The following is a 55,314-nucleotide window of genomic DNA, read 5'->3' as shown; positions in this document are numbered from 1 at the left end:
ACCCGGACAAGGCCGTGCTGGAGTCCTACGGCGCCTTCGGCGAGAAGAAGCTCTACGGCAAGACCGTCACCGGCGTCATCCGCTCCACCGTGATCGTCGGCGAGGACGGCAAGGTCGAGCGGGCGCTGTACAACGTCAAGGCCACCGGCCACGTCGCCAAGATCATCAAGGACCTGGGGCTGTAGCCGCCAGCTCCACCACCCGGTCCGGCAACTCCAACACGGCCTCGGCGCCGCCCTCCGCGGCGGCGCCGAAGTCCAGCCGCGCGCCCAGCACCTCCGCCTGGCCGGCCGCGATCGTCAGCCCCAGACCGTGCCCGGTCCCCCGCTCCGGCGCCGCCGTACGGAACCGCCGCGGCCCCTCCGCACACAGCTCCGGCGGATAGCCCGGACCGTGATCGCGCACCACGATCCGCGCCCCGGCCACCACCACCTCGATCGGCGGCTTACCGTGCTTGGCCGCGTTCGCCAGCAGGTTCACCAGCACCCGCTCGACCCGCCGCCGGTCGGTCTCCACGATCCGCGGCTCGCCCTCCACGATCACCGACACCTCGTCCACCCCGCGCTGGCGCGCCGCCCGCTTGACGATCCCGCGCACCAGCGACGGCAGCTCACAGGCGTCCAGATCGGCCCGCTCCACCCCCGCGTCCAACCGGGAGACCTCCAGCAGATCCTCCACCAGCCGCCGCATCGCCTGCGCCCGATCCTGCACCAGCTCCACCGCCCGCGGCTGCGGCAGCAGCTCCGCCGCCGCCACCAGACCGGCCACCGGCGTCCGCAGCTCATGCGCCACATCCGCGGTGAACTCGCGCTCCGCCTCCACCCGCGCCGCCAGCGACGTCGCCATGTGGTGCACGCTGCGGCCCAACTCGGCCACCTCGTCCCGGCCGTTGCTCGCCAGCGCGTCCGCGTCCGGCGGCTCCCCCGCCGCGATCCGCCGCGCCGCCGCCGCACTCAGCCGCAGCCGCCGCGACAGCCGCTGCGCGACGAACCACGACACCACCGCCATCAGCACGACCGTGCCGCACCCGGCGATCAGCAGCGCCCGGTCCAGCGCCACCTGCGTCGGATCGTCGTCCGGATACGCCGCCGACACCGACAGCGACCGCTCCGGGGCGCTCCCGTCGCCCTCGCCGACACCGGTCGCCGCCCACACCCGCGGATCCTCACCGCCGCTGACATACGTCCCCGACTGGTTGTCGAACACCGCCTCGCGCAGCGGCAGCGGCAGCGCCGCGTCGTCCAGCTGCGCGCCGAGCACCAGCTTGCCGTCCCGCTCGTAGATCTGCAGCGCCGAACTCAGCCGGTCGTCCTGGTACGCCCGCGCCGCGCGCTCCCGCTCGGCGTCGGCTATGTGGTGCACGGCGAAACCGAGCACCACCACGGCCAGCGCCGTCATACACGAAATGGCCAGCGCGATCCGGCCTCGAATGCCCATCACGCGAGGTTGTACATCTCCGTCGTGTCACCGAGCGGCGTCGAGCCCTCATAGGTGACCTCAAGGCCGGTGAACGCCAGCCGGCCGTCGACCGGCTTCGCCCCGAAGAGCCGGAACGTCGCCGGGAACCCCGCGTCCGTGCCCGCACCGGCGGCGGTCTTGACCACCTGCACCACACCCGTCCCCAGCGCATCCCGCGACCCGTACTTCTGCCAGGTGATCGCGGTCGCCACCATCCCCGCGTCCGCGCAGGTCAGCGTGATCACCCGAGGCTTGATCTCCGGCTCGCCGATCCCGCAGTCCCGCACCCCCGGCAGACCCCGCGCCTCCTTGGCGTCCTCCTTGACGTCCTGCACCGCGGAGGTCTTCGGCGCCGTGTCCACCGCCGACGCGCGATCCGGCGCCTGGCCGAACCACACCCCGCCGGCCGCCAGCGCGGTCACCCCGACGAAGGCCAGCAGCGCGGTACGGCCCCGGCCCCAGCGGGACCCTTCGCGGTCCGTCATCACGATCTCCTCCCGGGAGCCACGCCCCGTACCCCCACCAGCAAACACGAATGCCGCGCCCGGCGCCCACACTCTCCCGTCCCTGCCACACAGGCTGGTTGCTCGCATACTGCGGTGACCGCGCGGCTGTGTACCAGTCCTGTAACAAGCCCTGCGACACCCCTTGGCGCGCCCGGCCACCGCACCCCCGCACGACCCCGGCGAAGGGTGACGCACCGCACGTCATCCGGCCGGACGGGTTTGATCCGCGCGCCACCGCGCAGGCGTTATCTGTCGTACGCCACCCCCTAGCGCACCCGCGCGCTGCCCGACCGAGAGGACCGCCCAGTGCCGACCGGCAGCACCGAAGCCGACCGCACCCCCGACCAGGACCCGGCAGCGCTCAAACGCCACCGCGCCCTCTTCCGCGCCGTCGCCCGCCGCAGGAACCCCCGGCTGCGCCGCACCGACATCACCGTCACCGACGAACGCGTCGTCAAGCGCGCGGTGAAGGCCGCGGCGCTCGGCAACGCCATGGAGTGGTTCGACTTCGGCATCTACAGCTACCTCGCGGTGACCATCGGCAAGGTCTTCTTCCCCGGCGGCAGCGACACCACCAGCCTGCTGTCGTCCTTCGCGACCTTCGCCGTGGCCTTCCTCGTACGGCCCCTGGGCGGCGCCTACTTCGGCCCCCTCGGCGACCGCGTCGGCCGCAAGAAGGTCCTCGCCCTCACCATGATCATGATGGCCGCGGGCACCTTCTGCATCGGGCTGATCCCCTCCCACGCGGCCATCGGCTTCTGGTCCCCGGTCCTGCTCATCGCCTTCCGCCTCGTCCAGGGCTTCTCCACCGGCGGCGAGTACGGCGGCGCCTCGACGTTCATCGCCGAGTACGCCCCCGACAAGAAGCGCGGCTTCTTCGGCAGCTTCCTGGAGCTGGGCACCCTGATCGGCTACACCGGCGCCGCAGGCATCGTCCTGGTGCTGAACACCGCCCTCGGCGACGACGCCATGCTCGCCTGGGGCTGGCGGCTGCCCTTCCTGATCGCCGGCCCGCTCGGCCTGGTCGGCCTCTACCTGCGGATCAGACTCGACGAGACCCCCGCCTTCCAGAAGTTCGAGGCGGCCCACACCCACAGCGCCACCGGGTCCGTCGTCGAGGCGGAGGCGGAGTTCTCCCACCTCTCCGAGAACGCCCCCAAGAAGAAGCTGGGCGAGATCTTCGCCCAGCAGTGGCCCACCCTGATCCTGTGCATCGCCCTGGTCGGCGCCTACAACATCACCGACTACATGCTGCTGTCCTACATGCCGACCTACCTCACGGACACCCTCCACTACCAGGAGTCCCACGGCCTGCTGATCCTCCTGGGCACCATGGTCGCGCTGATGTGCGTCATCAGCACCGTCGGCAGGCTCAACGACCGCTACGGCCGCAAGCCCCTGCTGATGGCCGGCATGCTGGGCTTCCTCCTCCTCGCGATCCCCGCCTTCCTCCTCGTCAAGCAGGGCTCACTGGCCGCCGTCTGCCTCGGCACGGCCCTCCTCGGCCTCAGCCTGGTCTGCCTCCTGGGCACCATGTCCGCCGCCCTGCCCGCCCTCTTCCCCACCCACGTCCGCTACGGCTCCCTCTCCATCGGCTACAACGTGGCCGTCTCCCTCTTCGGCGGCACCACCCCCCTGGTGATCACCGCCCTCATGGACGCCTTCGGCAAGAACGTCATGGTCCCCGCCTACTACACGATGGGCGCCGCCCTCGTCGGCGTCATCGCCGTGGCCTGCATGAAGGAGACCGCCCAACAGCCCCTGGAGGGCTCCCCGCCCTCGGTGGCCACCAAGGAAGAGGCCGTGGAACTCATCACCGCCCAGACGACCGAACCCCGCTTCTGACGACTCCCCGCCCCGGCTTACTCGCTCTGCGTAACCACCGCCCCGCGCGCTCGTTGACCTGTTCGAGAGTCGACAGAGCGCACGGGGCGGGCCTGGCGCGCTGGAACCGAGGGGGAAGCATGGCGGTCAGTCCGTACACCCGGGAGCGGCTGGAGGCCGCGGCGTCGTCGTCGCGGACGCTGTCGGAGGCGCTGGGGAAGTTGGGGGTGGATCCGCGGAGTCCGAAGCGGAACTACCTCAGGGAGCGGATGAGGAAGCTGGGGGTGGACACGTCGCACTTCGAGCGGGAGGGGGTGCGGTGGACGAAGGAAGTCCTGGAAGCGGCGGTGTCCGTCTCGACGAACATGTGCGAGGTGCTGCGCCACTTGGGCCTAGAGGTCGTCGGCGGACACCACACGCACATCAGCCGGCGGATCAGGGCGTACGGGATCGATACGTCGCACTTCCAGGTACCGACCACGCGAGGCAAACCCTGGCGTCCCCGGACACCCGAGGCTCTGCTCGTCGAGCAGCCGGCCGCACAGGCCCGGCGGGTCCCGAGCGACCGCCTCAAGCGGGCGATGGCAGACCTGGGCATCCCGGAACGATGTGCCCTCTGCGGAAGGGGGGCGGTCTGGCGAGGGCACCCCCTGCCGCTCGAAGTCGACCACATCAGTGGCGACTGGCGGGACAACCGCATCGAGAACTTACGGTTGCTCTGCCCGAACTGCCACTCGACGACGGACAATTACCGCGGTCGGGGAAAGCGGCGCATCAAGGATGGCGCCGCATGAGCCGTGGTGTGCAGTACACCCGCGAGCGGTTAGCGCAGGCAGCCGCTCAGTGCTCCAGCATCGAAGAAGTCATCGCCTTCTTCGGCACACGGCCATACGCCAGACTCGATCGCTACCTCGTGAATCGCTTCGCGCACTTCGGGATAGACATCTCGCACTTCAGTCACCCCGGCAGGCTCCCCCGCCCCACACCCGAAGAGTTGCGTGTGGCGGTTGCCGAGTCGATCTCCATCGCAGGGGTCCTTCGCCACCTGGGACGCCCCGACAGCGGCACGCAACGCGCGCTGTTGCGCCTGTGGATCGGCGAGCAACGCCTGGCGACTGCGCACTTCCTGGGGCAGGCTCATCGACGAGGTGGACCAGGCATGACCCGTACCGGACGGCCTGAGGAGATCCTGGTTCAGCACAGGGGCGAACGCCGGACCAGGACCGCGCTGCTGCGCCGCGCCCTCCACTCGATCGGCGTGCCCGAAGAGTGCGCCGGATGCGGGGTCGGTCCGCAATGGCGCGGCAAGCCCATGACGCTGGAGGTCGATCACATCAACGGGGACTGGAGCGACGACCGGCAGGAGAATCTGCGGTTTCTGTGCCCCAACTGCCATGCGATCACCTCCACCTGGTGTCGAGGAGGTCGACGGCGCACCCCATAACCGACGTCTCCCCACCGGTACGCGACCTCGCCCAGTAAAGTAGGCGGCGGCACAGGCGCCCGTACGCCAAGGGCTGAGCGGCGATCTTTAGGTGGTCGTGTTTGTCGGTTCGAATCCGACCGGGCGCACGGAAGAACAGGCCTCGCACCTTCGATTCGCAGGTGCGAGGCCTGCTTCGTGAAGTCAGCCCAACAGCTCCCGCACCACCGGCGCCAACGCCCGGAACGCCTTCCCCCGGTGGCTGATCGCGTTCTTCTCCTCGGCGGTCAGCTCGGCGCAGGTGCGGGTGTCCCCGTCCGGCTGGAGGATCGGGTCGTAGCCGAAGCCGCCGGTGCCGGCGGGGGTGTGGCGCAGGGTCCCGTCCAGGGTGCCCTCGACGACGCGCTCGGTGCCGTCGGGGAGGGCGAGGGCCGCGGCGCAGGCGAAGTGGGCGGCGCGGTGCTCGTCGGAGATGTCGGAGAGCTGGGCGAGGAGCAGGGCCAGGTTGGCCTGATCGTCGCCGTGGCTGCCGGCCCAGCGGGCGGAGAAGATGCCGGGGGCGCCGCCGAGGACGTCGACGCACAGGCCGGAGTCGTCGGCGACGGCCGGGTGGCCGGTGGCCTGGGCGAGGGCGTGCGCCTTGAGCAGGGCGTTCTCCGCGAAGGTGGCGCCGGTCTCCTTCACGTCGGGGATGTCGGGGTAGGCGTCGGCCCCGACGAGTTCCACGTCGAGACCGGCCGCGTCGAGGATGGCGCGGAGCTCGCGGACCTTGCCCGCGTTGCGGGTGGCGAGGATGAGGCGGCGGGGGGTCGCGGGGCGTCCGGCGGATTCTGGCTGCATGGGAGGTGATTATCCCGGCTACCCCGGGGTGCAGATCTTCGTCATCTCGCTGGTGCCGTCGACGATCGGCTGGATGTCGGGGGCCTTGTTGTCGGCCAGCGCCTTGCGGGCGTCCTTGATGCCCTTGTTCGTCTTGTCGATGGCCTTGGACAGCTCGGGGTCGCTCGCGTCCTTGCTGAGCTTCTGCAGGTTCTTGTCGATGTTGTCGAGGGCCTGCTCGGACTCCTGCGGGTCGGTCAGGGCGTTGTCAGCGGCCTGCTGGAGCTTGTCGACGGCGTTGACGACGGAGGTGGCGGTCTTGGCGCAGTCCGTGGCCTTCTGGATCGCCCCGCAGGAGGAGAGCAGCGGTATCGCGAGGGTGGCGGCGGCCAGGACGGCGAGTGCGGTGGGGGCGGGGCGGCGCGTACGGGCGGTGCGGGCGGCCATGGAGCGGTTCCTTCCCTTGGGTCATGCGCGGGCAAAGGAAGAAACGCGGGGCGGGGTTGTTTGGTTGCCCGAACCGGCAAGCGGGGGGAGGGAGTTCGGACATCGGGGGCGGGGTGCGGCGGCGTCCGGCGGGCGGACCGGGCGCCGCGCGGTCCTGCGCGGCGCCTTCCGGCCCGGCCGCGGGTGGTCGCCGGCGCACCGGCCGGCGACGAACCGCCCCGGGGGTGGTCAGAGCGTGCGGGCCAGTGCCGCCCGCTGGGCGCCGTCGAGTTCGGCGCAGCCGGCGACCGCGAGGTCGAGGAGGGCGTTGAGTTCGTCGCGGGCGAAGGGCTCGGCCTCGGCGGTGCCCTGGACCTCGACGAAGCGGCCGTCGCCGGTGCAGACGACGTTCATGTCGGTCTCGGCGCGGACGTCCTCCTCGTAGCACAGGTCGAGCAGGGGGGTGCCGTCGACGATGCCGACGCTGACGGCGGAGACCGTGCCGGTGAGCGGCTGGCGGCCGTGGCGGATCAGCTTCTTGTCCTTGGCCCAGGTCAGGGCGTCGGCGAGGGCGACGTAGGCGCCGGTGATGGCGGCGGTGCGGGTGCCGCCGTCGGCCTGGAGGACGTCGCAGTCCAGGACGACGGTGTTCTCGCCGAGGGCCTTGTAGTCGATGACGGCGCGCAGCGAGCGGCCGATGAGGCGGCTGATCTCGTGGGTGCGGCCGCCGATCTTGCCGCGGACGGATTCCCGGTCGCCGCGGGTGTTGGTGGAGCGGGGCAGCATCGAGTACTCGGCGGTGACCCAGCCTTCGCCGGTGCCCTTGCGCCAGCGCGGTACGCCTTCGGTGACCGAGGCGGTGCAGAAGACTTTGGTGTCGCCGAAGGAGATCAGGACGGAGCCTTCGGCGTGCTTGCTCCAGCCGCGTTCGATGGTGACCGGGCGGAGCTGTTCGGGCGTGCGGCCGTCGATGCGAGACATGGCGTAGACCCTATCGGCAATGACGAGGGCCCCACTCCGGGGCGGTGGACCGTCCGGGGCGGGGCCTTCGGGGGTGAGCGCACGCGGCGCGGCGGGAGCCGGGCGGTCGCGCTCACCCGCTCACATCATGTCTTCGATCTCCGCGGCGATGGGGTCGGCGTCGGTGCCGATGACGACCTGGATCGCGGTGCCCATCTTGACGACGCCGTGCGCGCCGGCGGCCTTGAGGGCGGCCTCGTCGACCAGGGAGGCGTCGTTGACCTCGGTGCGGAGGCGGGTGATGCAGCCCTCGACCTCTTCGATGTTGTCGAGTCCACCGAGCCCGGCGACGATCTTCTCAGCCTTGCTGGCCATGTCCACTCCTGCTTGTCTCGGCCGCCGGCGGTTCAGCCGCGCGGTTTTCACACCGTAACGCACGTTCAGCCCATCATTGCGGGCGTTCGTCCGCTTTCTGACGAAGGATGGTGATCACGGATGGCGATCACCGCGGTGCGCACCGGACGACCGGAAAGGCGTCCGGTGCGCACCGAGTGGTCTACACCATCAGTATGCGGCAAGCGCCGGGGCGGTTGCCGACGGGCCGACCGCCGGGAGGAGGCAGATGAGCGCGAACGCGGCGGCCTCGGCACCGGGCAGGAGCCGGTGGGCGAACCTCTTCCAGGGGCTGCAGAAGATGGGGCGCAGCCTGCAGCTGCCGATCGCCGTCCTGCCCGCCGCCGGCATCCTCAACCGCCTGGGCCAGCACGATGTGTTCGGCAAGGACGGGCTGGGCTGGAACGCGGTCGCCAAGGTGTTCGCGGCGGCCGGCGGTGCGCTGCTGGACTCGGGGCTGGGGCTGCCGATGCTGTTCTGCGTCGGCGTGGCGATCGGCATGGCGAAGAAGGCGGACGGTTCGACGGCGCTGGCCGCGGTGACCGGCTTCCTCGTCTACTACTCGGTGATGCACGCGTTCCCGGCGGGCTGCGCCGCGGGCCAGACCTACTCCCAGGCGGGCCTGTGGAGCGGGGTGTGCGTGGACACCAAGGCGCACGTGACGCAGGCCGCGTACCAGAACCCGGGGGTCTTCGGCGGCATCGTCATGGGGTTTCTGTCCGCCTACTTCTGGGTGCGCTTCCACCGGGTGAAGCTGGTGGACTGGCTGGGCTTCTTCAACGGCCGCCGGCTGGTCCCGATCATCATGGCGTTCATCGGCGTGGTCTTCGCGGTGGCGTGCCTGCTGGTCTGGCAGCCGATCGGCGACGCGCTGACCAGCTTCAGCGAGTGGCTGACGGATCTGGGGGCGTGGGGTGCCGGAGTCTTCGGCGTCGCCAACCGCGCGCTGCTGGTGATCGGCCTGCACCAGTTCCTGAACACCTTCGTCTGGTTCCAGTTCGGCAGTTTCACCAAGCCGGACGGCACGGTCGTGCACGGCGACATCAACCGCTTCATGGCGGGCGATCCGAGTGCGGGGCAGTTCACCACGGGCTTCTTCCCGATCATGATGTTCGCGCTGCCGGCGGCGGCCCTGGCGATCGCGCACTGCGCGCACCGGCACCGCCGCACGGAGATCGCGGGCATGATGCTCTCGGTCGGCCTGACGTCGTTCGTGACGGGCGTGACCGAGCCCATCGAGTACGCGTTCATGTTCGTCGCACCGGCGCTGTACGTCCTGCACGCCGTGCTGACGGGTGTGTCGATGGCGGTGAGCTGGGCGCTGGGGGTGCACGACAGCTTCAGCTTCTCGGCGGGGCTGATCGACTACGTCATCAACTGGGGGCTGGCGACCAAGCCCTGGCTGATCCTTCCCATCGGTCTGTGTTTCGCGGCGCTCTACTACGCCGTCTTCCGCTTTGTGATCACGAAATTCGATCTGCAGACGCCGGGCCGCGAACCGGATGAGATCGGCGATGCGATGGAGCGGGAGAACATCAAGTAGCGGGAGAACGGTGAATAGGGCCTCCGCGACGTCGGCGGATTCCCGGCCCGCTTTCCCGCCGGCGACGGCTCTACGGCCTCCCACCTGGCCTTCTGCGGCACGCCCCGCGGGCCTTGTGCGGCCTGGCCAGGGACCCGGTCGCCATGTGGTCCACACCACTTGGAAGAATGGATTCCTTTGCGCCGGGCCTCCGTGCTAAGAATGGTCTAAACCACCGGTGGTGTAGACCAAGGTGTAGACCAACGAGCGGGCCGTCCCCCCTTTTCGAGCGCCCGCCTCTCCAGGAGGAATCCGATGAGTTCGGCCACCGCCACGGCGGCCCCCCAGAAGAAGGGCCGCGGCTCCAACGCCATGGCAGTGGCCCAGCGCATCGGCCGCAGCCTCATGCTGCCGATCGCCACGCTGCCGGCCGCCGCGCTGATGGTCCGCCTGGGCCAGGACGACATGCTCGGCCGGGAGTCGCTCCCCGCCTTCCTCAACAAGATCGCCGAGTTCATGGCGGCCGGCGGCGGCGCCCTCCTGGACAACATGCCGCTGCTGTTCGCGGTGGGTATCGCCATCGGCTTCGCCAAGAAGGCGGACGGCTCCACCGGACTGGCCGCCGTCGTCGGCTACCTGGTCTTCAGCAAGGTGCTGGCGACGTTCTCGGACGACAGCCTCGCCAAGGTCGACAAGGTGGTCGACGGGAAGATCGTCCAGGTCGCCCAGCCCGCCGACGCCAAGGTCCTCGGCGGTGTGGTGATGGGCATCGTGGTCGCCCTGCTCTACCAGCGCTACAGCCGCAAGAAGCTCCCCGACTGGCTGGGCTTCTTCAGCGGCCGCCGCCTCGTCCCGATCCTGTCGTCCTTCGCGGGTCTGCTGCTCGGCATCGTCTTCGGCTACGTCTGGCCGGTCCTCGGCGCCGGACTGCACACCTTCGGCGAGTGGCTGGTGGGCTCCGGGGCCGTCGGCGCGGGCATCTTCGGCGTCGCCAACCGCGGTCTGATCGCGGTCGGCATGCACCACCTGCTGAACTCCTTCCCCTGGTTCCAGGCCGGCGACTACGACGGCAAGCACGGCGACATCGCCCGCTTCCTCGCCGGCGACCCGAGCGCCGGGCAGTTCATGACCGGCTTCTTCCCGATCATGATGTTCGCCCTCCCGGCCGCCTGCCTGGCGATCACCCACTGCGCCCGCCCCGAGCGCCGCAAGGCCGTCGGCGGCATGATGTTCTCCCTCGCGCTCACCGCCTTCGTCACCGGCGTGACCGAGCCCATCGAGTTCACCTTCATGTTCATCGCCCCGGTGCTCTACGCGATCCACGCGGTACTGACCGGTGTCTCGATGGCGCTGACCTGGGCGCTGGGCATGAAGGACGGCTTCGGGTTCTCCGCCGGCGCCATCGACTACGTACTCAACCTGGGCATCGCGACCAAGCCGTTCATGCTGGCCCTGGTCGGCCTGTGCTTCGCCGTCGTCTACTACGTGGTCTTCCGCTTCGCCATCACCAAGTTCAACATCCCCACGCCGGGCCGCGAGTCCGACGAGGAGATCGCCGAACTGGAAAAGGCCCAGTTCAAGGGCTGATCCACCCCGCCGGAAAACCACCGGAAGGGCCCCGGAACCATCTGGTTCCGGGGCCCTTCCGGCGTCTGGTTCGGGGGCCGTTCGGCGTTTGCTTCCGAGGCCCTCGGGTGTCCGGTCCCGGGGTGGCTCGGGCGCCTGATTCCGGGCGCCTCCGGGGCCGTTCGGCGTCGGTCCGCGGCTCTCGCGGCCCCCGGCACCCGGCACCCGGGAATACCGCCCGGCCCCACCCCGTTGTGGCCCCGCAGGGGGCCCTCGCATCCCCTACGGAATGCGTTCGCACGCCCCCTAATGGCCCCGGCCCCCCGCGCCCCGCCGCTCAGATCTCGTACACCGCGCCGGCCTTGGCGACCTCGACCGGGCCGTCGTAGACCTTCTGCGCGTCGCGGATGTTGATGTCCGGGTCGGTCCACGGCGGGATGTGGGTCAGCACCAGCCGGCCGGCGCCCGCCCGCCGCGCGTGCTCCCCGGCCTCCCGGCCGTTGAGGTGCAGCTCGGGGATGTCTTCCTTGCCGTAGGTGAAGGACGCCTCGCACAGGAAGAAGTCGGTCCCGGACGCCAGCTCGTCCAGCGCGTCGCAGGGGCCGGTGTCACCCGAGTACGTCAGGGAGCTGCCGTCGTGCTCGATCCGGAAGCCGAACGACTCCACCGGGTGGCTGACCCGCTCCGTACGGACCGTGAACGGCCCGACGGTGAAGGTGCCCGGCTCCAGCGTGCGGAACTCGAAGACCTCGCTCATCGCGCCGTCGTGCGGAAGATCGGCGTGCGCGACGGTCAGCCGGCGCTCGGTGCCGGCCGGCCCGTAGACCGGCATCGGCTCGCACCGTCCACCGTCCGGCCGGTAGTAGCGCACCACGAAGTATCCGCACAGGTCGATGCAGTGATCGGCGTGCAGATGCGACAGGACCACGGCGTCGAGGTCGTAGAGACCGGAGTGGCGCTGCAGCTCGCCCAGGGCGCCGTTGCCCATGTCGAGGAGCAGCCTGAAGCCGTCGGCCTCCAGGAGGTAGCTCGAACAGGCCGATTCCATGGAAGGGAACGACCCCGAGCATCCGACGACGGTGAGCTTCATACGGGCGTGAACCTCCGTGGGCGGGGGCGGTATGGGAGCCTCCCCTGCTCGAACGCCGTTGAGAGCTCGGGGAAGGGTCCATGCGGGCGGCCCGGCGGCCTTACCGGGTCGGTGCCGGGTCCTTGAGCGGTCTGTGCGGTGCTCCCGAGCGTAAGGCGCAAAAGGTCGCGTGGCTCCTCCAGCGGGGCGAGCTGTGGGCGGAATCACCAGTCCGGGCTGACGGCCCGTACGCCCGTACGTAGGCGCCGCCGCCGTGTCCCGCGCCGCGCCGCGGCCCTCGTGGCCGATCACCCCGGCGGCGCGCCGCCGCCAAAAGCCCGCCGCCGCGGCGATCGGCCGCGGCGGCGAGGGTCCGGGAGGACGGGAGGGGCGCCGGGCGGTCGCCGCGGCCTTCGGTGGCCTACGCCCAGAGCTGGCCCTGCAGGGTGGCGATGGCCGCCTCCGTCGACTCGGCGGTGTACACGCCGGTGGAGAGGTACTTCCAGCCGCCGTCGGCGACGATGAAGACGATGTCGGCGCTCTGGCCCGCCCTGACCGCCTTCCTGCCGACGCCGATCGCGGCGTGCAGCGCCGCGCCGGTGGAGATGCCCGCGAAGACGCCTTCCTCGGCGAGGAGTTCGCGGGTACGGCGGACCGCGTCCTCGGAGCCGACCGAGAAGCGGGTGGTGAGCACGGACTCGTCGTAGAGCTCGGGAATGAAGCCCTCGTCGAGGTTGCGCAGGCCGTAGACGACGTCGTCGTAGCGCGGCTCGGCGGCGACGATCTGCACGCCGGGCACCTGCTCGCGCAGATAGCGGCCGACGCCCATCAGGGTGCCGGTGGTGCCCAGTCCCGCGACGAAGTGGGTGATCGAGGGGAGGTCGGCGAGGATCTCGGGGCCGGTGGTGGCGTAGTGCGCACCGGCGTTGTCGGGGTTGCCGTACTGGTAGAGCATCACCCAGTCGGGGTGCTCGGCGGCGAGTTCCTTGGCCACCCGGACGGCGGTGTTGGAGCCGCCGGCGGCGGGCGAGGAGATGATCTCGGCGCCCCACATGGCGAGCAGCTCGCGCCGCTCGGAAGAGGTGTTCTCCGGCATGACGCACACCATGCGGTAGCCCTTGAGCTTGGCCGCCATGGCCAGCGAGATGCCGGTGTTGCCGGAGGTCGGCTCCAGGATGGTGCAGCCGGGGGTCAACCGGCCGTCCTTCTCGGCCTGCTCGACCATGTGCAGGGCCGGGCGGTCCTTGACCGAGCCCGTGGGGTTGCGGTCCTCCAGCTTCGCCCAGATGCGGACGTCCTCGGAGGGCGAGAGGCGCGGGAGGCGGACGAGAGGGGTGTTCCCGACCGCCGCCAGCGGGGAGTCGTACCGCACGTCAGACCATTCCGCCGGCCACGGCCGGAAGGATCGTGACGCTGTCGCCGTCGGCCAGCTTGGTGGAGATGCCTTCCAGGAAGCGGACGTCCTCGTCGTTGAGGTAGACGTTCACGAAGCGGCGCAGCTGCTCACCGTCGACGAGGCGCTCACGGATGCCGGCGTGCCGGCTCTCCAGGTCGGTGAAGAGGTCGGCGAGGGTGTCTCCGCTGCCCTCGACGGCCTTCTGGCCGTCGGTGTAGGTGCGCAGGATGGTCGGGATTCGGACCTCGATGGCCATGGTGAGTGCTCCTGTGGGAGTGGGTGCAGTGGCGGGTGCTGTACGTCCCGTCGCACGGCGGCGGGCGTGCCGGGTGGCGGGGAGGGTGCTTCGGTGCCGGTGCCGGTGCCGGTGCCGGTGGCGCGCGCCGCGCGCCTGGTGCGGGCCGGGTCAGACGGCGGCGCAGCGCGGACACATGGCGCTGGACAGGCGGCACAGATCGACGTGCAGCCGTGCGGCTCCGCAGCCGAACGCGCCCAGCAGGGCGGATGCGGAGCGACGCGTGGCGAGCGGAGCGTGCAGCAGCATGCTCGTCCTCTTCTCGCTCACGTCGTGGTCAACCATGCGGTCATCGTATCGATTCCCGGTCCGGGTATTGGAACCTCGTCCCATGATGCGGACGTTCGGTGTACACCAGTTGGGACGCGATCTTGGATGCGGCCCGGGGCGCCGCCGCGGGGCGCGCCCGGAGCACGTCGGGAGCGCACCCGGAGTACGCCCGCCGGCACGCCCGGGGCGCGTCAGGAGTACTCCGCCACGACCTCGACATCCTCCTCGGCGACCTCGCCGTCGACGATCCGGAAGGAGCGGAACTGGAAGGGCCCGGCGTCGTCGGTGTCGGCGGTGGAGACCAGTACGTAGTGGGCGCCGGGCTCGTTGGCGTAGGAGATGTCGGTGCGCGAGGGGTATGCCTCGGTGGCGGTGTGCGAGTGGTAGATGATCACCGGCTCCTCGTCCCGGTCGTCCATCTCGCGGTAGAGCTTGAGCAGGTCCGCGGAGTCGAACTCGTAGAACGTGGGCGAGCGGGCGGCGTTCAGCATCGGGACGAACCGCTCGGGGCGGCCGGAGCCGGCCGGGCCCGCGACCACGCCGCAGGCCTCGTCGGGGTGGTCCTGGCGGGCGTGCTCGACGATCTGGTCGTAGAGGGCCTTGGTGAGGGTCAGCATGGCGCCAAGAATAGACAGCGGGCCCGTGCGTACCGAAGGGTGGTACGCACGGGCCCGCATGCTGGACAGTCGGGGGATTCACCCCGTTCGTCCGGGATGGTGCCTCAGTTCTTGGAGTCCTGCCCGGCCGGTGTGGCCTCCGGCTCGCCGCCGGCTTCCCGCCGCTTGATGGCCAGGTAGCCGACGCCCAGGATGACCGCCCACACGGGGGCCGCGTAGAGCGAGATCCGGGCGTCCTTGTCGACGCCCATCATCACGATCACCATGCCGATGAAGGCCAGCGCGAAGATCGAGGTGTACGGGGCGCCGGGGGCCTTGAAGTCGGACTGCGGCAGCTCGCCGCGGTTCGCCTTGGCGCGGTAGCGCAGCTGCGAGGCCAGGATGACGATCCAGGCCCACATACCGGAGATCGTGGCGAAGGAGACGACGTAGTTGAACGCCTCGCCCGGCCACTGGTAGTTGATCCACACGCCGAAGAGCATCATGCCGACCGAGACGCCGGTGCCCCAGGTGGGCAGCCCGTTCTTGCTCAGCCTGGTGAAGATCTTCGGGCCCTGGCCGTTGAGCGCGAGGTCGCGCAGCATCCGGCCGGTGGAGTACATGCCGGAGTTGGCCGAGGAGAGCGCGGCGGTCAGCACGACGAAGTTGACGATGCCGGCGCCGGCAGGCAGGCCGATCTCCTGGAAGGCCCGGACGAACGGGCTGACACCCGGCTCGAAGACCGTCCAGCTGACGACGGACAGGATGATGATCAGCGCACCGATGTAGAAGAGGCCGATCCGCCACGGCACGGTGTTGATGGCCTGGGGCAGGACCTTCTTCGGGTTGCTCGCCTCGCCCGCGGTGACGCCGACGAGCTCGACGGCGAGGAAGGCGAACATCACGATCTGCAGCGTCATCAGCGTGCCGCCGATGCCCTTGGGGAAGAACCCGCCGTCGGACCAGAGGTTGGTGAAGGAGGCGGTGTCACCGGCGTTGGAGAAACCGAGCAGGATCACGCCGAGCCCGATCAGGATCATGCCGATGATCGCGGTGACCTTGACCATCGAGAACCAGAATTCCAGTTCACCGAAGATCTTCACGGAGATCAGGTTGATACCGAAGAGCGCGCAGGTGAAGACGAGCGCCGAGACCCATTGCGGTATGCCGTCGTTCCAGTACTGCACATACGTGGCGGCCGCGGTCACTTCCGTGATGCCGGTGACCACCCAGAACAGCCAGTACGTCCATCCGGTCACAAAGCCGATGAACGGGCCGAGGAATTCCCGGCCGTACTCCGAGAAAGATCCGGAGACGGGCCGGTACATGAGCAGTTCGCCCAGGGCCCGCATGATGAAGAAGATGACCAGACCCACGATGGCGTAGGCGAGGATGATGCTCGGCCCGGCCTTCGAGATCGCCTTTCCGGCGCCCAGAAAGAGGCCGGTGCCAATGGCGCCGCCAATGGCGATCATCTGGATCTGACGGTTTCCCAGCCCCCGCTGATAGCCCTCTTCAGGGGCGTTCCCAGCTGCCTCGTTGCCGTCGTGCTGCTTGTCGACCTGCACAGAGGTCATGAATGGTGTGCCTTTCTCCATACCGACCCGGTCTGTCCGGATCGGGTCCCGATCCCCCCGGATGGAGTTCCTGCACGCCGACGGTCGGCCGGCTCAGCACTCCCGCAGCGACAGGGGTGGTGTCACTTGCGGCAGGTCGTGAACATTTATCACGCAACTTCGTTGATCGCCTAGGGATACCACGGCCCCAAGGCCAACACAGTGGGGCAAAAGCCGCAGAAACCTACAGGATGTCCGGGTTGGCGTAACGCGATCGTTATCCGGATTTGAGCATCCGCTGAGCGAACACCACACGAACACCCCGCGTCGGCTTCCAGACGGTACGTCCCGGTGTGCGGGAATCCGATCCACCGCTTCGCCCGGAGCACCGGATCGCCCAGATCACCGGATCGCCCGGATCACCGCTTCGCCCGGCCCGCCGCATCACCGCCGACTCGGCCGCCGAGCGCCGCTCCGTGCCCGCCCCCGCCCCCGTCGCCATCGGCTCGGCCCGGCCCGGCCCGGCCGCTGAGCGTCGCGCCGTCCCTCGTCCCCCGCCCCCCGTCGCCCCGGCCGCTCACCGTCGACCCGTCCCCCGTCGACGCAGCCGCCGACCGGCTCGACCGGCTCGGCTCAACCCATCAGCGACTCGACGAGGGTCTCCTGGAGACCGCCGAGCCAGAGGTACGCCATCACCATCGGCTTGCGCGGATCGCTGTCCGGCAGGCGCAGCAGTTCGCCGCCGTCGTCCTCGTCGGTGACCTCCAGGCGGGTGCCGATGGCCAGCCTGAGGTCGTTGAGGGCGCCCAGCCACTGCCGGCACTCGTCGGGCTTCAGCCGCAGCACGGCCTCTCCCCCGGCGGGCGCGAGCGTGTCCAGCCCGCGGATCAGCGCGAGGGCGTCCTCCCGCTTGCGCGAGCGCAGGTCGTTCTCGGTGTAGCGGCGGAACTCGGCGGCGGCGGCACGCACGTCGTCATCGGGGACGAGGTCGGGACCGCCGTAGGCGTCGGGGAAGAGCCGGGCCAGGACCGGGTCGGCGGGCGGCTCGCTGGGGCCGTCGTTGAAGATCGACGCCAGCAGGTCCTCGCCCTCGCCGTCGGCGGGCTGCTCGCCCGGCCCGATCAGCTCCATCAGCTGGACGGCCAGGCTGCGCAGGATGGAGATCTCGACCTCGTCGAGCGGGACGGCGGCGCCGCCGTCGGGCAGCGGCTCGAAGTGCCCGGTCATCGGCGGTCCTGCTGAAGGGTCGCCCACAGGCCGTAGCCGTGCATGGCCTGCACATCCCGTTCCATTTCCTCACGGCTGCCGCTGGAGACCACCGCGCGGCCCTTGTGGTGGACGTCGAGCATCAGTTGGTGCGCCTTGTCCTTCGAGTAGCCGAAGTACGTCTGGAAGACATAGGAGACGTAGCTCATGAGGTTGACGGGGTCGTTGTGGACGATCGTGACCCACGGGACGTCGGGTTCGGTGACCTCGAAGGGAGCCTCGCTCGACTCGGGACGCTCGATCTCGACCGGGACGCTGAGCGTGCAGCGGTGCGGTCGGAGCGTGATCGTGGGGGACGGGTGGGCGCTCACAGGCCCCATGCTGCCACCCGGGGGCGGGCGGTGCACAAACGCCTCTCGCGCGCGCCGCGTCGGCGCGTTGCGCACACCTGCCCCAGGGAGTACGGCGCCTCCGCTCCGGAGCGGTGATGCACGCCCACCCCAGGGGGTGACGCAGGCCCACGCCAGGGGGTGACGCACCCGACGCCGGGGCATGAGGCACGCCCGCTCCAGGGGGTGGCGCACGCCCGCTCCAGGGGATAAGCGGAGGCCCTCATCTCACTATCGTCAAAGTGACGAGTAATGGGGGTAGCATCTTCTGCATGAACACAGCAGACCTGGGGCTGCCGGTGGCCGTGCCGTCGACTGCGCTCTTCACCGACCAGTACGAACTCACCATGCTGCAGGCCGCGTTGCGGTCCGGCACCGCGGACCGCCGATCGGTCTTCGAGGTCTTCACCCGCCGACTGCCCGAGGGGCGCCGCTACGGCGTGGTGGCCGGCACCGGCCGGGTGCTGGACGCGGTGGAGAACTTCCGCTTCGACGAGACGATCCTCGGCTTCCTGCGCGAGCGCGGCATCCTCGACGAGCCGACCCTCCAGTGGTTGGCCGACTTCCGCTTCCGCGGCGACATCTGGGGCTACCCGGAGGGCGAGGTCTACTTCCCCGGCTCCCCGATCATGCGGGTCGAGGGCACCTTCGCCGAGGCGGTCCTCCTGGAGACGGTGATCCTCTCGATCCTCAACCACGACTCCGCGGTGGCCGCGGCCGCCTCCCGGATGGCGGTGGCGGCCGGGGAGCGCCCGCTGATGGAGATGGGCGCCCGCCGCACCCACGAACTCGCGGCGGTGGCCGCGTCCCGCGCCGCCTACGTCGGCGGCTTCCACGCCACCTCCGACCTGGCGGCCGGCTTCCGCTACAACATCCCCACCGTCGGCACCAGCGCTCACGCCTTCACCCTGCTGCACGACACCGAGCGGGATGCCTTCACCGCCCAGGTCGACACCCTCGGCAGCGGCACGACCCTGCTCGTGGACACCTTCGACGTCACCGAGGCGGTGCGCGCCGCCGTGGAGGTGGCCGGCCCCGGCCTCGGCGCCGTACGGATCGACTCCGGCGATCTGCTGCTGATCGCCCACCGGGTGCGCCAGCAGCTGGACGAGCTGGGCGCCGAGAAGACCAGGATCGTGGTGACCAGCGACCTGGACGAGTACGCCATCGCGTCGCTGGCCGCCGCCCCGGTGGACGCGTACGGCGTCGGCACCCAGCTGGTGACCGGCAGCGGGCACCCGACCTGCTCGATGGTCTACAAGCTGGTCGCCCGCGCCGACAGCAATGAGCCGGGCGCCCCGCTGCGGTCGGTCGCGAAGAAGTCGATGGGCGCCAAGACCTCGACGGGCGGCCGCAAGTGGGCTGCCCGCCGGCTCGACGAGGACGGCGTCGCGGCCGCCGAGGTCGTCGGCACCGGGCCGGTCCCGGCGGAGCTGGAGGACCAGCAGTTGCAGATCCCGCTGGTGAGCAGCGGGATGGTGGTGGCCCGCGAGCCGCTGGACGCCGCCCGCGACCGGCACATCGCCGCCCGCGCCGGGCTGCCGCTGTCGGCGACCCAGTTGTCTCGGGGGGAAGCGGTCATTCCCACCGAGCATGTGTAGGACGACGACCAGATGCGGCCCGAGTGCGTGCCCCGAGTACGTGCCCCGATGTACGTGCGGGCCAGTACGTACGGGGCCAGTACGGCGGGGCCGATACGTGCAGCCCCAGTACGTGCGGCCCCAGCGTGCGGGGCCGGCGGGTGCGGCCCGTGTCTGTGCACCGCGGCAGGCGGGCGGCCCCGCAGCCCGGCACGCGTGAGGGACGAGCGGCCCGCACGGGTGGCGTTCGAGCAGTCCCGCACGAGTGAGGTACGAGCGGGCCGCACGGGTGACGTACGAGCGGTCCCGCGCGAGGGGGTACGGGGTGCGCCTGGGGCGACTTCGCCTTGACGCCGCCGCGCTCCTTGATTCGGCAACGATTACAGAGAGTGACTAGTTCCCTTGAATTTATCACATGATGTAACGCGAAGGGAGGGGGCGGAGAGAGGGGCGAGTTCGGTCATCCACTCCCGCAATCACCCTCAAGTGGCTACCCTCGGTCACACCATCACTTCGCGCCCCTCCCCCCAACTCCCAGCCGGAAGGCACGCACCATGCATCGGGCACTGATCGTCGTTGACGTGCAGAACGACTTCTGCGAGGGCGGCAGCCTCGCGGTGGCGGGAGGCGCGGAAGTCGCGGCAGCCATCACCGACCTGATCGGCCAGGCGGCAGGCGGCGGCTACCGCCATGTCGTCGCCACTCGGGACCACCACATAGACCCGGGCGATCACTTCTCCGATCACCCCGACTTCGAGCACTCCTGGCCGCCGCACTGCGTCGCCGGCACGGAGGGCAGCAGCTTCCACCCGAATTTCGCCCCGGCCCTCGCTTCCGGCGCGATCGACGCGGTCTTCGACAAGGGCGCCTACGAGGCCGCGTACAGCGGCTTCGAGGGGACGGACGAGGACGGCACCCCGCTCGCCGACTGGCTGCGCGCGCGGGACGTCACCGAGGTCGACGTGGTCGGTATCGCCACCGACCACTGCGTACGGGCCACCACGCTCGACGCACTCCAGGCCGGGCTGCGCACCCATGTCCTGCTGGATCTGACGGCCGGCGTCCTCGCGCACACCACCGAGCGGGCCGTCGAGGAGATGCGGGCCGCGGGCGCCGAGCTGACCGGCAAGCCGGTGCTCGCCAACCAGTAGGCGGCAGGCGGTCACCAGTGAGCCCGTGAGCCGCGGGCCGGGGGCGCGCCCCCGGCCCGCGGCTCACCGCATGTGGCCGGCCCCGCAGCGGCCGGTCTACGCCGCCTGTCCGCTGCCCGCCGGCCCCGTGGCCGAGGTGCGCGGCGCCGGGGCGGACCGGGGGCGCCACAGGGCGCGTATGGGGTGCCAGGACTCCGTGTCGTCGCCCGGGGTCTCGCGCCAGACCAGGCCGTCGGGGTGGTGCAGGACGGCGGTGACCTCGTCCGGGGTGGGCGGCTCGGTGTTGCCGCGGAGGTAGACGGCGCGCAGACCGAGGTTGCGCAGCCTGGTCAGGGCGCGCTGGCGGTTCACGGCGTGGACCAGGACCCGGACCCGGCAGCCGCAGTCGTACGGGCCGGACCGCGCCCCGTGGGGTGGTCTGGGCAGCGAGAGGGCGACCACCACGCTTCCTCCAGGAAGCCTGATGAAGCCGCCACCGGACATGGACATATCTCCCCCGTGAGACTCGGCGTCAACAAGGAACTGCAGGATGCATCTAAACGCGAATCGGCCGCCGCCCGCTAGGGGGCAACGGCCGATTCGGCTCTGACCTGCGATTTTTATCTTTTACTTACCTGCAGGGCTCACCTTGATCGTCACCGTGGAGCCATCACTGGCCTCCTTGGTGATCTTGATCCGGGTGTTGGTGTCAGGAACGATCACACCGCCCGTCGGGTTCGCCTTGTCGTAGTAGACGCCGTGCCGGTCGTCGAAGAGCGTCACACCGCGCTTGGACTTGATCGTGACCGGCGTGCCGTCGTTGTGGAGCGTGAGGGCGTCGGTCCGGTAGCGGGTGAAGGTCGAGTCGTAGGACTGGAAGCGGTTGCGCATCAGCTTGCCGTCCGCCCAGCGCTCGGCCCCCGGGTGCGCGTCGACCGGGAGGATCTGCCCGTAGCCCGGGTGCTGGCCCACGTTGTTGTCGGGCTGCGAGGTGTCCCACAGCCAGATCAGCACGCCGTTCTGGTAGGGGAAGTGCTCCACCCAGGTCGGCTTGTCCTTGCGCCAACCGAAGTTGTACGGGCCGACCTTGAGGGTCTTGTCGTACGACACGTACTGGCGGTTCTCGGCGATGTAGTACTGCGGGTAGTCCTTGGTGAAGGACGCGCCGATCCGCGAGAAGCCCTTGCTGGTCCAGCCGTTGTCGTCGCCCTCGGCGTTGTCGCTGAACAGCGGCTTGCCGTCGGCGACGACGCCGATGGTGTCGGCCGCGAAGCCCTTCTGGGCCGCGCCGCCGTCGGTCTGGTAGCGGAAGCGCAGGTCGATCTTCTTGCCCGCGTAGGCGTCGAGCGGGTAGACGAGGTCCTGGTAGGCGTCGACGGTGCCGGTCAGTGCGGGCTTGTCGCTGCCGTCGCGCGGGATGGCCTTGCCGCCCGCGGTGCCGTCCAGGGCCGTCCAGTCGGCGCCGCCGTCGGTGGAGACCTCGGCGTAGAGGTAGTCGTAGTCCTTCTCGATGTCCCACCAGCCCTTGAGCGTCAGCGACGCCTTGGCCTTACCGGTGAGGTCCACCGGGCGGGACAGGGTGTTCTTCAGGTCGTTGCCCATGTCGCTCCACCACTGCTTGGAGCCTTCCGCGGGCGCGACGATGTCGGTCTTGACCGCCTTGGCGGGCAGTTCGACGACCACCGCCTGCTTGTCCTTGGTGTTGTACTCCGCGACGCCCAGCTTGTGGGTGGACTTGGTGGCGGCCTTCGCCTTGCCGTAGTTGAGCCAGCCCAGCTGCAGCTTGTCCCAGGCGCTCATGTCGCCGGGCAGGTCGCCGATGGAGTCCTTGCCGGTGCCGAGCCAGGAGCCGGACGACATCAGCGACCAGAAGTCCACCGAGGACTCACCGGTGCTGGTGGTGTCGTACTCGTCCGGCAGGCCCAGGTCGTGGCCGTACTCGTGGGCGAAGACGCCGAGTCCGCCGTTCTCCGGCTGCATGGTGTAGTCGCCGACCCAGATGCCGGTGTCGCCGATCTGGGTGCCGCCGGCCTTGTTGCCCTCGGGACCGGTCTTGCCGGCGTCGGTGCCGTACGCGTACCAGCGGTGCGCCCAGATGGCGTTGGTCTTCTGGACGCCGCCGCCCGCGGACTCGTCCTCGCCGGCGTGCACGATCTGGAAGTGGTCGAGGTAGCCGTCGGGCTCGTTGAAGTTGCCGTCGCCGTCGTGGTCGTAGCGGTCCCACTGGTCGTACTTGGCGAGGTCGGTCTTGATCTGGGCGTCGGTGCGGCCGGCCGCCTTCTGGTTCTTGGCCCACTGGTTGACGCCGTCGCGGATCAGGTCCCAGGCGTTGGCGCAGTTGGTCTGGCCGCAGTAGTTGGAGCCGTAGCGGGCCTCGTTCCAGTCGACCTTGACCCAGTCGGAGACCTCGCCGTCGACGGAGTAGCGGCCCGAGGACTGCTTCTCGTAGTACTTGGCGAGCGACTGCTTCTTCTTGTCGTGCGAGAAGTACAGGTCCTGGAAGTGCTGCTGGTTGTAGTCCTTCTGCCAGGCCGTGCTGTTGTCCTTGGCACGGTCCGGCTCGGCTATCCGGTTGTGCGCGGGGCCCACGTCGCCGCCGTACTTCTTCACCGGGGGCTTGGGGCCGTCGCCGTCCGGGTCGAACATCGTGGTGTCGTCGACCTTGTCGCCGAAGTCCACGAGGACGGTGAAGATCTTGTCGGTCTTCTCCCGGGCCAGCTCGACGTACTTGCTCCGGCCGAGCTTGACGACCTGGGAGCCGTCGCGCTCGGTGGCCTTGGCGTCGCCGGAGATGACCTGCTGCAGTGCTTCCTTGCGCGCGGCCTCCTGCTTGTCGCTGAAGGGCCCCTTGAGGTCGTGGTCCACGGTCCGCTCGGGCGCCGGGTCATGGCGCTCGGCGACGGACGACGGACCCTGGGGGTCGGCGGTGGCCACCCCCGACGACAAAGCGGCCGCCCCGATCACGGCGATCGCCGTGGCCAGAGCGGCCGGTCTGAACACCTTTCTGTGGTCTCTCACTTGGCGCTGTCCTCCCCTAGACGCGGTCGTTGTTTGGAGGGCATTCGACCGGAAGTACGGGGGAAAAGACAGGTCTTGACTTGGTCACGTCAGGCCAGTACGTTAACCGGTTCGCACGTGACGGCTATCGGACACCGGTCCGATGACGACATTCGGGCGGGCAGGGGCCGGGCGTATATGCCCACCGGGCATGCGCCCCCGCCCCGAACAGCCGTGACACGCCCAGATGTTCGAGCGTGCGGCGCTCCGTGCGCCCCCCATGCCTCCGCCCGTGGGTTAGGTCACGCTTACTTGGCGTTCCGCCCGGGCAGTAAGGACCGTAGGCTCGTGTGATGGCGCGCCCTTGACCGACACCCCCTGCCGACCCTCCGAGGACGGATTCCGCCATGCCTCGTCCGACCGCCACCCAGCTCGTCTACGGTTCGGCCACCGTCTTTCTCTCCACCCTCGCGATGCTGCTGCTCTCCCAGACGGAGACCGGGGTCGGGGTCGCGGTCATCGCCATCGCCGGGCTCGGGCTCGGTCTGCTCGTCGCCATGACGGCACCGATTCCGGGGGTGTCGCGGGTGGTCCGGCGGCATGTCGTACGGGCCAAGTCCCCCGCCGCGCCCGGGGAGTCGGCGTCCCTGCCGACGCAGACGCAGACGCCGGCCGCAGCGCCGTACGGCCGGATGGCGCGGGCCCGGGTCGCCTCGGCGGCCGGTGCCGCGGAGGCCGGCAAGCACGCGCACTGAAGCAGGCGGCCGTACCGAGGAGCTGGGCCCGCCGTCGCGCCGCTAGGGCGTTTCCGCCTCCGTGGACACCACGACGGTCTTCGCCGCCTTGTCGTGCAGGCACTGCTGATAGGGCTTGTCCCAGGTGCACCACAGGACGTTGACCAGCCAGAAGATGAAGCCGATGCACTGCACGATCAACGGCAGTGAATAGACCACGGCACGGATCCAGGCCGCCTGGCTGGTCGGGATCACGCCGTTCGACAGCATCGCCACGCGGATCTTCATCGCCATCTTGCCGAGGGTCTGCCCCTTGTGGGCCACCATCAGCGCTTCGTAGACGATGTAGGCCAGCATCGTGACGCCCACCACCGTGTACCACCAGGTGGCGGCCACCGCATCGCTGATGCTGAGGTGGTCCGCCAAGTTGACGGCCGCGATCACCCACATGATCACCCACACCGGCAGCACGACCACGAGCCAGTCGATGATGCGCGCCACGAGCCGCCGCCCCAGGTTGGCCAGCGGCGGCATCCCGGCCAGCGGATCGGCCGCCCCGTACTGCCCGCCGTAGGGATCGCCGGCGTACGGGCCCGCGCCGTACGGCGTTCCTCCGGGCGGCGTGCCTCCGGCGGAGGGCCCCCGTGGCGGACCCTCCGGAGGTGGAGGAGGCGGGGGCGGAGGAGGCGGAGGAGGCGGAGGAGGCGTGCCTCCCGGCGGCGTACCCCCTGGCGGCGGCTGGCCCCCCGGGGGCGGCGGGCCTCCCGGCGGCGGGGCGCCTTCGCCGCCGCCCGTGCCGCCGCCCTGCGGAGAGCTGTTGCCGGGGGAGCCGTTGCCGGGCTGCTCGGTACTCATGGCCCGAGTCGACCCCTTGTCGGGGCGGCCCGCATCCGGCGCGGTCCGTTCGGGCTATCGGGCCGGTCGGTCGGACGCGACGAAGGTGCGCGCCACCTTGTCGTGCCAGCACTGCCGCCACGGCTGGTCGAAGACGCACCACAGCACATTCACCACGCCGACGGCCAGCACGCCGAGCACGCTGTAGACGAACCAGCGCTTGAGGGCGGCGCCCAGCGTCGGGGTGTCGTGGCTCTCGATGTCGATGACCCGGACGCCGCACAGCTTCTTGCCCAGGGTGCGGCCCCACTTGAGGGTCGGCAGCGCCTCGTAGAGCGCACCGCCGATCAGCAGGACGGCCAGGATCGTGGCGAAGACCGGGGCGGTGGTGCCGTCGACCAGATAGACCGTCACCTGGCGGCCGGACTGCTTGGCCGCCTCGACCTTGGCGTCGATGTGGTCGGTGACGGTGCTCCACATGGGGACGGCCACCGCGGCGGTGAGCGCGCCCAGCACGAGTGTGTCGATCAGGCGGGCCGCCAGCCGGCGGCCGAGCCCGGCCGGGTGGCCCTGTGCGGCCTGCGCGGCGGCGAAGAAGGGGTCGGAGTCGGTGGGCGGCTTCCAGGGGATGACGCCGTCGGCGCCGCCGCCCTGGGCGGGGAGGCCGGCCGAGGGCGCGGGCACCTGCTGGCCGGGGTGCTGCTGTGCCGGATGCTGCGGGGCGGGGTTCTGCGGAGCCGGGGCCTGCTGGGCCGGGGCCTGCTGCGGGGCCGTACCGCCCTGCTGGCGGCCGCCGACGGACGGCAGCGACTGCGGGGCGCCGCCACCGGGTGCGGCGGACTGCGGCCGCCCGGCGCCCGCGACGCGGATCGCCATGGTCTCGTTGGCCTTGGCCGGCTGGGCGGACTGGGCGGGCTGTCCGGCGTGGGGCCGTACCGCGCGGATCGCCGTGGTGCCCTGGTCGCCGGAGGCCGGGCCGCGGCGGGCCGAGGGGTCGACGGCGCGGATGGTGACCGTCCCGTCGGCCGGGGCCTCGGGCGGGCGCGACGCGGGAGCGGCGGACGAGGGCGCGCCGGGCGCCTCGCCGGCGGCGGCCCCGTCGCCGTGCTCGTCGCGCTGCGGCGGCACCGTGCCCCAGGCGGCGGCGCCCGAGGGGCTGCCCGCGGGTGCCTGGTCCGGCGAGCCCCAGGAGACCCGGCGGTCGGCCTCGCCGCCGAAGCCGCTCTGCCGGGAGGCGTCGGCCTGCCAGGCGGAGGCCGGTTCGGGGCTGGTGCCGTGCAGCCGGGCCGGGTCGTCCCAGCTCGCGGCCGCGGCCTCGCCGCCGCGCACCGCGGGGACCTGGGCGTCGCCGGCCGCCTCCTCGTCGAGGAAGACGGGCCCGGTCTCCTCGACGGTGGCGGGGGCCGGCGGCGGGGCCGCGCCGGGCGGCGGTGCGGGCATCGCCTCGCCCTCGGCGGGGGCGGGCCGGCTGGTGCCCGGCACCCATGCGGCACCGTTCCAGTACCGGATGTAGCCGGGGATGGACGGGTCCGGGTAGAAGCCTGGCGTGGGGCTGCCGCCGGCGGATCCTGAGGTAGGGGCGCTCATGTCCGAAGTCCCGTATCTGTACTCGGCCTGGTGGGTGTGGGCAGCAGTCTGCCGCAACGCGGCGTCCACATCTATCAGACCCCGGGTCACATCGGTGCCCCTGCCCGCTACGACCACCTGGAAGAGGTTTCGGAAAAAAGTTGTACGAAGTCGTGTAAGGGTCCGGCGTGAGGCGGCTCTCTCCTGGTGTGCGGGCCCGTCCCAGGCCCGCGGAGAAGCGAGACGAGAGGCGGACCTGATGATGCACACCGTGGTGGAACGAGAGCTGGAACTGGGTCTGGTGCTGTCGCCGGAGCGCAGCATTCCGGTGCCGGCCCGGCTGGCATACCGGACGGACGACCCCTATGCCGTCCATGTCACCTTCCACGTGGGTTCGGACTCGCCCGTCACCTGGACGTTCGCCCGTGAACTGCTCGTCGAGGGCGTGTTCCGGCCGTGCGGCCAGGGCGATGTGCGGGTGTGGCCCACGAAGGTGGACGGCCGCAGCCTGGTCTGCATGGCGCTGAACTCCCCGGACGGCGAGGCGCTGCTGGAGGCGCCGGCCGCGGCGGTCTCGGCGTGGCTGGAGCGCACTTTGCGGGTGGTCCCGCCGGGGAGCGAGCAGGCGCATCTGGGCCTGGACAAAGGGCTGAGCGAGCTGCTGGCGCTGACGTCGCGGGATGATCAGTGGCCGGGCGGCACCTGGCCTTCGGACGAGTCGCCGGAACCCGGGGCGTAACGGGTGTTCGGGAGGCGCTGCAGAAGCGCGCGATCAGCGCGTGTCCGGTGGGCGGGGGCCGGTGCGGCCCCCGCCCACCGACCAAGGGCCGGATCGTGTGCACGGCGGGGGACGCCATCGGGTCGGCGGGGCCGTGCGGCCGGGGGGTCAGCCGCGGTATGCCTCCAGCAGCCGCAGCCACACCTCGCTGATCGTCGGGTAGGCCGGCACCGCGTGCCACAGCCGTTCGAGGGGGACTTCGCCGGCCACCGCGACCGTCGCGGAGTGCAGCAGCTCGCCGACGCCGGGGCCGACGAAGGTGACGCCGAGCAGCACCTCGCGGTCCAGGTCGACGACCATGCGGGCGCGGCCGCGGTAGCCGTCGGCGTACAGGGAGGCGCCGGCCACCGCCCCCAGGTCCTGGTCGACCACCCGGATGCGGTGCCCGGCCCGCTCCGCCGCGGCGGCGGTCAGGCCCACCGAGGCGGCCTCGGGGTCGCTGAAGACGACCTGCGGGACGGCGAGGGTGTCCGCGGTGGCGGCGTGCGCGCCCCAGGGGTCGGACTCCAGGATCGGGACGCCCCGGGCCCGTGCGGCGATCGCGGCGCCGGCGATCCGGGCCTGGTACTTGCCCTGGTGGGTCAGCAGGGCGCGGTGGTTGACGTCGCCGACGCCGTAGAGCCAGCCGCCGGTCACGCCCGTCACCCGGCAGCTGTCGTCGACCTCCAGCCAGGATCCGGGCGTCAGGCCGACCGTCTCCAGTCCGACGTCCTCGGTGCGCGGGGCACGGCCGGTGGCGATCAGCAGTTCGTCGGCGATGATCTCGTCGCCGGAGTCCAGTACGACGGTCACCGCGCCGCCCGGGGCCTCCCGGCGCACCTCGCGCACTTCGACGCCGGTGCGCAGGAACGCGCCCGCCTCGGCGAGCGATTCGGCGACGAGGTGGCCGGCGAACGGCTCCATGCGGGGCAGCAGTCCGTCGCCGCGTACGAGCAGGGTCACCGAGGCGCCCAGGGCCCGCCAGGCGGTGGCCATCTCGACGCCCACCACGCCGCCGCCGACCACCACCAGCCGGCCCGGTACGGCCTTGGCGCTGGTGGCGTCGCGGCTGGTCCAGGGGCGGGCCGCGGCGAGTCCGGGGATGGGCGGCAGCACCGCGCGGCTGCCGGTGCACACCGCGACCGCGTGCCGGGCGGTGAGCACCCGGCCGCCGTCGACGACGACCCGGCGGGGTCCGGCGAGCCGGCCCTGTCCGCGGACCAGGTCGATGCCGACCGAGTCCAGCCAGCGGACCTGGCCGTCGTCCTTCCAGTAGGAGGTGAAGGCGTCGCGGTGGGCGAGGACGGCGGGGGCGTCCAGGGGGACGTCGGCGGCCTCCTTGAGGCCGGGCACCCGGCGTGCCTCGGAGCGGGCGGTGACCGGGCGCAGCAGGGCCTTGCTGGGCATGCAGGCCCAGTAGGAGCATTCGCCGCCCACCAGCTCGCTCTCCACGATCGCGGCGCTCAGTCCGGCGGCGTGCGCCCGGTCGGCGAGGTTCTCGCCGGTCGGCCCCGCCCCCAGCACGATGACGTCGTACTCCTCATCGGAGGCTCTCCTCGCTTCGGTCGCTGCCATCGGCACTCGCTCCCTGGGGTGGGCAGAGGTGGCCCGGTGGACGGGCTCCGGCGGTCCTTTCGGCCATCCTCTGCCCAGGGGGCCGTCAGCGCATCCGGCGTTCGACCGCTTCCTTGGCCTCGGCGAGCCCGGAGCCGGTCAGCTCGCGGTGGACCTTGATCGCCTGGATCGTCCTGCCCTGGGCCAGCAGGTCGTCGATCTCGGCCATCCGGGGGTCGTCGGGCTGCTCGACGCCGGTGTGGGCCAGCAGCAGGTCGACCTTCTGCTCCAGCCGCTTCAGGCGGCGGTCCAGGGCTTTGGAGCGGCGGTCGGTGGTGGAGGCCACCAGGGCGACGGCGAGGACGAGCAGGGCCAGTCCGGGGAGCAGGGTTTCCATGCGGGGACTCTACGAGGTGAGGGGGGGGCCGGCCTCGGGGGTGGGGGCCATGCACACGACAGGGGGGTGCGCCCCCTGTTGTTGCTGCCACGCGTCGCGGTCAGAAGACCTTCCCGGGGTTCAGGATGCCGCGGGGGTCGAAGACTTGCTTGATGCCGCGGTGCAACTCCAGTCCCACCTCGCCCAGTTCGCGGGCCAGCCAGTCCTTCTTCAGGATGCCGACGCCGTGTTCGCCGGTGATGGTGCCGCCGAGCGCGAGGCCGAGCGCCATGATCTCGTCGAAGGACTCGTGGGCGCGGCGCTCCTCGTCCTGGTCGGCCGGGTCGAAGCAGACCAGGGGGTGGGTGTTGCCGTCTCCGGCGTGCGCGCAGACGCCGATGGTCAGGCCGTACTTCTCGGCGATGGCGGTGGTGCCTTCGAGCATGGCGGCGAGCTGGGAGCGCGGGACGCAGACGTCGTCGATCAGCATGGCGGGCTTGATCCGCTCCAGGGCGGTGAAGGCGAGCCTGCGGGCCTGGAGCAGCAGCTCGGACTCGGCGGGGCCGTCGGCGGGGACGACCTGGGTGGCGCCGGCCTCCTCGCACAGCGCGCCGACGGCGGCGAGGTCGGCGGACGGGTCGGGGCTGTCGAAGGCGGCCAGCAGCAGCACCTCGGTGGACTCCGGCAGGCCCATCTGCGCCATGTCGTTGACGGCGCGGACGCTCGTGCGGTCCATCAGCTCCAGGAGCGAGGGGGCGTGGCCGCGGGCCATGATCTCGCAGACGGCCCGGCCGGCCGCGGCCACGGAGGCGAACTCGGCGACGAGGGCGAGCTGTCGGGGCGGGTTGGGCTTGAGGGCGAGGGTGGCGCCCACGACGACGCCGAGGCTGCCCTCGGAGCCCACGAAGAGGCGGGTGAGGTCGTAGCCCGCCACGCCCTTGGCGGTGCGGCGGCCGGTCTTGAGCAGGCGCCCGTCGGCGAGGACGACGTCCAGGCCGAGGACGTACTCGGCGGTGACGCCGTACTTCACACAGCACAGGCCGCCGGCCGCGGTGCCGATGTTCCCGCCGATGGTGCACGTCTCCCAACTGGAGGGGTCCGGCGGGTAGTAGAGGCCGTGCTCGTTGACCGCGCGGGAGAGCACGGCGTTGACGACGCCCGGTTCGACGACCGCGAGCCGGTCGACGGGGTTGATCTCCAGGATGCGGTCCATCTTCACCAGGGACAGCACGATGCAGCCGTCGGTGGCGTTGGCCGCGCCGGACACTCCCGTGCGCGCGCCCTGCGGGACGACCGGGACGCCCAGCTCGGTCGCCGTCCTCATCACATGCTGGACGTGTTCGACGGTGCGGGGCAGCACGACGACCGCGGGGGCGCCCGCCGCGCAGAAGTTGGCCATGTCGCGGGCGTAGGAGCCGGTGACGTCCGGGTCGGTCAGGACGGCTTCCGCGGGGAGCCCGGCGCGCAGGTGTGCGATGAGGTCCATGCCTCAAGCCTCGCACCCGTGGGCCGTACACGGAAGATCGCGTACGGCCCACGGTGCGGCCGGCGCGTGGCGCCGTCTTCCGGGGCGGCGGTGGCCGGGTGGCGGGCGGGCGGCCCGGTCAGAGGTTGCCGCGGCGCTCCTGCTCGCGCTCGATCGCCTCGAACAGCGCCTTGAAGTTGCCCTTGCCGAAGCCCAGGGAGCCGTGCCGCTCGATCATCTCGAAGAAGACGGTCGGGCGGTCCTGGACCGGCTTGGTGAAGATCTGCAGCAGATAGCCGTCCTCGTCGCGGTCGGCGAGGATCTTCAGCTCGCGCAGTTCGTCGATCGGCACGCGGGTGTCGCCCACCCACTCGCCGAGGGTGTCGTAGTAGGAGTCGGGCACGTCGAGGAACTCCACGCCGGCGGCGCGCATCTGACGCACGGTGGCGACGATGTCGTTGGTGGCCAGGGCGATGTGCTGCACGCCGGGGCCGCCGTAGAACTCCAGGTACTCGTCGATCTGCGACTTCTTCTTGGCGATCGCGGGCTCGTTGATCGGGAACTTGACCTTCTTGGTGCCGTCCGCGACGACCTTGGACATCAGCGCGGAGTACTCGGTGGCGATGTCGTCGCCGACGAACTCCTTCATGTTGGTGAAGCCCATGACGCGGTTGTAGAAGGCCACCCACTCGTTCATCCTGCCGAGTTCGACGTTGCCGACGCAGTGGTCGATGGCCTGGAAGAAGCGCTTGGCCGGCGGCTCGACCACGGGCGGCGCGGCGACGAAGCCGGGCAGGTAGGGGCCGTCGTAGCCGGTGCGCTCGACGAGGGTGTGCCGGGTCTGCCCGTAGGTGGCGATGGCCGCCAGGACGACGGTGCCGTGGTCGTCCTTGAGTTCGTAGGGCTCCTCCAGGCCGGTGGCGCCGTGGGCGACGGCGTACTCGTAGGCGGCGCGGGCGTCGGGGACCTCGATGGCGAGGTCGACGACGCCGTCGCCGTGGGCCGCGACGTGGTCGGCGAGGAAGCGGCCCCGTTCGGTGACGGGCTTGATGACGGAGGTGAAGACGAACCGGGCGCCGCCGGATTCGAGCACATAGCTCGCGGTCTCGCGGCTGCCGTGCTCCGGCCCGGAGTAGGCGACGCGCTTCATGCCGAAGGCGGTGGAGTAGTAGTGCGCGGCCTGCTTGGCGTTGCCGACGGCGAAGACGACCGCGTCCATCCCCTTGACCGGGAAGGGGTCCGCCTGCCGAGCCGTGCTGGGGGTGGTGGGCTGGGTGTGCATCGTGGTGTCTGCCATGGGCGCAGAGTCCCTCCGATCCACAAGGTGCGCAATAGTTTCGGAATTCTCTGGGCATTATGCATAGCGATAGGGCGGCTATTCCGGGCTATCTGTACATGATGACCATCGAAATCGAAGGAGTCGGCGATGGCGATCGATCATTTGGACGGGGCGCTGCTGGAGCTGCTGGCGAAGGAGCCGCGGATCGGGGTGCTGGAGGCGTCGCGGCGGCTGGGGGTGGCGCGCGGGACGGTCCAGGCCAGGCTCGACCGGCTTCAGTCGAATGGAGTGATCCGGGGCTTCGGGCCGGACGTGGACCCCGCCGCGCTGGGCTATCCCGTCACCGCCTTCGCGACCCTGGAGATCAAACAGGGCCAAGGAAACGACGTACGGGCGCACTTGACCACCGTTCCCGAGGTGCTGGAGCTGCATACAACGACGGGACATGGGGACATGCTCTGCAGGCTCGTCGCCCGCTCCAACGCCGATCTGCAGCGGGTGATCGACCGGGTCGTGGGCTTTGATGGCATTGTGCGGGCATCGACGGCGATCGTGATGGAAAACCCGGTTCCGTTCCGGATCATCCCGCTGGTGCAGCAGGCTTCGGAAGACTGACCGACCGAGGAGAGCGACGGGTGAGCTTCTGGGAGTACGTCGAAAACCGGCACGCCCAGCTGCTGATGGACACATATCAGCACGCCAGCGCGGTCTTCCAGTGCATGGTGCTCGCCACCGTGCTGGGGGTCTGCGTCGGGGTCGTGACCTACCGCAGCGGCTGGGCGGGCAGCCTCGCCACCACCGCGACCGCCACCATTTTGACCGTCCCCTCGCTGGCCATGATCGGCCTGCTGATCCCGTTGGTGGGCCTGGGCGTCCTGCCGACGGTCATCGCGCTGACCCTGTACGGGCTGCTGCCGGTGGTCCGCAACTCCATCGTCGGGCTGCGCGGGGTGGACCCGGCGCTGGTGGACGCGGCCAAGGGCATCGGGATGTCGCGCACCGCCCGGCTGCTGCGGGTCGAACTGCCGCTGGCCTGGCCGCCCATCCTCACCGGCATCCGGGTCGCCACCCAGATGCTGATGGGCATCGCCGCCATCGCCGCCTTCGCCTCCGGTCCCGGTCTGGGCAACGAGATCTTCCGCGGGATCGCCTCGCTGGGCAGCGCCAACTCCCTCAACCAGGTGCTCGCCGGCACCCTCGGGATCGCCGTCCTCGCCCTCCTCTTCGACGCCGTGTACGTCCTGATCGGACGCCTGACCATCTCCAGGGGGATCCGTGCCTGAGCCGACCGGGAAGCCGACGAGCGCCGCCGCCTCGGGCGCGAGCATCCAGCTGGAGAACCTGACGAAGGTCTATCCCGGCAACCCCAACCCGGCCGTGGACGACGTCAACATGGAGATCAGGGCCGGCGAGACAGTGATCTTCGTGGGGCCTTCGGGCTGCGGCAAGTCCACCACCCTGAAGATGATCAACCGGCTGATCGAGCCGACGTCCGGCCGGATCCGGATCGGCGACGAGGACGTCACCGGCATCGACCCGGTCCGGCTGCGCCGCAAGGTCGGCTACGCCATCCAGGCCTCCGGCCTCTTCCCGCACATGACGGTCGCCCAGAACATCGCCCTGGTCCCCAAGATGACCGGCTGGTCCAGGAGCCGGATCGCCGCCCGGGTCGAGGAGATGCTCGACCTGGTCGGGCTGGACCCCGGCGAGTTCCACGACCGCTACCCGCGCCAGCTCTCCGGCGGCCAGCAGCAGCGCGTCGGCGTGGCCCGGGCGCTGGCCGCCGACCCGCCGGTGCTGCTGATGGACGAGCCGTTCGGCGCCGTCGACCCGATCACCCGCGACCACCTCCAGGACGAGCTGATCCGGCTCCAGCACGAGCTGCACAAGACCATCTGCTTCGTCACCCACGACTTCGACGAGGCCATCAAGCTCGGCGACCGCATCGCGGTGCTCCGCGAGCGCTCGCACATCGCCCAGTTCGACACCCCCGAGGCGATCCTGACCAACCCCGCCGACGACTTCGTCTCCGGCTTCGTGGGCGCGGGCGCGGCGCTCAAGCGGCTGAACCTGACCCGCGTACGGGACGTGGGCGTGGTCGACTTCCCCACCGCCGGGGTCGACGATCCGCTGCAGTCCGTCTTCGACCTGCTGGGCTCCGGCGCGCACAACGAGCTGCTGCTGCTGGACCGCAACCGCCGCCCCTACAAGTGGCTGCGCCGCAGCGATCTCGCCCGTGCCAAGGGGTCGCTGGCGCGGGCCGGCACCCTGGTCGCCGACACCGTCACCCGGGACGCGACGCTGCGCGACGCCCTGGAGGCGGTGCTCACCGACAACGCGGGCCGGGTCGCGGTCACCGGGCGGCGCGGCGAGTTCATCGGGGTGGTCGACATGGAGACGCTGATGAACAACGTCCATGAACTGCTGGAGGCGGACCGCCTGGAGGCCGCCGACCAGCAGCACCGCCTCCAGGAGCAGCACAGCCGCCGCACCCAGCAGGAACAGGAGGGCCTGGGCGGCGCGGGCGGCCCCGAGGGCGTTCCCGGGAGCCGGGCGTGAGCGCCGGCGACGGCGGCGGTGCGGGGCCGGGCGAGCACCGGTCGCGCACCCGGCACCGGCCGAGCACCCATGAGGCCCTCGCCTTCCGCGACGGCGTCGAGATGGAGCAGCGGGAGGTGGCGGCCGGTGAGGCGCCCGTCCCCTCCGCCCCGTCCGGTGAGCGCCGGATCAGCTGGCAGAAGTGGACCTTCATGCCGGCGTTCCTGCTCGCCGTGCTGCTGGCCACCTGGCTGTGGTTCAGCGGCGCCCGGCTGGACTCCATCGCCCACCAGGCGGTGGACGACGGCAAGGTGTGGCTGGCGCTGCGCCAGCACCTCGTGCTCACCGTGGTCTCCACGTTCTTCGTCCTGATCATCGCGATCCCGCTGGGTATCGCGCTGACCCGGTCCCGGCTGCGCCGCGCCACCCCCTTCGCGATGGCCGTCGCCAACCTCGGCCAGGCCGTGCCCGCCCTGGGCCTGCTGATCCTGCTGGTGATCTGGCTGGGCATCGGCCCCCGCTCGGCGATCGTCGGCATGGTCCTGTACGCCGTGCTGCCGGTGCTGGCCAACACCATCGCGGGGCTGCGCGGTATCGATCCGACGCTGACCGAGGCGGCCCGGGGCATCGGCATGTCCGCCACCGGCGTACTGACCAAGGTCGAGCTGCCGCTGGCGGTGCCGCTGATCCTGGCGGGCGTGCGGACCGCGCTGGTGCTGAACGTCGGCACCGCGACGCTGGCCACCTTCGGCGGGGGCGGCGGCCTGGGCGATCTGATCTCGGCGGGCATCGTCACCCAGCGGATGCCGGTGCTCATCCTCGGCTCGGTGCTGACGGTGGTGCTCGCCCTGCTCGTGGAGTGGCTGGCCTCGCTCGCGGAGCTGCTGCTGCGGCCGCGCGGCCTGGAGGTGGCCACATGAGCGCCCGCCGGCGCCGGGCCGGCCGGCCGCTCACCGTCGTCGCGCTGCTGGCGGCGCTCGCCCTCGGCGGCTGCGGCCTGGTCAGCGGCAGCGCGATGACCGACAACGTGCTGCCGGGGCCGAACGCCGGCTACCCGGACCGGCCGCTCACCGGGGCGCAGCTGACCGTGACCTCGAAGGAGTTCACCGAGCAGATCGTGCTCGGCCAGATCATGGGCCTGGTCTTCGAGGCGGCCGGCGCCAAGGTCATCGACAAGACCAGCATCCAGGGCTCGATCGGCGCGCGGGAGGCCGTCAAGTCCGGAACGGCGGACGCCGCGTACGAGTACACCGGCACCGGCTGGATCACCTACCTCGGCCACACCACGCCCGTCGTCGATCCGCAGGAGCAGTGGCGGGTGGTCCGCGACGAGGACCGGAAGAACGGCGTCGTCTGGCTGCCGCCCTCGACGCTGAACAACACCTACGCGCTGGCGCTGAGCCCCGCCGATGCCGCGAAGTACGGCACCAGGACGCTCTCCGACCTGGGCGAACTGCTCAAGAAGGACCCCGGCGCGGTCACCTTGTGCGTGGAGAACGAGTTCGCCACCCGCAACGACGGGCTGCCGGGCATGACCCGCAAGTACGGCATGAGGATCCCGCCCGCCCAGGTGCAGCGGATGGCCGCCGGTGTCATCTACACCCAGATCGAGCAGGGCGGCAGCTGCACGTTCGGCGAGGTGTACACCACCGACGGCCGGATCAAGGCGATGAATCTGCGGGTGCTCGCCGACGACCGGCACTTCTTCCCCAACTACAACGCCGCTCCCGAGATCAACGCCGCGTCGCTGAAGAAGCACCCGGCCATGGCCGAGGTGCTGGCCCCGGTCACCAAGGCCCTGGACAACACCGTCGCCCGGGAGCTCAACCGCAGGGTCGACGTGGACGGCGAGGACCCGCACGAGGTCGCCAAGGACTGGCTGCTGCAGGAGGGGTTCATCAAGGAGGGGTAGGGCCTGTCCGATGGGTCCTGGCCGGGCCCGACCCATCGGACAGGCCCTAGGGACACCCCTCGGCGCGACGGGCCGCCGTCGGCCTTCCCGGCTCAGCAGCTGGGGAGCCTGCCGCCGGCCCGCAGCGCCTTCAGCGCGTCCACCGCGCCGTCGAGGGTGGTCACCGGGATCAGCCGCATCCCCTTCGGCAGCTCCGCCCGCGCGTCCGCGCACTCCTTGCGGGGCACCAGGAAGACCGAGGCGCCGTCGCGGTGCGCCGCCTGCGTCTTCAGCGGGACGCCGCCGACCGCGCCGACCCTGCCGCCGGCGGTGATCGTTCCGGTACCGGCGATGGTCCGGCCGCCGGTCAGGTCGTGGCCCGCGCCGTCCCCGTCGAGCTTGTCGACGATGCCGAGGGCGAACATCAGCCCGGCGCTGGGCCCGCCGACGTCCGCGAGGCTCAGCTTGACCTTGATGTCCTTGGAGGACCTGCCCAGCTGGTCGAGGGCGGCCGCGGTGGCGGTGTCCTGCGAGTGCTCCATCTGCTCGGCGTTGTGCTCGGCGATCTCCTCGGTGCTGTCGCCCACCGGGTAGACCGCCTCCCGGGGCATCACGGCCTCGTCGGTACGGAACCAGGCCCGGGCGATGTCCGTCAGATGCACCGATGCCTCCGGGCCGGTGGCGACGATCGAGGTCATCCGCAGCTGCCCGCTCGTCTTCCGGGTCCCGGCACCGGCGATGGTGATCACCGGCTTGCCCTTGTCGTCGCCGAGCACGTTCGCCGTCATCCCCGGGTACGCCACCGAGTACGGCAGCGGGGCGAGGATCGCGGTGACCAGGAGGCCGAGGACAAGGGCGGTGCAGAGCGCCAGGGCGCGAGCGCGGGAAGACACTCCGCCACCCTAATTGACCCCCGCCCCACCAGGCCCTTATGGCGCTACGGGCTCACCGCACGGCCACGGGCCCTTCACACTCCGTGGACGCGGCCGGGCGCGGCGGGCGGACACCGGGGCCGCGGTCACCGCGCCGGGGCGGCCGGCCGCACACCAGCGCCCCGGCCTCACCGCAGCGCCTCGGACACCTCCCGGGCCGCGTCGATCACCCGCGTGCCGATCCGCTCGGAGACGTTGTCCGCGAGCATCACCACGCCCACGCTGCCCTCGATCCCGCTCACCCCGAGCAGCGGCGCCGCCGCACCGCTGGCGCCGGCCTCCAACTCCCCGTGCGTCAGGGCGAGTCCGGCGTCCTGGAGCCGGCCCTGGCGGGCCTTGAGGATCGCCCGCCCGGCGGCCCCCCGGTCCAGCGGATGGCGGAAGCCGGCGCGGTAGGCGACGTGGTAGTCGGTCCAGGTCGGCTCGACGACGGCGACGGCCAGCGCCTCCGTGCCGTCGACCAGGGTGAGGTGCGCGGTGGCCCCCACGTCCTCGGCGAGCGACCGCAGGGCGGGCAGCGCCGCCTCTCTGACCAGCGGGTGCACCTGACGGCCCAGGCGCAGTACGCCCAGGCCCACCCGGGCCCGGCCGCCGATGTCGCGGCGCACCAGGGCGTGCTGCTCCAGGGTGGCCAGCAGGCGGTAGACGACGGTGCGGTTGACGCCGAGCTTGTGGGACAGCTCGGTGACGGTCAGCCCGTGGTCGGTGTCGGCGAGAAGTTTCAGGACGCGCAGTCCACGGTCGAGTGTCTGGGAGGTCTCTGCGGTCACGACGCCCCTCCTGGGTGAGTGGCGGCACTCGGGCGCGACGCGCTGCGGGTCCCGGAGCAGCGCGCGCAAGAGGCCGCCGGCCGCATGGCACCGGCTGCGCTCCGCGGCGGCGCTGCCACGGGGCGTGTGCGTGACCGGGACAGTAGCGAGCCAGTCCGGTCAGCGGAAGAGTCCGTCCAGAATCCGGGCTTCCACGCCTGGAATATCCCGATTGGCCCGCTCATGAGGGCGTGTTGTGCTTCAGCCTGGGCTGAAAGTCACGGGTCGGTCACGGCACGGGAAGCGGGTGGCACCCCGCGTCCGCGGAGCGCCACCCGCCGGGGGGGACGCGCTCAGCGCATCCGCGTCGCCCACTCCCGGACCTTCTTGATCCGCTCGCTCAGCTGCCCGGCGGTGGCCTCCGCGCTCGGCGGTCCGCCGCACACCCGGCGCAGCTCGGTGTGGATCACGCCGTGCGGTTTGCCGCTCTGGTGGACATACGCCCCCACCAGCGTGTTCAGCTGCTTCCGCAGCTCCAGCAGCTCCTTGTGCGTGACCACCGGGCGCCGCTCGGCCGGGATCTCCAGCAGATCCGCCTCCGCGTCCGGCTTCTTCCGGCTGTGGGCAATCTGCCGGGCCTGCCGCTTCTGCAGCAGCATCTGCACCTGGTCGGGCTCCAGCAGCCCGGGGATGCCGAGGTAGTCCTGCTCCTCCTCGCTGCCCGCATGGGCCTGCATACCGAACTCTGCGCCGTCGTAGAGGACCCGGTCGAAGACCGCCTCGGACTCCAGCGCCTCGAACGAGAACTGCTCCTGCTCCCCGGTGTCCTCGTCCTGCTCCTTGTTCGCCTCCTCCATCTCCTTCTCGGATTCGGCGTACGGGTCCTCCTCGCCGTCCTTCTTCGGCTTGTCGAGCACGTGATCGCGCTCGACCTCCATCTCGTTGGCGAAGCCGAGCAGCGTCGGAACGGTGGGAAGGAAGACGGAGGCCGTCTCACCGCGCTTGCGGGAGCGGACGAAGCGCCCCACGGCCTGCGCGAAGAACAGCGGCGTGGAGATGGTGGTGGCGTACACCCCGACCGCCAGGCGCGGCACGTCGACGCCCTCCGACACCATCCGCACCGCCACCATCCAGCGGTCCTGCGAGTGCGAGAAGTCGTCGATGCGCTGCGAGGCACCGGAGTCGTCGGACAGCACGAGGGTGGCGCCCTGCCCGGTGATCTCCCGGATCAGCTTGGCGTACGCCCGCGCCTGCTCCTGGTCGGAGGCGATGACCAGCGCGCCGGCGTCCGGGATGGACTTGCGGACCTCGGTCAGCCGCTGGTCGGCGGCCCGCAGCACGTTCGGCATCCAGTCGCCGCGCGGATCCAGCGCCGTCCGCCATGCCTGCGAGACCGCATCCTTGGTCATCGGCTCGCCGAGCCGCGCCGCTATCTCGTCGCCGGCCTTGGTCCGCCAGCGCATGTTGCCGCTGTAGGAGAGGAAGATGACCGGCCGGACCACGCCGTCGCCCAGCGCGTTGCCGTAGCCGTAGGTGTAGTCGGCGGCCGACCGCCGGATGCCGTCGTTGCCCTCCTCGTACGTCACGAACGGGATCGGGTTGGTGTCCGACCGGAAGGGCGTACCGGTCAGCGCGAGCCGCCGGGTGGCCGGCTCGAACGCCTCCAGGCACGCCTCGCCCCAGGACTTCGAGTCGCCGGCGTGGTGGATCTCGTCGAGGATCACCAGCGTCTTGCGCTGCTCGATCCGGTTGCGGTGCAGCATGGGCCGTACGCCCACACCCGCGTAGGTCACCGCGACGCCGTGGTACTCGCGGCCCAGCGGCCCGGCGCTGTACTCCGGGTCGAGCTTGATGCCCACCCGGGCCGCCGCCTCCGCCCACTGCTTCTTCAGGTGCTCCGTCGGCGCGACGACCGTGACCTGCTGCACGACGTGGTGGTGCAGCAGCCACGAGGCGAGGGTGAGCGCGAAGGTCGTCTTGCCGGCCCCGGGCGTCGCCACGGCGAGGAAGTCTCTCGGCTGGCTCTGGATGTAGCGGTCCATGGCCGCCTGCTGCCAGGCACGCAGCTTGTTCGCGGTACCCCAAGGGGCCCGGCCGGGAAAGGCCGGGGACAGGTGATGGCTGTTGGTGGCGCTGGTGGTGGTAGTCACGGTCTCCGTCGGCTGGGTCGGCGGTCGGCAACCGCGCAAGCCTATCCGCTGCGCTTGGCCGGCTTCCCACGTGTTCGGGTGGCCCGCCGTGCGCTGCGCTGTGCCGCGGCCCACGTTGTCGGCTGGCCCGCCGTGCGGGTTGCGGTGGTTCGCCTGCGGCGGGCGGGGCCGCTGCGCGGGGCTGTTCGGCCGCCGGTGACGGGCCTGCGGGGTTGGGTGTTCGGACTGCTGCGCTTTACGTCCGAACACCCAACCCCGCAGACCCGCCCCCTCCCGTGAGTGGGAAGGAAGAAGGCCGGTGGGAGCGTCCCCATGTGGTCCAGTGCCCGTCACCGACCGAGTCCCTCCCACTCCCCCTGCCCCCTACCCCCTGCCGCAACGGTGACCAGCCACGACGGCGAGAGTCCGGCAGCATCAACGACGACCGCAACCCACCCACCCCACCCACCCACGGGAGGGGACGGGCCGGAGGGGCAGGGGTGTGGGACGTAAAGCGCAGCAGTCCCACACCCCTGCCCCGCAGGCCCGTCACCGGCACCCGAAAGCCCCGCGCAGCGGACCCCGCCCGCCGCTGGGGGTACCTCCCACGCCCTTTAGGCAGTGGGGGAGCAACGGCGACAAACCACCACGGCGGGACAGCCGACAACGTGGGACATCAGCCAAGCGCAGCGGAACGCCTCAGACGGACCGACACCCCCGCCCCCGCCGCCGCGACGACGGCCATCGCCGCGAACACCGCCGCGAAGGCCGCCGGATGGGCGGCCGAGCCGGCGGAGGCAGTCGTCGCGGGGGCCTGCGCAGCCATCCCGCCGCCGAAGGCGACGAAGAGGACGCCGCTGATGCCGACGAAGGTCACATTGCCCAGCGCGTCCGACATCTGCAGGGAGGCGGAGTTGCTGCCGGCCTCCTCCGGGCGGGACAGCTTGAGCAGCAGCACGCCGCCGCTGGAGATGTTCAGGCCCATGCCGAAGCCGCCGACCGTCCAGGCCGCCGCGACGATCCAGACCGGGACCCCGTCGAGCAGGACCAGCGGCACCACCGCGATCGCCGCCGCCAGGAGCAGCATCCCCAGGCCCATCAGGCGCTCCCGGTGCGGTTCGAGGCGCCGGCGGCTCTGGACGTACGAGCCGAGCGCCCAGGTCAGTCCGCCGCCGGTGAGGGAGAGCCCGGCGAGCGTCGCGGACAGGCCGCGCTGGGTGACCAGCAGCAGCGGGATGAAGCTCTCGGCGGCGACCAGCGCACCGGCCGCCAGACCGCGCATCAGCACGACGGTCGGCAGGCCGCGCGCCGCCCGGAACGTGCCGCGGGGCAGCAGCCGCACGATGGCCGGCACCAGCAGGGCCAGCCCGGCGAGGGCGAGCGGCAGGGCGGACCAGGCCGGATGCTGGCCCGCGTACTGCAGCAGGCTCGCGCCCACCGCGACGGCCAGCGCGAGCCGGCAGCGCCGGTCGGTCAGAACGTGCCGCACCCCGCCGCGCGGACCCGGCTCGGTACGCGGCAGCTTGCGCAGCGCCGGCAGCATCACCGCGAGCGGCAGCAGTATCAGCGCGGGGATGGCGAGGAAGACCCAGCGCCAGCCGAGCTGTTCGGTGACGGTCCCGGCGAGCAGCGGGCCGACGATCACCGGTACCACCCAGGCCGCCGAGAACGACGCCATGATCGACGGGCGCAGCCGCTCGGGGTAGGCGCGGCCGACGACGACGTACAGCGAGACCACCACCAGCCCGCCGCCGATGCCCTGCACCCCGCGGCCCGCGATGAACATCCCCATGCTCTGCGCGCCGCCGGCGACCAGCAGCCCCGCCCCGAACGCGGCGATCCCGGTGAACAGCGGCGCGAGCGGCCCGCGCCGGTCGCTCCACTCGCCCGAGAGCGCCATCGCGAACAGGCTCGCGGTGAAGAAGGCGGAGAAGGCGAAGGCGTAGCGGCCGATGCCGTCCAGGGCGTGGGCGGCGACGGGCATCGCGGTGTTCACGGCGCTGGCCTCGAAGGCGACGAGGGAGACGACGGAGACGATGCCCAGGGTGAGGGCGCGGTGGGTGCGGCCGAGGACACCGTCGGTGCTGTCGGCGGTGCCGTCGGCGGTTGCCTTGCCGGAGGGCGCGGTCAGGGCGGGGCGGTCAGCGGTCATCGGGCCAGCGTAAGGGCCGTAGGGCGGGTGCGCCCCTGTCGGGAGACGGGGATCGGGTCGGTCGTCGGTCCTACGCCGCCCGTTCCCGATGCCGGCCGTTCGGCCGTATGAACACTCCGTGGCGGTGCCCCGGAAGCCATGGACTCCTGTGCCCCGCCGCCTTAGCCTCGGCCGCCGTTGCCGACGGATGGATGAGGAACTCCCATGCGACACAGGCTCTTTGGGCCCGACCGGGGCGGATCGAGAGCCCGCGCGGCCACCGCGCTGGCGGCCCTGGTACTCGCGCTGCCGGCTTCGGTGGCGCTCGCCCCGGCCGCGCAGGCGGCACCGATACCGCCCGCCCCGGGTCACCGGCTGGTCCCGCGGTACGAGGGCGCCCCGGCCACCGCCGCCCCGCTGCCCGCCGACCAGGCGCCGCCGCAGCACCCGTATCTGGCGCCCAACGGGCGGGCCGGTATGCACGGGGACGGTGCCAGCAGCGACACCCACCCGTTCCCCGGGCCGCTCGGCGCGCACCCGGCCGTCAGCAGCGCGCGGATGGCGGCGCTCGGCGGCGAGTGCGCGACGGTCACCTTCGACTCCGGTGGCCGGATACTGACGGTCTGCGGCACCTTCCAGGGCTTCCGGCTCAAGCTCCTGGACCCGGCGAGCCTGGACACGCTCGCCGAGTACCGGCTGCCGCAGCGCCCCTCCACCGTCGAGGCCGTCACCCGCCTGGACTTCTCCAGGATCTTCAAGGACACCTCGGGCGGCGCGTACTTCTACCTCGACGACAAGGACCGCGTCGTGCTGGCCGACTCCCGCCAGCACGTCCTGCGGCTCTCGCACGACCGGTCCGCCGACGGCCGCTGGCGCTTCACCGTCGACCGCGACTGGGACCTGACCCCCTACGTCCCGCACGACTGCGTCGGCTGGACCCACCTCCACCCGCGCGGGGAGTGCGATCCGGTCACCTCGGTCCAGCCCGACTGGGACGGCCGGATCTGGTGGGTGACCCGTAAGGGGCGGATCGGCACCATCGCCCCGGAAGGCGGCGCGATCCGCACCGTCCGGCTGCCCGGCGAGGAGATCCAGAACAGCTTCTCGGCGGCCGAGGACGGCGTCTGGCTCGTCTCCGACCACGCCCTGTACAGCGTGCGCGCGGACTCCTCGGGCACCCCGCGGATCCAGTGGCGGCGGACCTACGACCGCGGTACGGGCGGCAAACCGGGCTCCGTCAACCAGGGTTCCGGCACCACGCCCACCCTGCTCGGCGACGCCGCCCACCCCTACGTGGCGATCACCGACAACGCCGACGACCGGATGAACGTGCTGGTCTACCGCCGCACCGGACCGGGCGCCGGCCGCCTGGTCTGCCAGGTCCCGGTCTTCACCTCCGGCGCCTCCACCACCGACAACTCCCTCATCGGCTACGGCAACAGCCTCGTCGTCGAGAACAACTACGGCTACGAGAACGTCACCTCGCTGCTCCTGGGGAAGTCCGTCGTCGGAGGCGTCACCAGGGTCGACATCCGGCCGGACGGCAGCGGCTGCGACACCGTCTGGGAGAGCAAGGAGCGCTCCCCCTCCACCGTCGCCAAACTCTCCACCGCCAACGGCCTCCTCTACTCCTACACAAAAGACCCCAACCCCCTGGGCATCGACGCCTGGTACCTGACCGCCGTCGACTTCCGCACCGGCCACACCCGCTTCAAGCGCCTGACCGGCACCGGCCCGCTCTACGACAACAACTGGGCCCCGATCACCCTCGGCCCGGACGGCACGGCCTACATCGGCGTCTTCAACGGCCTGGTCGCCGTACGGGACACCCGGCCGCGCCCCTGACCGACGGGCCGCCCCACGGGGCTTCATGAACCCCACATTGCCCCGCATTGCGACTCCATGGCAGCCCGCCCCGCACCCTTGCCCCCTCCCCCACCCCGCGGCCTACAGTCGGGACAGCACACCAACCCGGCCGTGTGCCCGAGTGGTTCAGGGGCTCGCCTGCAAAGCGAGTTACGTGGGTTCGAATCCCGCCACGGCCTCGATGCGCAGGACGCGAGTCCGCATCTGGAGGCGGTCCCGGCATCCGCGGGGACCGCCTTCCGGTGCTGGGCAGGCCCGGCCTTCCCTGACGTCCCCTCATCTTCCTTCGCCGGGCCGGGGATTGCGGAAGGCAATCATCCGGTCGGGGTCGATGCGGGCCCACGGCAGGGTGCTCATCCAGGCGTCCCATGCCTCGCGCCCGTAAACCCCGGTCAGGAACGACGTCAGCGCCTGGTCGTTCACCGGGGACACCTCCCGGGCCCGGCCGTGCACCGTGATCTGCAGCCGTTCGCCGTCGATGACCGAGGCGGAGACGGCGGGGCGGGCGCGGAGGTGCCGGAAGCGGAGCGCATCGGCTCCCGAGCCGAAGTGAAAGCGGCCCCGGTAGAACAGCCCGTCGACCGGAGCCACCCGGGGCTCGCCCCGGGCCGTCGTGGTGGCCAGCGCCATCACGCGCATGGCGCCCATCTCGGCGACCACCCCCGCGGCGTCGAGGCGGCGCTCCTCGGTGACGACGGAGCGCAGGTGCGGGCCGGCTGCGGCGTACGAGTCGTCCAGCAGGCGCTGTAACCGGGCGAGGTCTTCCGGGCTCTCATCCATGGCACCAGGCTGCCAGAGGGTGGGACCGCGGCCCTACTGCCGCACCACCTGGGCCACCGCCGCCTGGGGGCGGATCGGCAGGCGGCCGATGGGGCGGCCGGTGGCGGCGCGGACGGCGGAGGCCACGGCGGCCGGGGAGGTGACGACCGGGACGGCGCTGGCGGGCTTGGCGCCGAAGGGGGCGACGACGTCGCGGTCCTCGACGAGTTCGACGATGCGGATGTCGGGGGCGTCCAGGGCGGTCGGCAGGGCGTAGCCGGTCAGGTCGGGGTGGCGGACCTGGCCGCGGGTGGTGCGGAGGTTCTCCATCAGGGCGGCGCCCAGGCCCTGGGTGACGCCGGCCTCGATGCGGGCCCGCAGCTGGCGCGGGTTGAGCACCCGGCCGACGTCCTGGGCGACGGACATCTCCACGACCCGGACGGTGCCCAGCTCGATGTCGACGTCGGCGACGCAGCGGATGGCGCAGAAGGCGAGGCCGACGAAGGCGTCGCCCTGGCCCTCGTCGTCCAGCGGCTCGGTGGGGTGCGGGCGGCACTGGGCGGTGGCCCACAGCTCCTTGCCGTCCAGGGCCTCGGCGACGGTGGTGCTGAGCACGCCGTCGTACGAGGTGATCTTGCCGTCGTTGATCTGGAGGAGTTCGGTGGACATGCCGAACTTGTGGGCCAGCGGCTGGAGGAGCTGGGTGCGGACCATCTTCGCGGCGCGCTCGACGGCGCCGCCGGAGACCCAGGTGTGCCGGCCGTGGCAGGCCGGGCCGGCCGGCGGCTGGTCGGTGTCGACGCCGGCGACGTGCACCTCCTCGACGCCGAGGGTCTCCTGGACGATCTGCCGCGCGAGCGTGGAGAAGCCCGAACCGGTCTCGACGGCGGCGCAGATGACGGTGGCGACCGAGCCGCTGACCTTGACGGTGGCGGTGGAGACCTCGTCGGTGCCCTCCGCGCCGAGCATGTGCACCATGCCCAGCGCGTAGCCGACGCCGCGGCGCACCGCGCCCGGCTCGCCGGCGCCCTCGGGGCCGCCCGGCAGCAGCCACTCCGCCTCGGGGGCGTCCTTGGGCAGTTCGGGAAGCGGTGCCTCCTTCACGGCGCGCAGGAGTTCGGCGACGGGGGCGGGGCAGGTGACCGTCTGCCCCGTGGGGAGCAGGTCGCCGGTGGCCATGACGTTGCGGCGCCGGATCTCGTCGGGCTCCAGGCCCAGGCGGGCGGCCAGCTTGTCCATCTGGCCCTCGTAGGCGGCGCAGACCTGCATGGCGCCCTCGCCGCGTACGTGGCCGGAGGGCGGGTTGTTGGTGCGCACCGCCCAGCCGTCGACGACGGCGTGCGGGACGACGTACGGGCCGCAGGAGAAGGACACCGCGGCGGCGAGCGCGTCGGCGGAGGTGTCGGCGTAGGCGCCGGCGTCCATCAGGATCTGCGCCTCCACCTTGACCAGCTTGCCCTCGCCGTCCGCGTGGTGGCGGTAGCGCAGCAGCGTGGGGTGGCGGTGGGCGTGCGCGAGGAAGGACTCCTCGCGGGTGGCGGCGAGCTTGACGGGGCAGCCCGTGCGCAGCGCCAGCAGGCCGAGCGGGAGCTGGATGCCGGGGTCCTCGCGGTCGGCGGTGGCGCCGGGCACGCCGGTCACCACGACCTTGACCTGCTCCGGTTCCAGGCCGAAGGAGGCGGCGGCCAGATCGCGGTCGGTGTGCGGGTCGGTGGAGGCGGTGTAGATCTCCACGCCGCCGTCGGGGCGCGGCACCGCGAGACCGGCCTCGGCCCCGATGGGCGCGGGGTCCTGGCGGCCGATCCGGTAGAGCCCCTCGACCATCACCTCGCCCACGGCGTCGGCGTCGCCGAAGCGGAGCGGGATATGCCGGATCAGGTTGCCGTCGGGGTGCAGCGGCTCGGCCTCGAAGGCGAGCTGGGGGTCGGTGACGGCCTCTTGGATCTCGTACTCGACGGCGATGGCGGCGGCGGCCAGCCGGGCCGTGTCGGGGTGGTCGGCGGCCACCGCGGCGATCGGCTCGCCATGATGGCGGACCTCGTCCTTGGCGAAGACCGGGCGGTCGGCGGTGCCCCGGCCGTGGCCCGCGTCCCCGGGGACGTCCTCGTGCGTGACGACGACGCGCACGCCCGGCATCTGCGCCGCGGGCGCGGTGTCGATGGACAGGATCCGGGCGCGTGGGTGCGGTGAGCGCAGCACCGCAGCCCACAGCAGCCCCTCGGCCCACAGGTCGGCGGCGTACGGGAAGGTGCCCTCGGTCTTCGCCGGCGCGTCGGCGGGCGGCAGGGAGACGCCCAGGCCGTGCGGCGACGGTTCGACGGGGATCTGGACGCCCGCCGCGGGGGTCGCGGTGACGGCACCTGCGCCATCGGACGTGCCGCTCATGCCACAACCTCGCTTCGCTCGGCCGCGCACTCGCGCGCCGCGCACCTGGTGATGACGATCCCCCCGTCCTCGGCCGGGGGGACCCCCACGCCGCGCTCGCTCATGCGGAGCCTCCCGTTTGCGGATCCTGGTGGTGCGGGGCGTGGCCCATGGGGTCGGCGGGGCCCGCCTGGTGGGGAATACGGGCGGTGTCCGCCGGCACCGCCTCGGCCGCGCCGTCCGGACCGTCCGAGGCGTCGTCCTCCCGGGCGTAGGCGGCCTCCGCGGCCTCCGCACGCGCCTTGACGACCTCCTCGACGGCGTCCAGCACACCCCGGTAGCCGGAGCAGCGGCACAGGTTGCCGCACAGCGCCTTACGGGTCTCCAGCTCGCTGGGGGCGTGGTTGCCCTCCAGCAGGTCGTGCACGGTCATCGCCATGCCCGGTACGCAGAAGCCGCACTGCACCGCACCGGAGGCGGCCAGCGCGCGCTGGACGTCGGAGGGCACGCCGTTCTGGGCGAGGCCCTCGACCGTGCGGACCTCGCTGCCCGCGGTGGTCGCCGCGGGCACCAGGCAGGACGCGACCAGCCGCCCGTCCACCTGGACGGAGCAGGCGCCGCACTCCCCCTGGGAGCAGCCGTCCTTGGCGCCGGCCAGGCCGAGGCGCTCGCGCAGCACGTAGAGCAGCGACTCGCCGATCCAGGCGTCGGTGACCGGCCGGTCGATGCCGTTCACCCGCAGGACGTAGGAGGCGGCGGGGTGCTCGTCGTGGGCGTCGGCGGCCGCCGCGGGGTCGTGGTCCGCGGCGGCGTCGGGCGCGCCGGCGGGGGCCTCGGTGTCCGCGGGGCCGGTGCCGCCGGCGGGGGCCGCGCCCTCGTCGGCGGGGGTGCCGGACGGCGCGGTGCCGGACGGCGCGGTGTCGCCGGCGGGGGCCGCCGTGGCGGCGGGGTCGCCGGGCTCCGCGGGCCCGTCGTGGCCGGCGGGTTCGTCGGGCGCGCCGGAGGCCGCGGGGTCGGCGGACGCCGCGGCAGCCGACCCCGCGGGCTCGGCGGCGCCGTCGCCCGGCGCGAACTCGCCGGTCCGCTCCGGCCGTTCGGCCTCGGCCTCCGGGGCGTCCCATCCGCCGGCACCGGCCGGGGCGGGCACGTCCGCCGCCGCGTCGTGCCGGTCCGCCGCCTCGTGCCGCGGTGCGGCGTCGGCGGCCGGCGGCCACTGGGCCAGCGCGTCGGCGGGCAGCGACCAGTGCCCGGTGGCGGGGGCGCCCGCGTCCGTGCCGTACGGGTCGGCGTCGCCGGCCGGTGCGCCGGTCGGCTCGGTGCCGTGGCCCGGCATCGCGCGGTCGTGGTCCGCGAGGGCGCCATCGCGCGCGTACGGGTCGCCGGCGGGGCCGTCGAACCGCTCGGGCGCCCCCCCGCCCTGCGGGGCCTCCTGCGCCGGTGTGGCGTGCGTCTGGGCCCCGTTGGTGGCGCTCAGCCCGGTGGTGAAGTTCCAGTGGCCCGTCCGTGCGGCCTCGGCGGGGTCCACGGCGTCGTACGCGCCGGCGCCCGGGTAGCCGCCGTCCTGATGGCCGGCGGCGCCGCCGGGACCGGTAAGTCCCTGATGGCCCGCATGCCCCTGATACCCCGGATGTTCCGGATGGCCGCCCGTGACTCCCGTACGGCCCGTCAGGCCGCCGTCGCCGACCAGGTACTCGCCGGACTCCTCCAGGCCGTCGTCGGCCGCCGCCGGTACCGACCAGCTGCCCGTACCGCCCGCCTCCGGGCTGCCCGCCACCGGCCAGTCCACCGGCTCGCCGCTCCACGGCTGGGCCGCCTCGGGCGCGCCGCCCTGGTAGGCCGCGGGCTCGCCCTGGTGGGCCGCGGTGTCCATCTGGGCGGCGTACCCGGCGGACGGGTCGGCGTAGCCGGCCGCGGGGTCCGCGAACGGCATCGTCCACTGGCCGGTGGCCGCCGGGTCGGCGTCCGCCCCCGGGGCCTGCGGCGCGGTGGGGTGCGAGGTGAAGGAGGCCGGCGGGGTGTAGCCGTGGCCGGGCGCGGCGAGCGGGTCGGCGCCCGGGGTGTAGCCGGGCGTGCGGCGGCCGTAGATCCCGGTGGTGAAGCCCTCCGGGAGCTGCACGAAGGCCGTCGCCTCCGACTCGTACTCGCCGCCCTGCGGCAGCGGCTGCCAGCCCTGGTCGGGGTGCGGCTGCTGCGGGTTGCGGTGGTCTGCCTCGCTCATGCCGACACCTCGCTTCGCTCGGCCTTGCGCGCACGCGGGGCGCACCCGCTGATGGTTCGCTCGGTGCACTCACTCACGACAGCGCCCTCCCCAGTGCGCGGCGGGCCAGGGCTGCCACCGTACGGCGCAGGTGCAGCGCGGCCGGCGGCAGGGCGGCCGGTTCCGAGCCGTCCTCCGGCGGTGCCGGGTCCGGGATGCAGGCGGCGGCCACGTAGTCGCCGAAGGCGGTCAGCGCCTCGGGGACCAGACCCCGTTCGCCGTCCCAGTCGATGATCGAGGCCACCCACTGCTCGGCCTCCAGGGGGCGCAGCGGCATGGCGGCGACCGCGCCGACCGCGCAGCGCACCCCGCGCCTGGCGGGGTCCAGGACCAGCGCGACCGAGGCGGTGGCGCGGCCGGGGCCGGTGCGCGCGGTGGCCTTGAGGAATGCCTGCGGGGCGTGCAGCAGCGGCACCCGTACGAAGCCGACGAGTTCGCCGGGCTGCAGCATCTCCCGGCCGGCCAGGAGGTGGCTGACCGGGATCTCGCGACGGCCGCCCCCGGGGCCGGCGATGACCAGCGTGGCCTCCAGGGCGGCGAGCACCGGAAGGGTGTCGCCGGTGGGGGCGGAGCTGACGATGTTGCCGCCGAGGGTGCCGGCGTTGCGGATCTGCGGCGGGCCGGCCGCGCGGGCGGCGGCGGCCAGGCCCGGGATCAGGGCGGCGAAGTCGGGGCGCCCCATGCGGGCGAGGGTCAGCCCGGCGCCGAGCAGCGCATGGCCGTCCAGGTACTGCCAGCCGCGGATCTCGCTGATCCGGCCGAGGCCCACCAGGCCCGCGGGTCTGAGGAGTCCGGCGTTGACCGCCGCCATGAGATCGGTGCCGCCCGCGACGGGCACGGCGGCGGGCATGGCGGTGAGCGCCGCCACCGCCTCGTCGAGCGAGGCCGGCAACGTCACCGTGTGCGACGCGTGCGGTGCGTGCGTGGTCAAGCCAGCTGCCCCTTCCCCGGTGTCCCGGCAGTTCCGCTCCGCCGTACGGTACGTGCTCACTGCCCGGACGTGGCAACTCTGGCACATCTTCCCGGGCCCTCGGCGCGAGGGTCCACCAAGCGGCGTTCCCTCCCCGAACGGGGTGCTGGTCCGGTTTCGTCCACCGCCGCGACGACCGGGCGGGGCTGCGGCGCGGGGTCCGTCGTGGCGTACCCCACCGTCCCAGGGTCCGGCCGCACGGGCGCCCCGCTCGGACGGGGGCTCACACGTTTGGGGGCGCCCCGTCGATCGGGCGTCCGAGCACGCCGGGGCGTTTGTGCCAGGGGCGGGGGCCGCCGGGCGGGCGGTAGTCGACGCCGAGGGCGTCGAGGCGGGCGTAGTGGACGGCCATCCGCCGGGTGAAGTCCTGGTAGTCGCGGTCGGCCGGGGCCGGCAGATGCGACCAGGCGACCTCGGCGAACCCGGCCAGCCGCGGGAAGACCTGGTAGTCCAGGCGCGCCTGGGTGTCCATGACCTCGGTCCAGGCGTTGGCCTGGGTGCCCAGGACGTGCGCCGCCTGGTCGCCCGTCAGCTCGGGCGGCACCGGCTCGAAGCGGTAGACGTCCTCCAGGGTGCGCACGAAGCCGATCGGCACCGGCTCGTCGGGAGAGGGGTGCTGACGGTGGTCCAGATACACCTGCTGCTCGGGGCACATGACGACGTCGTGGCCGGATTTCGCCGCGGCGATCCCGCCGGCGTAGCCGCGCCAGGAGGAGACGGCCGCACCCTCGGCCAGGCCGCCTTCGAGGATCTCGTCCCAGCCGATCAGCCGCCGGCCGCGGTCGGCGAGCCAGCGGTCGAAGTGCCGCATGAACCAGCTCTGCAGCTCGTCCTCGCCGGCGAGGGAGAGTTCGGCGATCCGGGCCTGGGCGGTGGCGGAGGCCCGCCACTGGTCCTTGGGGCACTCGTCGCCGCCCAGGTGCACGAAGGTCGAGGGGAAGAGGTCGAGGACCTCGTCGAGGACGTGCTCGTAGAACCGCAGCACGTTGTCGGTGGGCGCCAGTACGTTGGGGTTGACGCCCCAGGTGTCCCAGACCTTCAGGGAGGTGGTGTCGACGGCGTCGGTGTTGCCGAGTTCGGGGTACGCGGCGATGGCGGCCTGCGAGTGTCCGGGCACGTCGATCTCGGGGACGACGGTGATGTGCCGCTGGGCGGCGTAGGCGACGATCTCGCGGATGTCGTCGTGGGTGTAGTAGCCGCCGTGCGGGCGCTCGTCCCAGAGGGGGGAGGCGCGGTGTCCGAGCTTGGTGCGCTCGCGCCAGGCGCCGGTCTCGGTCAGCTCGGGGTAGCGGTGGATCTCGATGCGCCAGCCCTGGTCGTCGGTCAGGTGCAGATGCAGGACGTTGAGCTTGTGGGCGGCGAGCAGGTCGAGGTAGCGCAGCACCCCGTCCTTGGGCAGGAAGTGCCGTGCGACGTCGAGCAGCATGCCGCGCCAGCCGAAGCGGGGTGCGTCCTCGATGGTCTGCGGCGGCAGGGCGGCGGCCGCACGCGGGGTGAGCGGGGCCCGGCGGAAGGCCTGCGGGCCCAGGAGCTGACGCAGCGTCTGCGCGCCCCAGAAGACGCCGGCCGGGCCGCCACCGGTGATCCGTACCCCCCAGCGGGCGTCGGCCTCCAGGCGGTAGCCCTCGGCCGGCAGGGCGCCGTCGACGGCGAGGGCGAGGGTGTCGGCCGCCTCGGCGGAGCCGGGCGGCAGCGGGAGGCCGAAGGCCGCGCCGAGGGTGGCGCGCAGCCACCGCGCGGTGTCCTCGGTGCCGGGCGCGGCGGCCAGTGCGGTGCGCTCGCCGAGGCGGACGGCGCCGCGGCCGGGGCCGTCGATGCTCAGCGGGGCCGGGACCAGGCCGCCGCCCGGTCCGGTGGGGGTGTCCGTGTCCGGCATACCGTCAGTCCTTCACCGCGCCGCCCGTGCCCGTTACCAGTCGGCGCTGTACGAGTACGAAGAAGACCAGCACGGGGGTGGCCGTCCCGGACGATGCTGCCATGATCCCGCCCCGGTCGTCGTCCGGCGTGAAGAAGACGAGCAGATGCCTCCGGCGCCCTTCCAGGCCACGAACTCCCGGCCGAGATCGCCCAGTGTGCCGTCGTGGACGTATCCGACGGTGTCACTGCTGCCGCACTCGATTCACGTCGGGTGCACTGGACGGGGCGTTGAAGTGATCACATCTCCGACGTTCTTACGCCGCGCCGAGCGCAAGCTCAAGCGGGCACAGCGAAGACTGTCCCGCTGCCGGAAAGGCTCCAGCAATCGGCCCAGGTGTCCCGCTGGTTAACGAGCACTCAGCGCTGCTCCGCGTGCGGGGCCCTGACCGGGCCGAAGGGCCGCGGACAGCTCCACCTGCGTACCTGGCGGTGCGACTGCGGAGCCGTCCACGACCGGGACTCACATGCCGAGCACAACCTGCGTCTTGAGGGACGCAGGCTCCTCGCCGCCGGGAGAGCGGAGAGGTAGAACGCCTGCGGAGCCCGCGTAAGACCCGGCAGGCCGAGCAGCGGGCGCCGAACCACGAACCCACCCGAAGCCCCGACGTCTGCCACGGAGAGGCAGACGGGAATCACCCACGTTCATGTGGGTGAGGACGTCACTTCTTGCCGCCGTCCTTGCCGCCCTTGTCCTTGTCGCCACCGGCGCCCATGGACTCGAAGATCTCCTTGCACATGGGGCAGACCGGGTACTTCTTCGGGTCGCGACCCGGGACCCAGACCTTGCCGCACAGCGCCACGACGGGGGTGCCGTCGAGCGCACTCGCCATGATCTTGTCCTTCTGGACATAGTGGGCGAAGCGCTCGTGGTCGCCGTCGCCGTGCGACACCTGCGGTGTCGGTTCTACGAGGGTCCCCGTACCTGCCCCGCGCTCGGGCTCAAGAGTGCTCATAACTGCCAAGGGTACTCACGCCCGCGGCAACCCGGGAGCGTCGGCCCGCCGCCATGCGGAGCGGCGGACCGGCCCTACGACGCCACCGCGACCCCGCCGCGGTCGCCGGCCGTCAGGCCCAGCTCCGCGGCGAAGGCCAGCGCGGCGTCCGGCCGGACCTCGTACCAGGAGTCCTTGTCGCAGACCGCGTCCAGCAGCGCCGCGATGTCCGCCGCGCCGACCGTGCGGGCCTCGGCCGCGGCGAGGAAGGCGCGCACCGCGGGCGCCGCGTCCCGCTCGGTCTCGGTGAGCGCCACGAGGTCCTCCACGATCTTCGCCACCGCAGTGTCCCCCGGCGCGACCCAGCTCATGGCCATCGCCAGGCCGTCGTCCGGCAGCTTCGCGGGATACGGCGCGCGGGCCCAGGCGCCGTCCTGCCACCAGTAGACGAACCCGAGGAGATTGCCCTCGGCGTCCTCGCGCAACCGCTTCCAGGGCAGCCACGCGGGGCCGCCGGCCAGGAAGTCGAGCTGCCGGCCCCCGCTGTGGGTATGGCTGCCGTCCGCGTCCTGGCCGCACAGCACCGCCCGGCCGTCGGCGCACGGCGTCAGCCGCCACCAGTAGCTGCCGCCGCCGTTCCAGCACTGCAGCCCCTGCTCGCCCCAGGAGAACTCGTCCCCGTCGTCCATGGCGGCCGCCACCACCGCCAGCGTCGCGGCGCGCGCCCAGAGCCGCTCCGGGCGGTCCAGGTCCTCGGGCACACTCGGCCTGTGCATGGCGCTCTCCCCCGTCCTCCAGCGCGGCCCCGCCGACGCGGCCGCGCACGCTCCCTTGCCATCTCGAACCATAGCGACGAGGACTGACAATTCCCCATGACGAAGCCGTCACAATAATCCAGCGCTCAACGAAATGTGACCCGTGCGCGACCGTTCACCCGTCCGCGCACCGGGGCTTCAGTTCAGGGACGGATCGTCCGGATACGTCGCGACCATCGCCAGCTCGTTGCGCTGCCGCCGCAGCACCGCGCGCCACAGCTGCTCGGGGTCGGGCGAGGAGACATCGCCGGGCTCGGACTCGACCACGTACCAGGCGCCCTCCACCAGCTCGTCCTCCAGCTGGCCCGGCCCCCAGCCCGCGTAGCCGGCGAAGATCCGCAGGCTGCCGAGGACCGCCGCGAGGAGTTCGGGCGGCGCCTCCAGGTCGACCAGGCCGATCGCGCCGTGCACCCGGCGCCAGCCCAGCGGCTCGTCACCCGACTGGACGCCGGTGCGGTCCGCGGCCTGCACACCGGCCGTCTCCTCGCCGTCGCCGGCCGGGCGCGCGCCGCCGTCCGCGGGCGCGGCGCCGCCCTCACCGGACAGGCTCCCGGGCACCACGGCCACGCCGAGCGCCGAGTCCAGCGAGACCGGGCCGCCCTGGAAGACCACGCCCGGCTCACCGGCCAGCGCGGCCCAGGGCGCGAGGATGTCCGCGACGCCGACCGGCGTGGGGCGGTTGAGGACCACGCCGAGGGAGCCCTCCTCGTCGTGGTCGAGGAGCAGCACCACCGCGCGGTCGAAGTTCGGATCGGCGAGCGCGGGCGTCGCGACGAGCAGCCGGCCTGTGAGCGAGGACACCTCGGTCATGGGCACATGATCCCGCACTTCGGGCAGAAGCGGGGAGTGAAAGCCCCGGGCCGTGCGAAAGCAGGGCAGGGCGTACGGCGGCAGCACCGGGCGCACGGGTTTGCCCACGGACAGCCACCGCGCGCCATCCGGACTCACATTCAAGACATTCCACAACGCATCACCCATAAGGCGATTACGAATCAAAGGCGGACCGTAGCGGAGGGTGTTGTGACAAAGCCATTACATGCTCAGAGCCTGCACGGGCCTACGGACACCCCCTCGGCCGCCCTTACCATTTCTGCTTGGCCCTGCCCGTCTCCAGGAAC

At 72.0% G+C, this 55,314-nt stretch carries 51 protein-coding genes, 2 tRNA genes and 1 pseudogene (1 of these 54 cut by a window edge); 19 read left to right on the top strand and 35 right to left on the bottom strand.

Annotation, left to right across the window (positions count from 1 at the left end):
* On the top strand, positions 1 to 185 hold the final stretch of the coding sequence (gene bcp / locus ACZ4NB_RS30690; RefSeq protein WP_467666306.1) for a thioredoxin-dependent thiol peroxidase. Its footprint begins 283 nt before the window's first position; 185 of the gene's 468 nt are visible here — the last part of the coding sequence; its start codon lies off the left edge, out of view; its stop codon occupies positions 183 to 185.
* Here the strand turns inward: bcp and ACZ4NB_RS30685 are convergent.
* Both ACZ4NB_RS30685 and ACZ4NB_RS30680 read right to left on the bottom strand, forming a co-directional pair.
* Positions 166 to 1,437 carry a sensor histidine kinase gene (locus tag ACZ4NB_RS30685; protein WP_467666305.1) on the bottom strand — a complete coding sequence of 424 codons (1,272 nt, stop codon included), beginning with the start codon at positions 1,435 to 1,437 and terminating at the stop codon, positions 166 to 168. The genes bcp and ACZ4NB_RS30685 overlap by 20 nt on opposite strands.
* The gene (locus tag ACZ4NB_RS30680; RefSeq protein WP_467666304.1) at positions 1,437 to 1,943 is read right to left on the bottom strand and encodes a hypothetical protein; all 507 of its coding nucleotides are present in this window, start codon (positions 1,941 to 1,943) and stop codon (positions 1,437 to 1,439) included. The genes ACZ4NB_RS30685 and ACZ4NB_RS30680 overlap by 1 nt, the downstream gene beginning before the upstream one ends.
* A 327-nt stretch (positions 1,944 to 2,270) precedes the next feature.
* On the opposite strand from ACZ4NB_RS30680, the gene ACZ4NB_RS30675 reads away from it, so the two are divergent.
* The 4 genes from ACZ4NB_RS30675 to ACZ4NB_RS30660 all read left to right on the top strand — a co-directional run bounded on the left by ACZ4NB_RS30675 (position 2,271) and on the right by ACZ4NB_RS30660 (position 5,360).
* Positions 2,271 to 3,809, top strand: coding sequence for an MFS transporter (locus tag ACZ4NB_RS30675; protein ID WP_467666303.1), 1,539 nt, complete (start codon positions 2,271 to 2,273; stop codon positions 3,807 to 3,809).
* A 119-nt stretch (positions 3,810 to 3,928) separates the two neighbouring features.
* Positions 3,929 to 4,582 carry an HNH endonuclease gene (locus ACZ4NB_RS30670; RefSeq protein ID WP_467666302.1) on the top strand — a complete coding sequence of 218 codons (654 nt, stop codon included), beginning with the start codon at positions 3,929 to 3,931 and terminating at the stop codon, positions 4,580 to 4,582.
* On the top strand, positions 4,579 to 5,232 hold the full coding sequence (locus ACZ4NB_RS30665; protein ID WP_467666301.1) for an HNH endonuclease signature motif containing protein: 654 nt from the start codon (positions 4,579 to 4,581) through the stop codon (positions 5,230 to 5,232). The genes ACZ4NB_RS30670 and ACZ4NB_RS30665 overlap by 4 nt, the downstream gene beginning before the upstream one ends.
* Before the next feature lie 55 nt (positions 5,233 to 5,287).
* Positions 5,288 to 5,360 (top strand) — tRNA-Leu (locus ACZ4NB_RS30660).
* Positions 5,361 to 5,415: 55 nt separating this feature from the next.
* On the opposite strand, the gene rdgB is transcribed toward ACZ4NB_RS30660, so the two are convergent.
* The 4 genes from rdgB to ACZ4NB_RS30640 form a co-directional block, all read right to left on the bottom strand.
* On the bottom strand, positions 5,416 to 6,051 hold the full coding sequence (gene rdgB, locus ACZ4NB_RS30655) for an RdgB/HAM1 family non-canonical purine NTP pyrophosphatase (protein ID WP_467666300.1): 636 nt from the start codon (positions 6,049 to 6,051) through the stop codon (positions 5,416 to 5,418).
* 18 nt (positions 6,052 to 6,069) lie between these two features.
* Positions 6,070 to 6,477 carry a hypothetical protein gene (locus tag ACZ4NB_RS30650; protein ID WP_467666299.1) on the bottom strand — a complete coding sequence of 136 codons (408 nt, stop codon included), beginning with the start codon at positions 6,475 to 6,477 and terminating at the stop codon, positions 6,070 to 6,072.
* A 228-nt stretch (positions 6,478 to 6,705) separates the two neighbouring features.
* On the bottom strand, positions 6,706 to 7,437 hold the full coding sequence (gene rph, locus ACZ4NB_RS30645; protein ID WP_384440695.1) for a ribonuclease PH: 732 nt from the start codon (positions 7,435 to 7,437) through the stop codon (positions 6,706 to 6,708).
* A gap of 120 nt (positions 7,438 to 7,557) precedes the next feature.
* Positions 7,558 to 7,791 (bottom strand): PTS sugar transporter subunit IIB, encoded by a 234-nt coding sequence (locus ACZ4NB_RS30640; RefSeq protein WP_018542266.1) that lies wholly within the window; start codon positions 7,789 to 7,791, stop codon positions 7,558 to 7,560.
* A gap of 247 nt (positions 7,792 to 8,038) precedes the next feature.
* On the opposite strand from ACZ4NB_RS30640, the gene ACZ4NB_RS30635 reads away from it, so the two are divergent.
* Both ACZ4NB_RS30635 and ACZ4NB_RS30630 read left to right on the top strand, forming a co-directional pair.
* Positions 8,039 to 9,352 carry a PTS transporter subunit EIIC gene (locus ACZ4NB_RS30635; RefSeq protein WP_467666298.1) on the top strand — a complete coding sequence of 438 codons (1,314 nt, stop codon included), beginning with the start codon at positions 8,039 to 8,041 and terminating at the stop codon, positions 9,350 to 9,352.
* A 294-nt stretch (positions 9,353 to 9,646) separates the two neighbouring features.
* Positions 9,647 to 10,918 (top strand): PTS transporter subunit EIIC, encoded by a 1,272-nt coding sequence (locus ACZ4NB_RS30630; RefSeq protein WP_467666297.1) that lies wholly within the window; start codon positions 9,647 to 9,649, stop codon positions 10,916 to 10,918.
* Between the two features lie 316 nt (positions 10,919 to 11,234).
* On the opposite strand, the gene ACZ4NB_RS30625 is transcribed toward ACZ4NB_RS30630, so the two are convergent.
* The 8 genes from ACZ4NB_RS30625 to clpS all read right to left on the bottom strand — a co-directional run bounded on the left by ACZ4NB_RS30625 (position 11,235) and on the right by clpS (position 17,656).
* Entirely contained in the window at positions 11,235 to 11,987 is a 753-nt protein-coding gene (locus ACZ4NB_RS30625) for an MBL fold metallo-hydrolase (RefSeq protein WP_467666296.1), read from the bottom strand.
* 400 nt (positions 11,988 to 12,387) lie between these two features.
* Entirely contained in the window at positions 12,388 to 13,338 is a 951-nt protein-coding gene (locus tag ACZ4NB_RS30620) for a PLP-dependent cysteine synthase family protein (protein ID WP_467666295.1), read from the bottom strand.
* A 1-nt stretch (position 13,339) separates the two neighbouring features.
* Positions 13,340 to 13,618 (bottom strand): MoaD/ThiS family protein, encoded by a 279-nt coding sequence (locus ACZ4NB_RS30615; protein WP_399146934.1) that lies wholly within the window; start codon positions 13,616 to 13,618, stop codon positions 13,340 to 13,342.
* 150 nt (positions 13,619 to 13,768) lie between these two features.
* The gene (locus ACZ4NB_RS30610) at positions 13,769 to 13,942 is read right to left on the bottom strand and encodes a putative leader peptide (protein ID WP_467666294.1); all 174 of its coding nucleotides are present in this window, start codon (positions 13,940 to 13,942) and stop codon (positions 13,769 to 13,771) included.
* A gap of 176 nt (positions 13,943 to 14,118) precedes the next feature.
* On the bottom strand, positions 14,119 to 14,544 hold the full coding sequence (locus ACZ4NB_RS30605) for a M67 family metallopeptidase (RefSeq protein ID WP_467666293.1): 426 nt from the start codon (positions 14,542 to 14,544) through the stop codon (positions 14,119 to 14,121).
* Positions 14,545 to 14,648: 104 nt separating this feature from the next.
* The gene (locus ACZ4NB_RS30600; protein WP_467666292.1) at positions 14,649 to 16,100 is read right to left on the bottom strand and encodes an amino acid permease; all 1,452 of its coding nucleotides are present in this window, start codon (positions 16,098 to 16,100) and stop codon (positions 14,649 to 14,651) included.
* Positions 16,101 to 16,712: 612 nt separating this feature from the next.
* Positions 16,713 to 17,306, bottom strand: a complete 594-nt coding sequence (locus tag ACZ4NB_RS30595) for a DUF2017 domain-containing protein (protein ID WP_467666291.1) — start codon at positions 17,304 to 17,306, stop codon at positions 16,713 to 16,715.
* A complete protein-coding gene (gene clpS, locus ACZ4NB_RS30590; protein ID WP_467666290.1) occupies positions 17,303 to 17,656 on the bottom strand; it encodes an ATP-dependent Clp protease adapter ClpS in 354 nt (117 codons plus the stop codon). Before clpS ends, ACZ4NB_RS30595 begins: the two co-directional genes overlap by 4 nt.
* A gap of 290 nt (positions 17,657 to 17,946) precedes the next feature.
* Here clpS and ACZ4NB_RS30585 point away from each other — a divergent pair, with 290 nt between their 5' ends.
* Positions 17,947 to 19,275 (top strand): nicotinate phosphoribosyltransferase, encoded by a 1,329-nt coding sequence (locus ACZ4NB_RS30585; protein WP_467666289.1) that lies wholly within the window; start codon positions 17,947 to 17,949, stop codon positions 19,273 to 19,275.
* A 533-nt stretch (positions 19,276 to 19,808) separates the two neighbouring features.
* Positions 19,809 to 20,405, top strand: a complete 597-nt coding sequence (locus ACZ4NB_RS30580) for an isochorismatase family protein (RefSeq protein WP_467666288.1) — start codon at positions 19,809 to 19,811, stop codon at positions 20,403 to 20,405.
* Between the two features lie 96 nt (positions 20,406 to 20,501).
* Here ACZ4NB_RS30580 and ACZ4NB_RS30575 read toward each other — a convergent pair whose 3' ends face one another.
* A complete protein-coding gene (locus ACZ4NB_RS30575) occupies positions 20,502 to 20,888 on the bottom strand; it encodes a hypothetical protein (RefSeq protein ID WP_467666287.1) in 387 nt (128 codons plus the stop codon).
* Positions 20,889 to 21,011: 123 nt separating this feature from the next.
* Positions 21,012 to 23,402, bottom strand: coding sequence for an immune inhibitor A domain-containing protein (locus ACZ4NB_RS30570; protein ID WP_467666286.1), 2,391 nt, complete (start codon positions 23,400 to 23,402; stop codon positions 21,012 to 21,014).
* Positions 23,403 to 23,788: 386 nt separating this feature from the next.
* Between ACZ4NB_RS30570 and ACZ4NB_RS30565 the strand changes: the two genes are divergently transcribed.
* Entirely contained in the window at positions 23,789 to 24,136 is a 348-nt protein-coding gene (locus ACZ4NB_RS30565) for a hypothetical protein (protein WP_467666285.1), read from the top strand.
* A 42-nt stretch (positions 24,137 to 24,178) separates the two neighbouring features.
* On the opposite strand, the gene ACZ4NB_RS30560 is transcribed toward ACZ4NB_RS30565, so the two are convergent.
* On the bottom strand, positions 24,179 to 24,649 hold the full coding sequence (locus ACZ4NB_RS30560) for an RDD family protein (protein ID WP_467666284.1): 471 nt from the start codon (positions 24,647 to 24,649) through the stop codon (positions 24,179 to 24,181).
* A gap of 375 nt (positions 24,650 to 25,024) precedes the next feature.
* On the bottom strand, positions 25,025 to 26,536 hold the full coding sequence (locus tag ACZ4NB_RS30555) for an RDD family protein (protein ID WP_467666283.1): 1,512 nt from the start codon (positions 26,534 to 26,536) through the stop codon (positions 25,025 to 25,027).
* A gap of 241 nt (positions 26,537 to 26,777) precedes the next feature.
* Between ACZ4NB_RS30555 and ACZ4NB_RS30550 the strand changes: the two genes are divergently transcribed.
* On the top strand, positions 26,778 to 27,254 hold the full coding sequence (locus ACZ4NB_RS30550) for an SsgA family sporulation/cell division regulator (RefSeq protein WP_467666312.1): 477 nt from the start codon (positions 26,778 to 26,780) through the stop codon (positions 27,252 to 27,254).
* Positions 27,255 to 27,401: 147 nt separating this feature from the next.
* Here ACZ4NB_RS30550 and ACZ4NB_RS30545 read toward each other — a convergent pair whose 3' ends face one another.
* The 4 genes from ACZ4NB_RS30545 to hppD form a co-directional block, all read right to left on the bottom strand.
* Entirely contained in the window at positions 27,402 to 28,847 is a 1,446-nt protein-coding gene (locus tag ACZ4NB_RS30545) for a dihydrolipoyl dehydrogenase family protein (RefSeq protein ID WP_467666282.1), read from the bottom strand.
* 85 nt (positions 28,848 to 28,932) lie between these two features.
* Complete coding sequence (locus ACZ4NB_RS30540) at positions 28,933 to 29,223, bottom strand: hypothetical protein (protein ID WP_467666281.1); 291 nt, start codon at positions 29,221 to 29,223, stop codon at positions 28,933 to 28,935.
* A gap of 100 nt (positions 29,224 to 29,323) precedes the next feature.
* A complete protein-coding gene (locus tag ACZ4NB_RS30535; RefSeq protein ID WP_467666280.1) occupies positions 29,324 to 30,688 on the bottom strand; it encodes an FAD-binding oxidoreductase in 1,365 nt (454 codons plus the stop codon).
* A gap of 118 nt (positions 30,689 to 30,806) precedes the next feature.
* Entirely contained in the window at positions 30,807 to 31,964 is a 1,158-nt protein-coding gene (gene hppD, locus ACZ4NB_RS30530) for a 4-hydroxyphenylpyruvate dioxygenase (protein ID WP_467666279.1), read from the bottom strand.
* Between the two features lie 129 nt (positions 31,965 to 32,093).
* Here hppD and ACZ4NB_RS30525 point away from each other — a divergent pair, with 129 nt between their 5' ends.
* The 5 genes from ACZ4NB_RS30525 (at position 32,094) to ACZ4NB_RS30505 (ending at position 36,396) form a co-directional block, all read left to right on the top strand.
* Entirely contained in the window at positions 32,094 to 32,561 is a 468-nt protein-coding gene (locus ACZ4NB_RS30525) for an Lrp/AsnC family transcriptional regulator (protein WP_467666278.1), read from the top strand.
* 20 nt (positions 32,562 to 32,581) lie between these two features.
* Positions 32,582 to 33,229 (top strand): ABC transporter permease, encoded by a 648-nt coding sequence (locus ACZ4NB_RS30520; RefSeq protein ID WP_467666277.1) that lies wholly within the window; start codon positions 32,582 to 32,584, stop codon positions 33,227 to 33,229.
* A complete protein-coding gene (locus ACZ4NB_RS30515) occupies positions 33,222 to 34,505 on the top strand; it encodes a betaine/proline/choline family ABC transporter ATP-binding protein (protein WP_467666276.1) in 1,284 nt (427 codons plus the stop codon). The genes ACZ4NB_RS30520 and ACZ4NB_RS30515 overlap by 8 nt, the downstream gene beginning before the upstream one ends.
* Before the next feature lie 101 nt (positions 34,506 to 34,606).
* Positions 34,607 to 35,404: an ABC transporter permease gene (locus tag ACZ4NB_RS30510; protein ID WP_467666311.1), complete on the top strand. Its 798-nt coding sequence runs from the start codon at positions 34,607 to 34,609 to the stop codon at positions 35,402 to 35,404.
* On the top strand, positions 35,401 to 36,396 hold the full coding sequence (locus ACZ4NB_RS30505) for a glycine betaine ABC transporter substrate-binding protein (RefSeq protein ID WP_467666275.1): 996 nt from the start codon (positions 35,401 to 35,403) through the stop codon (positions 36,394 to 36,396). Before ACZ4NB_RS30510 ends, ACZ4NB_RS30505 begins: the two co-directional genes overlap by 4 nt.
* Positions 36,397 to 36,488: 92 nt before the next feature.
* On the opposite strand, the gene ACZ4NB_RS30500 is transcribed toward ACZ4NB_RS30505, so the two are convergent.
* From ACZ4NB_RS30500 to ACZ4NB_RS30485, 4 genes are all read right to left on the bottom strand, one after another.
* Entirely contained in the window at positions 36,489 to 37,268 is a 780-nt protein-coding gene (locus tag ACZ4NB_RS30500) for a S16 family serine protease (RefSeq protein WP_467666274.1), read from the bottom strand.
* Between the two features lie 167 nt (positions 37,269 to 37,435).
* Entirely contained in the window at positions 37,436 to 38,077 is a 642-nt protein-coding gene (locus tag ACZ4NB_RS30495; protein WP_467666273.1) for an IclR family transcriptional regulator, read from the bottom strand.
* Between the two features lie 332 nt (positions 38,078 to 38,409).
* On the bottom strand, positions 38,410 to 40,206 hold the full coding sequence (locus ACZ4NB_RS30490; RefSeq protein WP_467666272.1) for a DEAD/DEAH box helicase: 1,797 nt from the start codon (positions 40,204 to 40,206) through the stop codon (positions 38,410 to 38,412).
* A gap of 655 nt (positions 40,207 to 40,861) precedes the next feature.
* Positions 40,862 to 42,337, bottom strand: coding sequence for an MFS transporter (locus ACZ4NB_RS30485; protein ID WP_467666271.1), 1,476 nt, complete (start codon positions 42,335 to 42,337; stop codon positions 40,862 to 40,864).
* 204 nt (positions 42,338 to 42,541) lie between these two features.
* On the opposite strand from ACZ4NB_RS30485, the gene ACZ4NB_RS30480 reads away from it, so the two are divergent.
* Together ACZ4NB_RS30480 and ACZ4NB_RS30475 are read left to right on the top strand one after the other, a co-directional pair.
* Positions 42,542 to 44,161 (top strand): hypothetical protein, encoded by a 1,620-nt coding sequence (locus ACZ4NB_RS30480; protein ID WP_467666270.1) that lies wholly within the window; start codon positions 42,542 to 42,544, stop codon positions 44,159 to 44,161.
* Positions 44,162 to 44,289: 128 nt separating this feature from the next.
* Positions 44,290 to 44,361: transfer RNA gene (locus ACZ4NB_RS30475), tRNA-Cys, on the top strand.
* A gap of 97 nt (positions 44,362 to 44,458) precedes the next feature.
* On the opposite strand, the gene ACZ4NB_RS30470 is transcribed toward ACZ4NB_RS30475, so the two are convergent.
* The 6 genes and pseudogenes from ACZ4NB_RS30470 to ACZ4NB_RS30445 all read right to left on the bottom strand — a co-directional run.
* Positions 44,459 to 44,962 carry a pyridoxamine 5'-phosphate oxidase family protein gene (locus ACZ4NB_RS30470; RefSeq protein WP_467666269.1) on the bottom strand — a complete coding sequence of 168 codons (504 nt, stop codon included), beginning with the start codon at positions 44,960 to 44,962 and terminating at the stop codon, positions 44,459 to 44,461.
* A gap of 33 nt (positions 44,963 to 44,995) precedes the next feature.
* Positions 44,996 to 47,326 (bottom strand): xanthine dehydrogenase family protein molybdopterin-binding subunit, encoded by a 2,331-nt coding sequence (locus ACZ4NB_RS30465; protein WP_467666268.1) that lies wholly within the window; start codon positions 47,324 to 47,326, stop codon positions 44,996 to 44,998.
* Positions 47,327 to 47,426: 100 nt separating this feature from the next.
* Positions 47,427 to 49,523 carry a 2Fe-2S iron-sulfur cluster-binding protein gene (locus ACZ4NB_RS30460; RefSeq protein WP_467666267.1) on the bottom strand — a complete coding sequence of 699 codons (2,097 nt, stop codon included), beginning with the start codon at positions 49,521 to 49,523 and terminating at the stop codon, positions 47,427 to 47,429.
* Positions 49,524 to 49,596: 73 nt separating this feature from the next.
* Positions 49,597 to 50,493, bottom strand: a complete 897-nt coding sequence (locus tag ACZ4NB_RS30455) for an FAD binding domain-containing protein (protein WP_467666266.1) — start codon at positions 50,491 to 50,493, stop codon at positions 49,597 to 49,599.
* Positions 50,494 to 50,755: 262 nt separating this feature from the next.
* Positions 50,756 to 52,408 (bottom strand): beta-N-acetylhexosaminidase, encoded by a 1,653-nt coding sequence (locus tag ACZ4NB_RS30450; protein WP_467666265.1) that lies wholly within the window; start codon positions 52,406 to 52,408, stop codon positions 50,756 to 50,758.
* Positions 52,409 to 52,412: 4 nt separating this feature from the next.
* Positions 52,413 to 52,553 (bottom strand): annotated as a pseudogene (locus tag ACZ4NB_RS30445) (carbohydrate ABC transporter permease); the annotation flags it as partial.
* Between the two features lie 230 nt (positions 52,554 to 52,783).
* On the opposite strand from ACZ4NB_RS30445, the gene ACZ4NB_RS30440 reads away from it, so the two are divergent.
* On the top strand, positions 52,784 to 52,978 hold the full coding sequence (locus ACZ4NB_RS30440) for a zinc ribbon domain-containing protein (RefSeq protein WP_467666264.1): 195 nt from the start codon (positions 52,784 to 52,786) through the stop codon (positions 52,976 to 52,978).
* Between the two features lie 130 nt (positions 52,979 to 53,108).
* Here the strand turns inward: ACZ4NB_RS30440 and ACZ4NB_RS30435 are convergent, their stop codons facing one another.
* The 3 genes from ACZ4NB_RS30435 to ACZ4NB_RS30425 all read right to left on the bottom strand — a co-directional run bounded on the left by ACZ4NB_RS30435 (position 53,109) and on the right by ACZ4NB_RS30425 (position 55,006).
* Positions 53,109 to 53,402 carry a DUF3039 domain-containing protein gene (locus ACZ4NB_RS30435; protein WP_026169910.1) on the bottom strand — a complete coding sequence of 98 codons (294 nt, stop codon included), beginning with the start codon at positions 53,400 to 53,402 and terminating at the stop codon, positions 53,109 to 53,111.
* Positions 53,403 to 53,476: 74 nt separating this feature from the next.
* Positions 53,477 to 54,157, bottom strand: a complete 681-nt coding sequence (locus tag ACZ4NB_RS30430; RefSeq protein ID WP_467666263.1) for a hypothetical protein — start codon at positions 54,155 to 54,157, stop codon at positions 53,477 to 53,479.
* Between the two features lie 177 nt (positions 54,158 to 54,334).
* On the bottom strand, positions 54,335 to 55,006 hold the full coding sequence (locus ACZ4NB_RS30425; RefSeq protein WP_393499267.1) for a YqgE/AlgH family protein: 672 nt from the start codon (positions 55,004 to 55,006) through the stop codon (positions 54,335 to 54,337).
* Between the last annotated feature and the right edge of the window lie 308 nt (positions 55,007 to 55,314).

The sequence above is a fragment of the Streptomyces sp. NPDC026575 genome, assembly GCF_055567415.1.
Note: the sequence above shows the minus strand (reverse complement) of the source record. Positions and strands in the feature narration are given on the sequence as shown.

Coding starts and splice junctions, on each gene's coding strand:
- ACZ4NB_RS30465 (WP_467666268.1), bottom strand. CDS start 47,326: ATGAGCGGCACGTCCGATGGCGCAGGTGCCGTCACCGCGACCCCCGCG.
- ACZ4NB_RS30555 (WP_467666283.1), bottom strand. CDS start 26,536: ATGAGCGCCCCTACCTCAGGATCCGCCGGCGGCAGCCCCACGCCAGGC.
- ACZ4NB_RS30585 (WP_467666289.1), top strand. CDS start 17,947: ATGAACACAGCAGACCTGGGGCTGCCGGTGGCCGTGCCGTCGACTGCG.
- ACZ4NB_RS30575 (WP_467666287.1), bottom strand. CDS start 20,888: ATGTCCGGTGGCGGCTTCATCAGGCTTCCTGGAGGAAGCGTGGTGGTC.
- ACZ4NB_RS30635 (WP_467666298.1), top strand. CDS start 8,039: ATGAGCGCGAACGCGGCGGCCTCGGCACCGGGCAGGAGCCGGTGGGCG.
- ACZ4NB_RS30600 (WP_467666292.1), bottom strand. CDS start 16,100: ATGACCTCTGTGCAGGTCGACAAGCAGCACGACGGCAACGAGGCAGCT.
- ACZ4NB_RS30430 (WP_467666263.1), bottom strand. CDS start 54,157: ATGCACAGGCCGAGTGTGCCCGAGGACCTGGACCGCCCGGAGCGGCTC.
- ACZ4NB_RS30610 (WP_467666294.1), bottom strand. CDS start 13,942: ATGGTTGACCACGACGTGAGCGAGAAGAGGACGAGCATGCTGCTGCAC.
- ACZ4NB_RS30625 (WP_467666296.1), bottom strand. CDS start 11,987: ATGAAGCTCACCGTCGTCGGATGCTCGGGGTCGTTCCCTTCCATGGAA.
- ACZ4NB_RS30480 (WP_467666270.1), top strand. CDS start 42,542: ATGCGACACAGGCTCTTTGGGCCCGACCGGGGCGGATCGAGAGCCCGC.
- rph (WP_384440695.1), bottom strand. CDS start 7,437: ATGTCTCGCATCGACGGCCGCACGCCCGAACAGCTCCGCCCGGTCACC.
- ACZ4NB_RS30425 (WP_393499267.1), bottom strand. CDS start 55,006: ATGACCGAGGTGTCCTCGCTCACAGGCCGGCTGCTCGTCGCGACGCCC.
- rdgB (WP_467666300.1), bottom strand. CDS start 6,051: ATGCAGCCAGAATCCGCCGGACGCCCCGCGACCCCCCGCCGCCTCATC.
- ACZ4NB_RS30565 (WP_467666285.1), top strand. CDS start 23,789: ATGCCTCGTCCGACCGCCACCCAGCTCGTCTACGGTTCGGCCACCGTC.
- ACZ4NB_RS30450 (WP_467666265.1), bottom strand. CDS start 52,408: ATGCCGGACACGGACACCCCCACCGGACCGGGCGGCGGCCTGGTCCCG.
- ACZ4NB_RS30685 (WP_467666305.1), bottom strand. CDS start 1,437: ATGGGCATTCGAGGCCGGATCGCGCTGGCCATTTCGTGTATGACGGCG.
- ACZ4NB_RS30525 (WP_467666278.1), top strand. CDS start 32,094: ATGGCGATCGATCATTTGGACGGGGCGCTGCTGGAGCTGCTGGCGAAG.
- ACZ4NB_RS30650 (WP_467666299.1), bottom strand. CDS start 6,477: ATGGCCGCCCGCACCGCCCGTACGCGCCGCCCCGCCCCCACCGCACTC.
- ACZ4NB_RS30680 (WP_467666304.1), bottom strand. CDS start 1,943: ATGACGGACCGCGAAGGGTCCCGCTGGGGCCGGGGCCGTACCGCGCTG.
- ACZ4NB_RS30485 (WP_467666271.1), bottom strand. CDS start 42,337: ATGACCGCTGACCGCCCCGCCCTGACCGCGCCCTCCGGCAAGGCAACC.
- ACZ4NB_RS30665 (WP_467666301.1), top strand. CDS start 4,579: ATGAGCCGTGGTGTGCAGTACACCCGCGAGCGGTTAGCGCAGGCAGCC.
- ACZ4NB_RS30460 (WP_467666267.1), bottom strand. CDS start 49,523: ATGAGCGAGGCAGACCACCGCAACCCGCAGCAGCCGCACCCCGACCAG.
- ACZ4NB_RS30630 (WP_467666297.1), top strand. CDS start 9,647: ATGAGTTCGGCCACCGCCACGGCGGCCCCCCAGAAGAAGGGCCGCGGC.
- ACZ4NB_RS30580 (WP_467666288.1), top strand. CDS start 19,809: ATGCATCGGGCACTGATCGTCGTTGACGTGCAGAACGACTTCTGCGAG.
- hppD (WP_467666279.1), bottom strand. CDS start 31,964: ATGGCAGACACCACGATGCACACCCAGCCCACCACCCCCAGCACGGCT.
- ACZ4NB_RS30540 (WP_467666281.1), bottom strand. CDS start 29,223: ATGGAAACCCTGCTCCCCGGACTGGCCCTGCTCGTCCTCGCCGTCGCC.
- ACZ4NB_RS30545 (WP_467666282.1), bottom strand. CDS start 28,847: ATGGCAGCGACCGAAGCGAGGAGAGCCTCCGATGAGGAGTACGACGTC.
- ACZ4NB_RS30670 (WP_467666302.1), top strand. CDS start 3,929: ATGGCGGTCAGTCCGTACACCCGGGAGCGGCTGGAGGCCGCGGCGTCG.
- ACZ4NB_RS30505 (WP_467666275.1), top strand. CDS start 35,401: ATGAGCGCCCGCCGGCGCCGGGCCGGCCGGCCGCTCACCGTCGTCGCG.
- ACZ4NB_RS30470 (WP_467666269.1), bottom strand. CDS start 44,962: ATGGATGAGAGCCCGGAAGACCTCGCCCGGTTACAGCGCCTGCTGGAC.
- ACZ4NB_RS30510 (WP_467666311.1), top strand. CDS start 34,607: ATGGAGCAGCGGGAGGTGGCGGCCGGTGAGGCGCCCGTCCCCTCCGCC.
- ACZ4NB_RS30550 (WP_467666312.1), top strand. CDS start 26,778: ATGCACACCGTGGTGGAACGAGAGCTGGAACTGGGTCTGGTGCTGTCG.
- ACZ4NB_RS30560 (WP_467666284.1), bottom strand. CDS start 24,649: ATGCCGCCGCTGGCCAACCTGGGGCGGCGGCTCGTGGCGCGCATCATC.
- ACZ4NB_RS30605 (WP_467666293.1), bottom strand. CDS start 14,544: ATGCTGACCCTCACCAAGGCCCTCTACGACCAGATCGTCGAGCACGCC.
- ACZ4NB_RS30535 (WP_467666280.1), bottom strand. CDS start 30,688: ATGGACCTCATCGCACACCTGCGCGCCGGGCTCCCCGCGGAAGCCGTC.
- ACZ4NB_RS30595 (WP_467666291.1), bottom strand. CDS start 17,306: ATGACCGGGCACTTCGAGCCGCTGCCCGACGGCGGCGCCGCCGTCCCG.
- ACZ4NB_RS30615 (WP_399146934.1), bottom strand. CDS start 13,618: ATGGCCATCGAGGTCCGAATCCCGACCATCCTGCGCACCTACACCGAC.
- ACZ4NB_RS30640 (WP_018542266.1), bottom strand. CDS start 7,791: ATGGCCAGCAAGGCTGAGAAGATCGTCGCCGGGCTCGGTGGACTCGAC.
- ACZ4NB_RS30435 (WP_026169910.1), bottom strand. CDS start 53,402: ATGAGCACTCTTGAGCCCGAGCGCGGGGCAGGTACGGGGACCCTCGTA.